48 protein-coding genes and 2 pseudogenes (2 of these 50 running past the window's edge) are annotated in these 57,520 nt (G+C 61.2%); 31 read left to right on the top strand and 19 right to left on the bottom strand.

The annotated features are described in order from the left end of the window. Positions 1-1,228: the 5' portion of a TonB-dependent siderophore receptor gene (locus AC0IYH_RS01330; protein WP_471832848.1), read on the bottom strand. The gene continues 902 nt to the left of window position 1, outside the view; 1,228 of the gene's 2,130 nt are visible here — the first part of the coding sequence; its start codon is at positions 1,226-1,228; the stop codon falls past the left edge of the window. 803 nt (positions 1,229-2,031) lie between these two features. On the opposite strand from AC0IYH_RS01330, the gene AC0IYH_RS01325 reads away from it, so the two are divergent. Further along, positions 2,032-3,249, top strand: coding sequence for a DUF1444 family protein (locus AC0IYH_RS01325; RefSeq protein WP_471832752.1), 1,218 nt, complete (start codon positions 2,032-2,034; stop codon positions 3,247-3,249). A gap of 351 nt (positions 3,250-3,600) precedes the next feature. On the opposite strand, the gene AC0IYH_RS01320 is transcribed toward AC0IYH_RS01325, so the two are convergent. Both AC0IYH_RS01320 and AC0IYH_RS01315 read right to left on the bottom strand, forming a co-directional pair. Continuing rightward, positions 3,601-4,869 carry a tyrosine-type recombinase/integrase gene (locus AC0IYH_RS01320; protein ID WP_471832751.1) on the bottom strand — a complete coding sequence of 423 codons (1,269 nt, stop codon included), beginning with the start codon at positions 4,867-4,869 and terminating at the stop codon, positions 3,601-3,603. Positions 4,870-5,022: 153 nt separating this feature from the next. Then, entirely contained in the window at positions 5,023-5,937 is a 915-nt protein-coding gene (locus AC0IYH_RS01315; RefSeq protein WP_028616088.1) for a LysR family transcriptional regulator, read from the bottom strand. Between the two features lie 267 nt (positions 5,938-6,204). On the opposite strand from AC0IYH_RS01315, the gene AC0IYH_RS01310 reads away from it, so the two are divergent. The 4 genes from AC0IYH_RS01310 to pgm all read left to right on the top strand — a co-directional run bounded on the left by AC0IYH_RS01310 (position 6,205) and on the right by pgm (position 12,507). After that, positions 6,205-7,227, top strand: coding sequence for a zinc-dependent alcohol dehydrogenase family protein (locus AC0IYH_RS01310; RefSeq protein ID WP_116628016.1), 1,023 nt, complete (start codon positions 6,205-6,207; stop codon positions 7,225-7,227). A gap of 703 nt (positions 7,228-7,930) precedes the next feature. Further along, the gene (locus AC0IYH_RS01305) at positions 7,931-9,355 is read left to right on the top strand and encodes a hypothetical protein (RefSeq protein WP_471832750.1); all 1,425 of its coding nucleotides are present in this window, start codon (positions 7,931-7,933) and stop codon (positions 9,353-9,355) included. Then, complete coding sequence (locus AC0IYH_RS01300; protein ID WP_471832749.1) at positions 9,352-10,758, top strand: aminotransferase-like domain-containing protein; 1,407 nt, start codon at positions 9,352-9,354, stop codon at positions 10,756-10,758. Before AC0IYH_RS01305 ends, AC0IYH_RS01300 begins: the two co-directional genes overlap by 4 nt. A gap of 105 nt (positions 10,759-10,863) precedes the next feature. Then, complete coding sequence (gene pgm, locus AC0IYH_RS01295) at positions 10,864-12,507, top strand: phosphoglucomutase (alpha-D-glucose-1,6-bisphosphate-dependent) (protein ID WP_471832748.1); 1,644 nt, start codon at positions 10,864-10,866, stop codon at positions 12,505-12,507. 128 nt (positions 12,508-12,635) lie between these two features. Here the strand turns inward: pgm and AC0IYH_RS01290 are convergent, their stop codons facing one another. After that, positions 12,636-13,331 (bottom strand): pirin family protein, encoded by a 696-nt coding sequence (locus tag AC0IYH_RS01290; RefSeq protein WP_471832747.1) that lies wholly within the window; start codon positions 13,329-13,331, stop codon positions 12,636-12,638. Between the two features lie 218 nt (positions 13,332-13,549). Here AC0IYH_RS01290 and AC0IYH_RS01285 point away from each other — a divergent pair, with 218 nt between their 5' ends. Further along, the gene (locus tag AC0IYH_RS01285; RefSeq protein ID WP_471832746.1) at positions 13,550-16,000 is read left to right on the top strand and encodes a UvrD-helicase domain-containing protein; all 2,451 of its coding nucleotides are present in this window, start codon (positions 13,550-13,552) and stop codon (positions 15,998-16,000) included. A gap of 74 nt (positions 16,001-16,074) precedes the next feature. Here the strand turns inward: AC0IYH_RS01285 and AC0IYH_RS01280 are convergent, their stop codons facing one another. Next, positions 16,075-16,347: a DUF1652 domain-containing protein gene (locus tag AC0IYH_RS01280; protein WP_026013572.1), complete on the bottom strand. Its 273-nt coding sequence runs from the start codon at positions 16,345-16,347 to the stop codon at positions 16,075-16,077. Positions 16,348-16,604: 257 nt separating this feature from the next. Between AC0IYH_RS01280 and AC0IYH_RS01275 the strand changes: the two genes are divergently transcribed. From AC0IYH_RS01275 to AC0IYH_RS01235, 9 genes are all read left to right on the top strand, one after another. Continuing rightward, positions 16,605-17,414: a helix-turn-helix domain-containing protein gene (locus tag AC0IYH_RS01275; protein WP_116628010.1), complete on the top strand. Its 810-nt coding sequence runs from the start codon at positions 16,605-16,607 to the stop codon at positions 17,412-17,414. Between the two features lie 49 nt (positions 17,415-17,463). Further along, the gene (locus AC0IYH_RS01270) at positions 17,464-18,870 is read left to right on the top strand and encodes an NAD(P)/FAD-dependent oxidoreductase (RefSeq protein WP_471832745.1); all 1,407 of its coding nucleotides are present in this window, start codon (positions 17,464-17,466) and stop codon (positions 18,868-18,870) included. A gap of 26 nt (positions 18,871-18,896) precedes the next feature. Continuing rightward, entirely contained in the window at positions 18,897-19,238 is a 342-nt protein-coding gene (locus AC0IYH_RS01265; RefSeq protein WP_471832744.1) for a cupin domain-containing protein, read from the top strand. 60 nt (positions 19,239-19,298) lie between these two features. Beyond that, positions 19,299-20,378 carry a polyamine ABC transporter substrate-binding protein gene (locus AC0IYH_RS01260; protein ID WP_116628007.1) on the top strand — a complete coding sequence of 360 codons (1,080 nt, stop codon included), beginning with the start codon at positions 19,299-19,301 and terminating at the stop codon, positions 20,376-20,378. A gap of 400 nt (positions 20,379-20,778) precedes the next feature. Further along, the gene (locus AC0IYH_RS01255; protein ID WP_122772177.1) at positions 20,779-22,212 is read left to right on the top strand and encodes a serralysin family metalloprotease; all 1,434 of its coding nucleotides are present in this window, start codon (positions 20,779-20,781) and stop codon (positions 22,210-22,212) included. A 49-nt stretch (positions 22,213-22,261) separates the two neighbouring features. Continuing rightward, positions 22,262-22,630, top strand: a complete 369-nt coding sequence (locus tag AC0IYH_RS01250; RefSeq protein ID WP_471832743.1) for a protease inhibitor Inh/omp19 family protein — start codon at positions 22,262-22,264, stop codon at positions 22,628-22,630. A gap of 92 nt (positions 22,631-22,722) precedes the next feature. After that, positions 22,723-24,474, top strand: coding sequence for a type I secretion system permease/ATPase (locus AC0IYH_RS01245; protein ID WP_471832742.1), 1,752 nt, complete (start codon positions 22,723-22,725; stop codon positions 24,472-24,474). Beyond that, positions 24,471-25,772 carry an HlyD family type I secretion periplasmic adaptor subunit gene (locus AC0IYH_RS01240; RefSeq protein ID WP_116628003.1) on the top strand — a complete coding sequence of 434 codons (1,302 nt, stop codon included), beginning with the start codon at positions 24,471-24,473 and terminating at the stop codon, positions 25,770-25,772. The genes AC0IYH_RS01245 and AC0IYH_RS01240 overlap by 4 nt, the downstream gene beginning before the upstream one ends. Before the next feature lie 2 nt (positions 25,773-25,774). Continuing rightward, positions 25,775-27,112 (top strand): TolC family outer membrane protein, encoded by a 1,338-nt coding sequence (locus AC0IYH_RS01235; RefSeq protein ID WP_471832741.1) that lies wholly within the window; start codon positions 25,775-25,777, stop codon positions 27,110-27,112. 86 nt (positions 27,113-27,198) lie between these two features. On the opposite strand, the gene AC0IYH_RS01230 is transcribed toward AC0IYH_RS01235, so the two are convergent. Further along, positions 27,199-27,423, bottom strand: coding sequence for a YgdI/YgdR family lipoprotein (locus tag AC0IYH_RS01230; RefSeq protein ID WP_116628001.1), 225 nt, complete (start codon positions 27,421-27,423; stop codon positions 27,199-27,201). 185 nt (positions 27,424-27,608) lie between these two features. Between AC0IYH_RS01230 and AC0IYH_RS01225 the strand changes: the two genes are divergently transcribed. Together AC0IYH_RS01225 and AC0IYH_RS01220 are read left to right on the top strand one after the other, a co-directional pair. Further along, complete coding sequence (locus AC0IYH_RS01225; RefSeq protein WP_471832740.1) at positions 27,609-29,258, top strand: VRR-NUC domain-containing protein; 1,650 nt, start codon at positions 27,609-27,611, stop codon at positions 29,256-29,258. Next, positions 29,255-31,519, top strand: a complete 2,265-nt coding sequence (locus AC0IYH_RS01220; RefSeq protein ID WP_471832739.1) for an ATP-dependent DNA helicase — start codon at positions 29,255-29,257, stop codon at positions 31,517-31,519. The genes AC0IYH_RS01225 and AC0IYH_RS01220 overlap by 4 nt, the downstream gene beginning before the upstream one ends. Here the strand turns inward: AC0IYH_RS01220 and AC0IYH_RS01215 are convergent. Then, positions 31,509-32,468 carry an oxidoreductase gene (locus tag AC0IYH_RS01215; RefSeq protein WP_471832738.1) on the bottom strand — a complete coding sequence of 320 codons (960 nt, stop codon included), beginning with the start codon at positions 32,466-32,468 and terminating at the stop codon, positions 31,509-31,511. The two genes, AC0IYH_RS01220 and AC0IYH_RS01215, sit on opposite strands and share 11 nt — an antisense overlap. Before the next feature lie 102 nt (positions 32,469-32,570). Here AC0IYH_RS01215 and AC0IYH_RS01210 point away from each other — a divergent pair, with 102 nt between their 5' ends. Continuing rightward, positions 32,571-33,533 carry an AraC family transcriptional regulator gene (locus AC0IYH_RS01210; RefSeq protein WP_471832737.1) on the top strand — a complete coding sequence of 321 codons (963 nt, stop codon included), beginning with the start codon at positions 32,571-32,573 and terminating at the stop codon, positions 33,531-33,533. Beyond that, positions 33,490-34,431: an alpha/beta fold hydrolase gene (locus tag AC0IYH_RS01205; RefSeq protein WP_471832736.1), complete on the top strand. Its 942-nt coding sequence runs from the start codon at positions 33,490-33,492 to the stop codon at positions 34,429-34,431. Before AC0IYH_RS01210 ends, AC0IYH_RS01205 begins: the two co-directional genes overlap by 44 nt. On the opposite strand, the pseudogene AC0IYH_RS01200 reads toward AC0IYH_RS01205, so the two are convergent. Next, a pseudogene (locus AC0IYH_RS01200) lies at positions 34,394-34,534 on the bottom strand (ATP-binding protein); the annotation flags it as partial. The gene AC0IYH_RS01205 and the pseudogene AC0IYH_RS01200 sit on opposite strands and share 38 nt — an antisense overlap. On the opposite strand from AC0IYH_RS01200, the pseudogene AC0IYH_RS01195 reads away from it, so the two are divergent. Next, positions 34,528-35,502: pseudogene (locus AC0IYH_RS01195) on the top strand (thioredoxin family protein); the annotation flags it as partial. The pseudogenes AC0IYH_RS01200 and AC0IYH_RS01195 overlap by 7 nt on opposite strands. A 109-nt stretch (positions 35,503-35,611) precedes the next feature. Here AC0IYH_RS01195 and AC0IYH_RS01190 read toward each other — a convergent pair. After that, complete coding sequence (locus AC0IYH_RS01190; protein ID WP_122772169.1) at positions 35,612-36,562, bottom strand: alpha-E domain-containing protein; 951 nt, start codon at positions 36,560-36,562, stop codon at positions 35,612-35,614. A gap of 2 nt (positions 36,563-36,564) precedes the next feature. Then, positions 36,565-37,974 carry a circularly permuted type 2 ATP-grasp protein gene (locus AC0IYH_RS01185; RefSeq protein ID WP_116627995.1) on the bottom strand — a complete coding sequence of 470 codons (1,410 nt, stop codon included), beginning with the start codon at positions 37,972-37,974 and terminating at the stop codon, positions 36,565-36,567. Between the two features lie 405 nt (positions 37,975-38,379). On the opposite strand from AC0IYH_RS01185, the gene AC0IYH_RS01180 reads away from it, so the two are divergent. From AC0IYH_RS01180 to AC0IYH_RS01170, 3 genes are all read left to right on the top strand, one after another. Then, positions 38,380-38,925: a hypothetical protein gene (locus AC0IYH_RS01180; RefSeq protein WP_116627993.1), complete on the top strand. Its 546-nt coding sequence runs from the start codon at positions 38,380-38,382 to the stop codon at positions 38,923-38,925. Between the two features lie 71 nt (positions 38,926-38,996). Further along, positions 38,997-39,209 carry a hypothetical protein gene (locus AC0IYH_RS01175; RefSeq protein WP_116627992.1) on the top strand — a complete coding sequence of 71 codons (213 nt, stop codon included), beginning with the start codon at positions 38,997-38,999 and terminating at the stop codon, positions 39,207-39,209. Positions 39,210-39,220: 11 nt separating this feature from the next. Next, positions 39,221-39,355, top strand: coding sequence for a hypothetical protein (locus tag AC0IYH_RS01170; RefSeq protein WP_471832735.1), 135 nt, complete (start codon positions 39,221-39,223; stop codon positions 39,353-39,355). Here the strand turns inward: AC0IYH_RS01170 and AC0IYH_RS01165 are convergent. The 4 genes from AC0IYH_RS01165 to AC0IYH_RS01150 all read right to left on the bottom strand — a co-directional run bounded on the left by AC0IYH_RS01165 (position 39,346) and on the right by AC0IYH_RS01150 (position 43,865). Then, complete coding sequence (locus AC0IYH_RS01165) at positions 39,346-40,698, bottom strand: cation:proton antiporter (protein WP_471832734.1); 1,353 nt, start codon at positions 40,696-40,698, stop codon at positions 39,346-39,348. The two genes, AC0IYH_RS01170 and AC0IYH_RS01165, sit on opposite strands and share 10 nt — an antisense overlap. 183 nt (positions 40,699-40,881) lie before the next feature. After that, on the bottom strand, positions 40,882-42,141 hold the full coding sequence (locus AC0IYH_RS01160; RefSeq protein ID WP_471832733.1) for an EAL domain-containing response regulator: 1,260 nt from the start codon (positions 42,139-42,141) through the stop codon (positions 40,882-40,884). Positions 42,142-42,150: 9 nt separating this feature from the next. Next, on the bottom strand, positions 42,151-42,534 hold the full coding sequence (locus AC0IYH_RS01155; protein WP_116627989.1) for a response regulator: 384 nt from the start codon (positions 42,532-42,534) through the stop codon (positions 42,151-42,153). After that, positions 42,519-43,865, bottom strand: a complete 1,347-nt coding sequence (locus tag AC0IYH_RS01150; RefSeq protein ID WP_116627988.1) for a sensor histidine kinase — start codon at positions 43,863-43,865, stop codon at positions 42,519-42,521. The genes AC0IYH_RS01155 and AC0IYH_RS01150 overlap by 16 nt, the downstream gene beginning before the upstream one ends. Before the next feature lie 313 nt (positions 43,866-44,178). Between AC0IYH_RS01150 and AC0IYH_RS01145 the strand changes: the two genes are divergently transcribed. From AC0IYH_RS01145 to xylB, 5 genes are read left to right on the top strand one after another with little or no spacing between them, the layout of a single operon-like run. After that, the gene (locus tag AC0IYH_RS01145; RefSeq protein WP_116627987.1) at positions 44,179-45,711 is read left to right on the top strand and encodes a sugar ABC transporter ATP-binding protein; all 1,533 of its coding nucleotides are present in this window, start codon (positions 44,179-44,181) and stop codon (positions 45,709-45,711) included. Beyond that, positions 45,704-46,681, top strand: a complete 978-nt coding sequence (locus tag AC0IYH_RS01140; RefSeq protein ID WP_116627986.1) for an ABC transporter permease subunit — start codon at positions 45,704-45,706, stop codon at positions 46,679-46,681. The genes AC0IYH_RS01145 and AC0IYH_RS01140 overlap by 8 nt, the downstream gene beginning before the upstream one ends. 34 nt (positions 46,682-46,715) lie before the next feature. Further along, positions 46,716-47,648, top strand: a complete 933-nt coding sequence (locus AC0IYH_RS01135; RefSeq protein ID WP_116627985.1) for an ABC transporter substrate-binding protein — start codon at positions 46,716-46,718, stop codon at positions 47,646-47,648. Between the two features lie 21 nt (positions 47,649-47,669). Continuing rightward, the gene (locus AC0IYH_RS01130) at positions 47,670-48,662 is read left to right on the top strand and encodes a LacI family DNA-binding transcriptional regulator (RefSeq protein ID WP_116627984.1); all 993 of its coding nucleotides are present in this window, start codon (positions 47,670-47,672) and stop codon (positions 48,660-48,662) included. 16 nt (positions 48,663-48,678) lie between these two features. Next, entirely contained in the window at positions 48,679-50,139 is a 1,461-nt protein-coding gene (xylB, locus tag AC0IYH_RS01125; protein ID WP_471832732.1) for a xylulokinase, read from the top strand. Between the two features lie 7 nt (positions 50,140-50,146). Here xylB and AC0IYH_RS01120 read toward each other — a convergent pair whose 3' ends face one another. After that, entirely contained in the window at positions 50,147-50,590 is a 444-nt protein-coding gene (locus AC0IYH_RS01120; protein WP_122772162.1) for an Lrp/AsnC family transcriptional regulator, read from the bottom strand. 109 nt (positions 50,591-50,699) lie between these two features. Here AC0IYH_RS01120 and AC0IYH_RS01115 point away from each other — a divergent pair, with 109 nt between their 5' ends. Next, entirely contained in the window at positions 50,700-51,602 is a 903-nt protein-coding gene (locus AC0IYH_RS01115) for a DMT family transporter (RefSeq protein ID WP_471832731.1), read from the top strand. On the opposite strand, the gene AC0IYH_RS01110 is transcribed toward AC0IYH_RS01115, so the two are convergent. The 3 genes from AC0IYH_RS01110 to fabF all read right to left on the bottom strand — a co-directional run bounded on the left by AC0IYH_RS01110 (position 51,580) and on the right by fabF (position 55,344). After that, positions 51,580-53,559 (bottom strand): peptidase U32 family protein, encoded by a 1,980-nt coding sequence (locus AC0IYH_RS01110; protein WP_471832730.1) that lies wholly within the window; start codon positions 53,557-53,559, stop codon positions 51,580-51,582. The genes AC0IYH_RS01115 and AC0IYH_RS01110 overlap by 23 nt on opposite strands. Positions 53,560-53,629: 70 nt before the next feature. Next, positions 53,630-54,010 (bottom strand): RidA family protein, encoded by a 381-nt coding sequence (locus tag AC0IYH_RS01105; protein ID WP_116627979.1) that lies wholly within the window; start codon positions 54,008-54,010, stop codon positions 53,630-53,632. A gap of 65 nt (positions 54,011-54,075) precedes the next feature. Beyond that, positions 54,076-55,344 carry a beta-ketoacyl-ACP synthase II gene (gene fabF / locus AC0IYH_RS01100; RefSeq protein ID WP_471832729.1) on the bottom strand — a complete coding sequence of 423 codons (1,269 nt, stop codon included), beginning with the start codon at positions 55,342-55,344 and terminating at the stop codon, positions 54,076-54,078. Between the two features lie 108 nt (positions 55,345-55,452). Between fabF and AC0IYH_RS01095 the strand changes: the two genes are divergently transcribed. Next, complete coding sequence (locus AC0IYH_RS01095; RefSeq protein ID WP_122772157.1) at positions 55,453-55,938, top strand: winged helix-turn-helix transcriptional regulator; 486 nt, start codon at positions 55,453-55,455, stop codon at positions 55,936-55,938. A 103-nt stretch (positions 55,939-56,041) separates the two neighbouring features. Next, positions 56,042-57,397: a methyl-accepting chemotaxis protein gene (locus AC0IYH_RS01090; RefSeq protein WP_116627976.1), complete on the top strand. Its 1,356-nt coding sequence runs from the start codon at positions 56,042-56,044 to the stop codon at positions 57,395-57,397. Between the two features lie 41 nt (positions 57,398-57,438). On the opposite strand, the gene AC0IYH_RS01085 is transcribed toward AC0IYH_RS01090, so the two are convergent. Beyond that, a protein-coding gene (locus AC0IYH_RS01085; RefSeq protein WP_116627975.1) for an OprD family porin crosses the window boundary here: on the bottom strand, positions 57,439-57,520 show its end. 1,241 nt of this gene lie beyond the right edge of the window; only the last 82 of its 1,323 coding nucleotides appear in the window; its start codon lies beyond the right edge, outside the window; the stop codon is at positions 57,439-57,441.

The raw sequence follows: 57,520 nt of genomic DNA, 5'->3' as shown, positions 1-57,520 counted from the left end.
CATAGTTGTAGCGACTCAGGTCCAGGCTGGGGGCTGCGCCTCGGAAGTTATGGGAGTCGTAGGAAGTGTCATAGCCGTCGAAACCGACCAGAACGGTGTGCTCGACGCTGCCGAGCTGCCATTTCGATTCGATATTGGTATCGCTGCCCAGGGTTCGAGCACGCTCACGGCGATCACTGTATTGCCGTGCAAGGATGCCGGTATTGGCCGCATTGCGGATAGCAGCTGCGGACGTCTGCGCTTGCAGGTAATTCCACTTCACATCGGACTCGGAGTAACGCAGCTTGTGATTAAGCGTGAAGTGCTCGTTGAAGTGGTGGGTGAATTCGTACCCCAGGGCCGACATCTCGCCATTCATGTCGTCGTAGCCCGGCTCGCCGATAAAGTCGTGGCGGCCGATCTTGAAGGCGCCGTCACCCACACCTTTGACCAACTGATAGGGCAGGGGCGCGGGGAAACGCGTATCGGTCTTCTGATAGAAGGACAGCAGGGTCAGCGATGTGTCTTCGTCAGGGCGCCAGGTCAGCGCCGGGGCGATGTAGATCTTGTCGTCGTTGAGATGATCCTGCTGGGTGTCGCTGTTGCGGCTGAGCAGGGTCAGGCGATAGCTCAGGGTGTCGCTACCGGGCAGTGCGCCGCTGAAATCGGCGGCGAGCTGCTTGCGGTCATTGGAGCCCGCCTGCAGTTGCAGCTCATGAAGCGGCGTTTCGGTTGGGCGCTTGCTGACGCCATTTACCATGCCGCCGGGCGAGAGCTGGCCGTAGAGCACCGAGGCTGCGCCACGGATGACCTCGATGCGCTCCAGGCCATAAGGTTCCTGAATGCCGTCGTAGGAGTTGTTCTGCAGGCGCAGGCCGTCTCGCAGCGAGCCGCCGGTGGCGGATTCGACGGAGAAGCCGCGGATGCGGAAGCGGTCCGCAGTGCGGTTGAAAGCGGTCGCGCTGGCGGTGAACCCTGGCGTGTAGCTCAGCGCCTGGGCCAACGTTTCCGCCTGGCGGTCGCGGATCTCGTCGCTCGTCACCACCGACAGCGACTGCGGCGTCTCGGTGATCGGCGTGTCGGTCTTGGTAGCGCTCATGTTGCGTTTGGCTACATAGCCGACCACATGCTCGGTGGGCTGTTCAACGCTTTGCCCGGTAACGTTGATGGCATCAATCTCCAGGGGCGCAGCCGTGGGGGCCTGGTTAGTCTCAGCGGCATGCAGGCTGCCCGAGCCCAGGCTGGCCATGGCCAGTGCTAGTGCGGTAAGGCTGAAGGCTGAGCGTCGGGCGAAACGTTCGGGGCTTAGGTGCGTAACCTGGCGCATGGCGAAAGAACATCCTCTGATCTTCTGGTATGTGTGCGCAATGCGGAAGACTTTCTGTGATCCTTCACGCCAGTGCGCCTTGGCAGTCAGCAATAGCGGGCGAACTCTACATCTAAATGAGAAATATTTGTACTAGAGAGGCTCCGATCAACTTGTCGTCACCAAGCGGCAAGTTGAAAAAACGCTTAGCACTGCGAAGTGAGCGCGAAATATTCCGCCCGAGCGGCTTTGTCGGATTTACAAGCCCGAGCGACTTGCTCCATTTCGGCCAGAAGCTGGTTTGCCGCTTTACTCATAAGTTATGCGACGATTCGCTCGCACCGCGGGGTGAAGTTTTGCGGTGTCACGTGAGCCTGTCGCAGGTGCTCAATTTTTTGCGATATGGAATGCGATAGCGGTCGCTCTGCGACAAGTTGGGTGCAACTCCGATACGCTCGCCATTTCTCAGGGCAGGGATCAGCAACCGAAGCCGGTCACACTGGCGATTTTATGCCAGCCGCGAATGTCCGGAAATGGCCGATGTCTGCCTGTCGTGAAAGGCGGGCATTTACAACAAAATGCCCCCCGTCTGGGGTTAGAATTCATGAACCTAGCTGTAGGTGTGCGACCCTATATTTCACCTGAGACCCGTCGATATAGAAAGGAGCCGTTCAAGCTATGAACAAGTTTAGCCGCGCCCAACCCACTCTGTTTACAAATGCCTGCTGACACGAAGGATCCTGTGCATGCTCCAATCCCTGCTCGACAAAATCTTCAGTCGTCCTCTGACTCAGGAAGGATTTGCCAAAAAATTTATCGAGTCAGCCCGCAAGGCTGGCTACAGCGAGGCCATGGACTTTCAGGCTAGCGAGTTTCGCATCCGTCATAACAATGGCTCGTACTTCAATCTTCATAACGCCTTTCACGACTATCAAAATGGAGACAAGACCCAGAAGGTCGCAATTCTGAATGGTTACGTATCGACTCTGTTGGTGCCTGGCCAGAGAACCGGGACAGTCTTTGAAAACGTGAAAGCACAATTACGTCCGGTGATTCGAAATCTTGCCATGCTTGAGGAAGTTCGACTTGAGCACGCCAGAAATGGTGGCGACAAGCCGCACGAGGTCGTTTATCAGTCCTTGGGCCGCGACTGTGTGATTATGCTTGCCGTCGACTCTCCCGAGTCTACCGCCACCCTTACCAGCGGCCCTGAAGCGCAGTGGGGTGTCACAATGAATGAGGCAGTGGCGATCTCCATTGAGAACTTGCGCGATACTACTCACGAGGCGTTTGGTGAAATTATCCCTGGGCTTTACGCCGCGGAGTGGGCGGACGGATACGACAGCAGCAGAGTATTGTTGCCAGATGTTCTACAGTGCGCACCCGTTAAAGGTCGACCGGTTTTCATGATCCCCAGTCGTGACGTCTTGATGGTCACGGGCGACAAGGACGAACAAGGCATTCGTCAGATGGTCGAACTTGGCTTCAAAGCGCTTGAGAGGGGCAGGGCAGTCTCCACCGACATTTATACCTATGACGGGCGCGATATCGTCCCATTTCACCCTGATGATGAAACGGTCAATAACCGTCTGGCCACGCTGGAACATTTGCTGCTCCAGGGTAGCTACAGTAATCAGAAAGAGTTGCTCGATAAGGTCAATCTGGAAACGAGCGTCGATGTGTTTGTTGCCTCGTACCTTCTCTACGAGCTGTCTGACCAGAACGGCAAAACCGTATCGATGAGCGCTTGGACAAAAGGTGTGCCGACCCTATTGCCCAAGAGTGATCGCATCGTGTTGGTTGAACCCGTTGAGGGTGGGGAACCTACAGTCAAAACCGTTCTATGGAGCGAGTTTGAATCCGAGCTTGGCGATCTGCTGACTACAGAAGCTGGCTATCCACCTCGCTATCGGACACTAGGATTTCCTTCGGCAGAGCAGCTTAATCGCCTGACTGCCTTGTGATCGCCGCTCAACTAATCTGGCGCACTGCGATGCGGTGGTCGATATTCGTCGGTTGTGAGTTGCCTGGTAGCGGGGGAGGTTGGGACGTCTTTTCGGAGGGGGACTCATACCCTGTTGATCCTATGAAAATGACACCGCCGGCTTGATGATCGTTCGTCCGATTGGCTATGGATAGAATCCAATAGCCTTGCTTAGAATTACCCCTTTTTCCGCTCTTGAAATACCCCAAAAACAAGTCCAGAATTAAGTCTTTTCCTGCTTCGGCAAGAAATAAAACCCTTAGATTTCAATGGGTCGGACGCCAGATACGAGTCTCGTTTCCTGCTCCATTCTCCTGATTTTCGTATATCGTCAATCTGTCGTCACTCGCCAAGCGTTTTGCCGTAGATGATCTAAATAGTCAGCCCATCGTTGAGCCGCTTCCCGGCGTTGCGCTAGCAGTTGCGCACGCGCATAAACAGCCCCTAGCGCACCTGGCATTCTGTGGGATAACGATAGTTCGAGCACAATTGGATCGATTCCCAAGTGCTCGTGTGCAATGGTTCTGTAGGTCGCGCGAAAGCCGTGAGCAGTGATGTTGTACTCCGGCCAAATACGCTGAAAGGACTTGAGCATGGAGGTCGGGTTTATGGGACGTCCCGGATAGACCGGCGAGACGAACACCCACCCTTTGCCTTCTTCATCCACCACGCGGGTTTTATGTAGCTCGCGTAACAGAACCAAGGCCTGTTCAGGCAACGGCACGATGTGTTTGCTCTTGTCCAGATGCTTGGTCTTGCTCACCACATAACGCCAATCGGCGCCCACCAAGTCGACATCTTCCCAGCGCATCTGCACCAGTTCGCCTGGGCGGACCGGCAACATGACCAGCAGGCGCATTGCGGTGGCAACGCTGCCGTCGTTGCAGTCATCAAGGCGTAGAAGAAACCTGCCCAGGTCGGATGGCCTTTCGATCGCCGGGTTGCTGGTCACGATGTGGCGAATCTTCAACTCCTCAATGTTGCTGAGCGCCACGTTGCGCTCCACCCAGCCGCGACCTTCGGCAAAGCCCAGAACGGCACGTATGATGGTGCGCACGCGCCGGGCCATGGCCATGGTGCGCTGGCGGCGCAATTCAGTGATGATCGTAGTGATGTGCTCCAACTTGATCTCGCTGATCGGTTTTTTGCCAATGGCAGGCAAGATGTGGTTGTTCAGCGCTCCGGTAAAGCCCGAGATGGATTTTGTCACCAGTTCGGCAGACTTGAATGCCAACCATTGCTCGGCCACGTAAGCGAAGGTGCGCTCTTCATTGAGCAACTGTGCCTCGATCTTGGCGGTCTTGGCCTTGAGCGGAGCGGTGTGGTTAGCCACGTCGCGGCGTGCGCCGCGGGCAATGTCGCGCGCCTCCTTGAGGCTAATGTCGGGGTAAGCGCCGATGGAGAAGCGGTTTTCCTTCCCACGCAGCCGATACTTCAATCGCCAAACCTTGGAAGGGGATTTGCCGACCTTACTCGACGCCCTCACCTCCAAGTAGAGGCCAGGAACTTCGCCATCGGCGTATTTGCCAGGTTCGGTCAGTGAGCGGATCAAGGCATCGCTGAGTTTTCGTTTGAAAACAACCGCATTATCTGGGGGCATCGGTGGGGGCATCCTTTTTAAGGAACCGAAATTTGCCCCCAATTATGCCCCCATGAGTCGTGGAATCCATTGGATTTAGACAGACGGCCATGGACTTAAGCAACCAATAACTTATTGTTATAAAACGGTTTTATGGAATTTAGTGGAATTCCATTACAGGCTATCGGGGTCCCCGAAGAACATCTGAATCCTCGACCTCAACCACCGCTCCCCCGGATCATTATCCTGCGACCCTCGCCACGCCATATGCAGTTCAAACGACCGCACCGGCAGTGGCGGGTCTTCTGCGCGCAAGCCGCCGGCCGAGGTCAGTGCCTCGGCGGCGTAATCCGGCACGGTGGCCAGGATGTCGGTGCCGGCCAGCAGTGTGCCCAGGCCGTTGAATTGGGGTACGGCCAGGACCACGTGGCGTTTGCGGTCGAGTTTTTCCAGCTCTTCGTCGATAAACCCGCTCAGGTCACCGGCAAACGACACCAGCGCGTGGGGGCGGGCGCAGAAGTCGTCCAGGCTCAGGGAGCCGGGTACGCTGTCGGCGCGCAGCAGTTTGGGCAGGCTGCGGCGCAAGACTTTGCGCTTGGCGTTGGCCGGCAGGTCGGCGGTGTAGCTGACGCCGATGGAGATTTCGCCGGAGGCCAGCAGGCCCGGCATCAGGATGTAATTGACGCGTCGCACCACCAGCACGATGCCGGGCGCTTCGGCACGCAGGCGTTTGAGCAGTTGCGGCAGCAGGGCGAATTCGACATCGTCGGACAGGCCGATACGGAATACGGCGGTGCTGGTGGCCGGGTCAAACTCGGCGGCGCGGCTCACGGCAGTAGAAATCGAATCCAGGGCCGGGGAGAGCAGGGCGAAGATTTCCACTGCCCGGGCCGATGGCTCCATGCTGCGCCCGGTGCGTACAAACAACGGGTCATCGAACAGCCCACGCAGGCGTGACAACGCCGCGCTGATGGCCGGCTGGCCAAGGAACAACTTCTCGGCCGCGCGGGTCACACTGCGCTCATGCATCAAGGTTTCGAATACGATCAAGAGGTTAAGGTCGACACGACGCAGGTCGTTACGGTTCATCTTGGGTCCTGGAAGAGTCAGCAAACTTGACGAGAGCAGTCATATTGAGAACCCTAAGGGTCCATCAGAAGCATGACCGGCATGAATCTTACGGGGAAAGGCTGGTACTCTGCACCGGCTAATTGAGTTTTCCTACGATACTTGAGGGTTATTCCTCAGATGCGGAATCAATGACAGACATGTCGACTATTAACGGCGACCGGTGGTCTTACCCGGAAAGCCCAGATAGAGTTCATGGCATTAGAGGTTACTTTGACGAGGTTTGCGATGTCCCGCACGATCCGTTTTCACAAGTTTGGTCCGGCCGAGGTGCTCAAGTGCGAAGAGCATGCAGCCGCGCAGCCCGCACCGGGCGAAGTGCAGGTGCGTGTCGAAGCGATTGGCATCAGCTGGTATGACATTTTGTGGCGCCAGAACCTGGCGTCTTCCCATGCACGTCTGCCTTCCGGCCTTGGCCATGAGATGGCCGGGGTTGTGGTCGCCGTGGGCGACGGCGTGGATGACTTGGCAGTGGGCGATAAAGTGGCCAGTTTTCCGGCCGAGAGCCCCAATGATTACCCGGTGTATGGCGAACAGATCGTCCTGCCCCGTTCGGCCCTGACCCGCTACCCGGATGTCTTGAGCCCTATCGAAGCCAGCGTGCACTACACGCCGCTGCTGATCGCCTACTTTGCATATGTGGACCTGGCACGGGTTAAACCCGGGCAGTTTGCCCTGGTGACCGACGCCAGCCACTGCGCCGGCCCTTCGTTTGTGCAGCTGGGCAAAGCCTTGGGGGTGCGAGTGATCGCCGCCACCAAGGACAGCGCGGAGCGCGAGTATCTGCTCTCCCTGGGCGCGGAAAAGGTCATCGTTACCGAAGAGCAGGACCTGCTGATGCAAATCAACAAGTTCACCGACAATCGCGGCGTAGACGTGGTGTTCGATGGCTTGGGCGGCCCGCAGATGTCGTTGCTCGGTGACGTGCTGGCGCCCCGTGGCAGCCTGGTGCTTTATGGCCTGCAGGGTGGCAACCAGACGCCATTCCCGGCGTGTGCAGCGTTCCAGAAGAACATTCAGTTCTTTGTGCACTGCATCGGTAACTTCACCGGCAAGCCAGAGCTGGGCATTATCCAGGACCAGGTGGCATTGCAACGTGCCTTGCGTGATATCAACCAGCTCACTGCCGACCGCGTGCTGGTGCCGCTGAAAACCACGGTATTCCCGTTCAATCAGTTCGTGGAAGCGCACCGTTACATGGACGAATGCCCGTGCCGTGAGCGTGTGGCGTTGCAGGTTGAAGCTGTTTAAAGCGTAGGAATATTCGTAAACGAATATTCCTGACTACTGGCGCATGGGGCAAATGCGCCATTTGACAGGGCTGAACCTGCGCCGTCGATAAACTGCCCACCTCGCGTTTTAGCCCCTGATCCCTGACGTTACTCCCGGACGCCGCCCTGAATTTCAGCGCGGCGTCGTTGCGTGTGCGCCATTTATAGTTGGCGTGTCGCCGATCTGCACTGGTTTTTGCCTGGCGTCTGTATCTATTAATCATTATTCCAGCACTGATAATTGCGCCTTCACTTTCATCTCAAGGATTGAGCAATGATTGAATGTCTAACACACCCGTCGCGAGTTACTCGAACTAACACGGCGGCATCCACGCGGCATCATGGAATCAGGTACTGCCACGGTGAGGTAGCCCGGCAAATGAGGAAGTTGCTCGGGCTATTTTGTCGGGCTCTTCTTTAAATGGTTAGTTAATGAAGTGTAGGAGCCTGTCGGAACGGTCCTAGGGCTTATATTTTGGTCAGCGCAGCCCCATTGAATCAATGGGTTGGCGGGTTTGCGTGAGGGAGTCGGTATCCAAAGGTCAACGTGCCCTTTTGTTACTTGGTGCTAACGTCTATTGATCCGCGCATGTAACGGCGAGCGAACTTCCAAACGTGTAATAACTCGAGCAACACTGTCAGCAGTTGCTTGAAACTGATATTTCAACTCAGGTAGTAGAACGATGAGCACTATTCACGAGCAGGCCATGAACTATGTTTACCAACAAGTTCTGCAACGTTTGATTGGGCACTTCAATCGCGCTGAGCGTACTGCGCTCCAGTTGTTGATCCAGCGAATTATTGTGGCGGCGGGGGGCATGGAACAGGTTGGAGATTACAAAGTCTTGATCGCCCATGGAGGCGGTGAAGTCAGCAGTTACACCCTGGCGTTGTTGCGGGCGGCCCAATTGTCGATTGCCGGTCGAGCCCCGCGCACCTTTCAATTGCGGGTTGCCACGTTGCGACACCCTGGTGTGACCGAGGCCCGGCTTGAAACCCTCAACCGAGGCTACAGCCGACTGTTCCTGCACGATGACCCAAGGGTTGAGTTGCTGATGGTGGAAAACCAGGAGGTACATCCCTTCAACCACCTGCGCCCGGCCTCTGCCGTCGGGCGTGAAATCAGCCAGCGCAATATGTTGATGGTGGGGCACCTGACCTCCGGGGACTGTCGCGCAACGTTGTGCAATGACACCTACCTGTCCCTGGGTGATTTCTACCAGCGGGCCAGCACTTGGCATGGCGGGGTGCATGCACTGGTCAGCGGCGACTCGCCGCGCAAGCAAAGCCACCTGTTGGCATGGCTGAAGAAATGCGCCCAGGGTGCCGGCGTTCCTGTCACCAAGGAGTGGCCGTTGTCGCTCAATGGTCTGTTCGCGCGAATGGAGGAGTGGAGCATCGGGTATTACCACGATCTGTTCGGCGAACATTATGTGGCCTCGGACAACCCCAGCAAGGTCGGCCATCGCAACCTGGCGTACATCGGCATCGCCGACCTGCTGGACGACATCGACCCTGGCGCGTCGCCGTTGCTCGCCGAGTTCATGGCCTACAGCCCCGATCCGCTGGGTTTTCACTTCAGCTACCCGTCATTTTCCAATCCGTTGCTGATGGCTCACCTGCGTGGGTTGCAAGCCCAATGCCTGCGCGAGCTGGACTATGACGAAGGGGTGGAAGGCTTTATCCAGCAGGTACGTCCCTACATGCGCCGTCTGCACCTTTGCGAGGACTTGCTTGCCGAGGCAGGCACCTGTGAAGGTCGCATGCTGTCGAGCGCCTACGCCAACCAGTTCTTTGGCCTGGATGAAACCCAACTGACCTGCATGCTGTTCTCGCCATTTATCCATCATGGCGAGCGGCTGGAAGGCTACTTGCGTCAATGCCATCCGGGCATGCTGGTGGCCCTGCCCGAGTTGCACAAGGTGCTGCAGGGCAAACCGTCCGCAGAAATGTTGCAGCAGTGGGTCACCGATACCAGCGGCTTGCCCATGACCTTATTGCAGCACCTGTACCGCAAGCGGCCGCAGGCCGTTGCGCAGGGCAAGCTGCGCAACGCTGCTGCAACGCCGCGCGGCACTTCGCAGGCCTTTCAATTGTCCGGCCGATGATTCTGCGCGGCGAGCGGCAGGCGGACTTCGCGTATCAGGCGGTCTATCGCTACATGATCAGGCTGATCAATGAAGTCAGCACCGATGCGCGGGTAAAGCTGCCGTCCCTGCGGCAATTGGCCGAGCGCCTGAACGTTTCGATTTCGACGATCCAGTATGCCTATTCGCTGCTGGAGAAGGAGGGCAGAGTCTATTCCGTGGCGAAGTCGGGCTACTACGCCTGGCCCCTGTCGGCTAACCCGGCGAACGGGGTGGGAGGTGATCTGCTCGATCGCCTCTACGCAGCAGCCCGTCGCCCTGGCATGGTGGTGCTCAGCGGCGATGAACCCGCACTGCTGGCCTCGCTGGATCCAACCCTGTTGCGGCTCGAACGGGAGCTGGTGCGCCAGTATCCACGGCACTTGCAACCCTGGTCCCAGCCCTGCGGCGTATGGGAGTTGCGCGCGGTATTGGCGGCGCGCTACACCTCGTCTCCCACGCGCTGCTGGCACGCCGATGACGTCTATATCGGCGCCGACCTGCGCGGTGTGCTGGATATCCTGGTCGAGGTGTTAGGCCTGCGGGGTACCACGGTGATTGTGGAATCACCCTGCGACTGGCTGATCCTGCGTCTGTTCCAGGACGCCGGGGTGCACATCATCGAATTGCCCTGGACGCCGCTAGGGCGACTGGATCTGGTTACTCTGGAAGCACTGTTGCGCAGTGAACCGGTGCACCTGCTGGTGTTGTCGTCGGTGGTCAGCCTGCCTGCGGGGGTGGCCATGCCGGCCGGCGACCGCCAGCAGGTCGCGCAACTGCTGGAGCAGCATGGCTGCTGGCTGCTGGAAAACGACACCTTTGGCGAGCTGGGTTTCCAGCAGCCGCATACAGCTCTGCGACAGCTGGTGAACCCGGAGCGGCTGATTGTGTTTTCTTCATTCGAGAAAGTGCTGGGGGCGGAAGCGCCCTATGGTTATCTGCTCTCGCGGCGTATGAGCAGTGAACTGCAGCGTCAGTTTCTGTTGCGCTCGTTCCGACTCTCATCGATTCGCCAGCGCGCCATTGCCCGCTTGTATCAAAGCGGGCGGATTGACCAGCATCTGCTCGTGCTGCGCGAGCGACTGCGCGCGCAGGCAGCCGAAATGAGCCTGCGCCTGGATCAGCACCTGGGCGAACAAGTCACCTATCGGCCGCCTGCCGCCGGGGCGGCCTTCTGGCTGGAGTCTGCGCGGGCCGTGGATATGCGCCAGGTATTCCAACTGATGTTGGCCCAGCAGGTGGTGTTGGCGCCCGGAGAGCTGTTCAGTGTCGGCGGCCTGCATCACCAGCATCTGCGCTTGAGCCATACCTTTCACGGGCAGCCCAACCTGAATATCGCCCTGGCGGCATTGGGCGATGCGTTGCGTCAGGCACAGATAGGCTGACTGCGTGAAGTTTCTCTTGATGATGTAGGATCGATACCGTCGCGCAGCAGTCCAACACTCAGTAAACTGCCATTTTTTCCGAATCCTTCTCTCCGAGGTTTATGCATGACAATCAGTCCTTTTGCGGGCAAGCCGGCGCCAGCCCAGTTGCTGGTGGATATCCCGCGACTGGTCACGGCCTATTACACCGGCCAGCCTGATGCAGCAATCTCCACCCAGCGCGTGGCCTTCGGTACTTCCGGGCATCGCGGCAGCTCGTTCGAACTGAGCTTCAACGAATGGCACGTGCTCGCCATCAGCCAGGCCATCTGCCTGTACCGCGAAGCCCAGGGCATCAACGGCCCGTTGTTCGTAGGCTTGGATACCCACGCACTGTCGACGCCCGCCGGTGCCAGTGCCCTGGAAGTGCTGGCCGCCAACGGCGTGCACGTGATGCTGGCCGAAGGCGATGAATACACGCCGACTCCGGCGATTTCCCACGCCATCATCTGCTACAACCGTGGCCGCACCAGCGGCCTGGCTGACGGTATTGTGATTACTCCGTCGCACAATCCGCCGCAAAGCGGGGGCTACAAGTACAACCCGCCCAATGGCGGCCCGGCCGATACCCATGTAACCAAATGGATCGAAGCCAAGGCCAACGAGCTGCTGGCCAATAAGCTGGCCGGGGTCAAGCGGATTACTCACGCCCAGGCGCTCAAGGCCGACACCACCCACCGCCATGACTACCTCAACAGCTATGTGGCTGACCTGGTCAATGTCATCGACATGGACGCCATCCGCAGCGCCGACCTGCGCCTGGGTGTCGACCCGTTGGGTGGAGCAGGGGTGCGCTACTGGTCGGCGATTGCCGAGCACTATCGCCTGAACCTCGAGGTGGTGAACACCGAAGTCGACGCTACGTTCCGCTTTATGAGCGTCGACTGGGACGGCCAGATCCGCATGGACCCGTCCTCCAGCTATGCCATGCAAGGCCTGATCGGCCTCAAGGACCGATTCGACGTGGCCTTCGCCTGCGACCCGGACCACGACCGTCACGGCATCGTCACCCCGACCGGCGGCCTGTTGGCGCCAAACAACTACCTGGCCGTGTCCATCGACTACCTGTTCCAGAACCGTCCCGACTGGCGCGCCGACGCGGCCGTGGGCAAGACCGTGGTCAGCAGCGGCCTGATCGACCGCGTGGCCGCACGCATTGGCCGGCGCCTGTATGAGGTGCCGGTAGGCTTCAAGTGGTTCGCTGACGGCTTGTTCGAGGGTTCATTGGGCTTTGGCGGTGAAGAAAGCGCCGGCGCCTCGTTCCTGCGCAAGGACGGCACTGTGTGGAGTACCGACAAAGACGGCCTGATCCCGGCGTTGCTGGCGGCAGAAATGACCTCGCGCAAAGGCCAGGACCCAAGCCAGATCTACCGTGGGCTGACCGACGCCCTGGGTGAGCCGTTCGCCATTCGTGTCGACGCCAAGGCCACTCCGGCGCAAAAAGCCTTGCTGGGCAAACTGTCGCCGCAGCAGGTGACCTCCACCACGCTCGCCGGTGAAAGCATCCAGCAGATCCTCAGCCACGCGCCAGGCAACGATCAGGCGATTGGAGGCTTGAAGGTGATGACCGAAAACGGCTGGTTCGCCGCGCGGCCATCGGGCACCGAGGACATCTACAAGATCTACGCCGAGAGCTTCATAGGTGAAGATCACCTCAAGCAGTTGGTGGAAGAGGCACAGGTGCTGGTAGACGGCGCAATCTCCCAGTAACACAGCTGGTCAAAGTGTGGGAGGGGGCTTGCCCCCGATAGCGGTAGCTCAGTCGATATCCATGTTGACTGACACACCGCCATCGGGGGCAAGCCCCCTCCCACAGTTGTTTTGGGTCAGGCTTGAGATCAGGCCAGGTCGACCAGCACTATCTCGCTGTCTTCAATCGCCGTAACCCGCAACACCTGCTCATCCTCCACCGCAACCCCGTCTCGAGCTTGCGCACGCAAGCCATTGACTTCAATCACACCGGTGGCAGGCACCAGGTACGCCCGACGCCCGCTGTCCAGCCGGTATTCGGCGCTTTCCCCGGCTTTCAGGTTAGCCGCCACCAGGCGTGCATCGGCGCGGATGCGCAGGCTTTCAGTGTCACCGGCCTTGCCGCTGGCCAGGGTTACAAAGCCTTCCCGCTCGCCTTGTGGAAACGGCTTGGCACCCCAGGAAGGCGGTAAACCGGCCTCATTCGGGATAATCCAGATCTGGAAAATCTTGGTCGGCGTCGCCTCCAGGTTGTATTCGCTGTGGGCGATCCCGGTGCCGGCACTCATTACTTGCACATCGCCAGCCTCGGTGCGGCCCTTGTTGCCCAGGTTGTCGGCGTGGCTGATGGCGCCTTCACGCACATAGGTGATGATTTCCATGTCGCGGTGCGAATGCTGGGGGAAACCGGTGCTGGGGGCGATGATGTCGTCGTTCCACACCCGCAGGTTGCCCCAGTGCATACGCTTGGGGTCGTGGTATTCGGCAAACGAAAAGTGGTGATGGGCGTCAAGCCAGCCATGGTGGGCGCCGCCCAAGCTGTTGAAAGGTCGAAGTTCAAGCATGATTGCCTCCTGTTGATGGCGCCTATGATCCAATAGCCCATGATCGATAAAAAGCGTAAAAAATGCCTGATTCCTATCTATGGATTAGATTGGTTGCTGGCGTTTTGACTTTCACTTCATCGCCTAACTGCATGACGGCAAAGCAATTGGCTGGAACTGAACGCCGATTCCGGCGACCATGGCGCACTTGTTCAAACCAGCTCATCGCAGGAGACCGCGTGCCGCAACAAAAGCCAGATTTGCCTCCCGAACTGCGCCCCTTGGCAGACATGCCGCTGCTCAAGCGCCTTGCCGCGCGCCTGTTTGGCCATGGCCTGACACGCCTGCGCGCCCAGCACCGGTTTTCCTGGCTGCATGGGCAGGCCGACGGTTTTCGCAGCGGCCATGAGGCGGGTGTGGAATACGGTTACCGTGAAGGCAAGGCTGATGGCATTGAAGAGGGCCGGCAGGTCCTGCTGATTCGCGACTTTCGCCCGGACGAACACCGCGCACCGGGTGTCGACGACAGCCTGTTCGATGATTGGCGCCTGCCGCTGACCGCCGAGATCAAGAAACGCATCAAGGCCGACGTGGCGCGCCTGCTGCCTGCCCACGCCCAACCCAGCGCAGCGCAATGGAAGATGATCTTCAGCGATACGCCGTCGACCTCGGTAATCGCCGGCGCCGGCGCGGGTAAATCCACCTCGCTGGTGCTGCGTATCTTGCTCCTCACCTATTACCTGGGCTTTGAATTGAGCTCGATGACGGTGGTAACCTTCACCCGCGAGTCGCGCAAAGACTTCGTCAACAAGCTCATGGAGATTCTCAGCCTGTGGGGCCAACCCCTTGGTCTCAAAGAGGCCCAGGCGGTGGTGCGTACCTTTCACTCACGTATCCTGCCGATGGTGCGTAGCCTGCCGGGTTTTGAACGACTGCAAGCATTCGAGAACCTCAGCGGCGGTGTTGACGACGCCGACAGCAACCCGTTCGACCTGCGCATCGGCGACGCCCAGCGCCAACAGATGAACGCCTGCTATCACCGGCTGCAGGGCCGGCATGCGCGCTTTCGCGAGCTGATCACGCCGCTGGCCCGTCAGGGGCTGCAGCTGCGGGAGCTGGAGCGCGACCACCCGGACGTGCAGAAGCGCGTGGCGGTGACCGAATTGGCCGCCAAACGCGACGAAGAACTGTGTGACGTGATCGAGGACCTATGGTTTCGCGCCGGCGCCTGGCCGATCAAAGGCATCGAGCCAAGCCGTCAGACCTTTGAGATCAACGGCGCGCAGTTTCACTGCCACGGCTACATTGCCGAACTGGACGCATGGGTGGTGCTGGGCTTCGATTCGCGGGAAAACGCCCAGCTCAGCCGCCCGAATGCAAAATTGTCGGTGCGCGCGGAGTGGGCAGTGAAGCGCACACTGTTTCAAGCTTTCTGCCGTAAGCCACTGATATGGCTAGATAGTTATGAGTCATCCAAGCGCCTTCCAAGCAGCCTCGCTGGTGACGCCAGCGCCGGCCCCGGCTTTGATTACAAGGTCAAAGGCGAACTGGCTTCGGCGCCACTGCTGGACAGTTTTGTCGCCGCAGCCGGCTTTATCGAAAACCTTGGGCTGGACGTGCCAACTGCCGTTGGCCAGATGAGCTTCGCCAGGGACGACCCGGACCGCTTGTTCTTTGAAGCGCTGAGCATCTTCTGGAAAGCCCTGGAAGATCACCTGCTCGATCAATCGCCGCCGATCATGACCTACAACCGGATGTTCTCGCTGTTCGGCGAAAACACCCCGGAAAACCTCAAGCTGCTCAGTGACCCGCTGCTGCGGCCGATGTCGCACCTGATGATTGATGAGTTCCAGGACGTTTCGCCGCAGATCGTCTCCTGGATTCGCGCCAGCTTGCGCGAAATCCGCAGTCGCGGCCCGGCGATGCACGTAGGCCGTGGCGCGCAGCGTTCCTCGCTGCTGTGCGTGGGCGATGACTGGCAGTCGATCTACGGCTGGCGCGGCAGTTCGCCCAAGTACTTCATGGAGTTCAATCAACAATTCCCGTCGCCGAGCACCACCCGCGTGATGCTGGGTGAGAACTACCGCAGCCATCAGCACATCATCGATGCGGCCGAGCATATCGTGCGCGCCGCGCCGGCGATCCCGGGCAAAAAGGCCAAGGCCAGCGGTACTCCCAGGGCGTTGGTGCCGGTGGTGGTGCAGGAGCGCGACGATGCTGCATTGGGCCGGCAGTTACTGGAGCACTATCAAAAAGGTGAATCGGTATTAATGTTGTATCGAAAAAGTAGCGATAAGCTATTGATACAAGAGCATATTCAATCTGTAGTTAATGTGGATTCTAGCTTGCCACCCCAGGCACGTCGGTTGAAGCAACTGACCTATCACAGCGCCAAAGGCCTGCAGGCGGATGCAGTGTTTCTGCTTGGGGATTGCCAGCACCTGACCAGCTCGCCCTACAAGAACCAGGTTTATCGCATGGCGGGCCTGGGCAAGGAGGGTGACAGCGAGCCGTATGACTCGGCGCAAAAGGACGAGGTGTTGCGCCTGGCCTATGTCGGTATCACCCGGGCGGTCAGCCATTGCTATTGGTATGTGGAGAAGCCCGAGGGGCAGGCGGTGAATGTGCCGAAGGCGTCGGAGCGGGTGGATGGCACAAAGGTGTTCTTTGATGACCGGCGCGGTCAGTAAGTGAATGCAGTTCCAATGTGGGAGGGGGCTTGCCCCCTCCCACATTTTGACCCTCTATACCTGTAGGACTGTGCTCAAGCCCGCAATGACAGCGGCGGCACAAAGCATTCCAGCTCATCCTCCACCGCCTCGATAATGCGCTCCACATCCGCGGCATTCATCACCGTGGCGCAGGGTATGCCGGCGATCGCGATCAGCGTCTCACCGCTGGCGCGGTCAAACAGGCGGGCGACCATGCTGCCCGGCGCGTCCATGCTGCCTTCGAAACCCATCGGATGGAAATGCCAGCGCATCAGCTGGCAGGCGTTGGGGAACGTCACTTTGTTCATGTTGCCCACCTTGTTCATTGAGCGCTTCCTTTAGCTCGCGGCAGGGGGCCATGACCGTCACTGGTCGTGGCGTCGGAGCATTCAAAATAGCATTCGTGCGCAAACCCGAGCGCAGTTTTTTTGCCCCGTTCGGCGGTTGTTTTTCATTAAGTTGACGTGGGTCATGTCCCGCCATAAAACCAGGCAATAGGCCATTAGTCCGAAGCGTCAATCAGTCATTGAAGGTGCCGGTAAAATTCGGCAATCTCCAGGGTTTACCCGCCGCAGAGCCTTCCATGCCCGACATCGCCCCAGACGATGATTGCCAGCACACCCAAGCCACGGGCGACCTGGTTTTGCGCCACCACCTGTGTTGGCGCCATCGCGACCTTGAGGGGGTGATGTCCTACTACCACCCGGATATCCAGTACCACGATTTTTTTCAGAACCGTGTCGTCCGTTACGCCGAGTTGCGTGAGTACTTGCAAGCCAGCATGCCCCGCGAGGCCGACGAGGCGATCGAGCACACCGACCGCATCCGTGCCGATGGCGATACCGCGTTTATCCAGTACCGCATCACCTTGCGCGGTAGCCAGGGCCTGGTGTCGTTTCGCACCAGCGAGGCCATCACCGTGCGCGACGGGCTGATCTGGCGGGTCAATGAATACGCGTCCCTGGTGCATGAGCAACCGGCCCAGACACGCCGCCCCACGGTGAGCCGCCTGGGCCTGTCACCCCAGCAGTTGGGGCATATGGCCAATGACCTGCAGCAGTATTTCGAACGCAAGCAACCTTACCTGGACCCCGAACTGGACCTGCAGCGCGTGTCCAGGGAGTGTGGCTACAGCCGTAATCAGATTTCCTACTTGCTGAACAAGGTGCTGGGGTTGAGCTTCTACCGCTACGTCAACCAGTCGCGGCTCCAGCATTTGCTGGCTGCGCTGGATAAAGCCTTGCCGCCGATCAAGGTCGACGACCTGGCCTTCGCCGCCGGTTTCAACTCGTTGTCGGCGTTCTACAGTGCGTTCCGCCAACACACGGGCCAGTCGCCCAAGGCCTACGTCAAACAAATTTCCCTGCGTGCACGCGCGCAAGACAGCCCCTGACACCGCGCTCTAGGATCAACCCTATCGTAACGAGGTAGGGGAGCTTGGCATGCCGGCATGGCGCAATATCAGTTTATGGATGGACCAGTTGGACGACCCGCTGCAGGCGCGGCCGGCGCTGGAGCATGACCTGGACGTCAACGTGGCCATTATCGGCGCCGGTTACACCGGCCTGTGGACTGCCTACTACCTCAAACGCCAGGCGCCTGAACTGAAGATCGCCATCATCGAAGCGCAAACCGCCGGTTTCGGCGCTTCGGGCCGCAACGGCGGCTGGTTGATGGGCAACTTGCTGGGTGAAGACCGCCTGCTGGCAGGCCTGGCGGCCGAACAACGCCGCGCGTCCTACGACCTGTTGCACGCTATCCCCGACGAAGTCGCCCAGGTGCTGGCCCGTGAAGGCATCGACTGCGACTACCGCAAAGGCGGCGCGCTCTACTGTGCCGCGCGCTACCCCGAGCAGGAGGGCAGCCTGCGCCGCTACCTGGACAAACTCCACGCCCAGGGCCTCACCGAAGCCGACTACCGCTGGCTGAGCCCTCAGCAGCTGGCCGAACAGATCCGCATCGCCAAGCCCTATGGCGGTATCTACGCACCCCATGTCGCCACGATCAACCCGGCCAAGCTGGTGCGCGGCCTGGCGCGGGTGGTCGAGAGCATGGGCGTGCCGATTTATGAAAACAGCCCGGTCACCCATTGGCAGTCCGGCAGCCTGCGCACCGCCAACGCCAGTGTGCGCGCGGCCTGGGTGGTGCCCGCCGTGGAAGGCTACGCGAATACGTTGCCGCCGCTGGGCAGGTACCAACTGCCGGTGCAAAGCCTGATTGTGGCCACCGAGCCATTGCCGGCCAGTACCTGGGATGAAATTGGCCTGAGCCAAGGCCAGGCCTTTGGCGAGAGCAGCCGCCAGGTCACCTACGGCCAGCGCACGGCCGACAACCGCCTGGTGTTTGGCGCCCGGGGTGGCTATCAGTTTGCCGGCAAGCTGCGGCATAACTTCGATTTGACTGACAGCGAGGTGGAGCTGCGTCGCTACCTGTTCGGAGAACTCTTCCCACAGCTCAAGAACGTGCGGATTACCCATTCCTGGGGTGGCAACCTCGGCATGTCGCGCAATTTCCGACCGCACATGCTCTGCGATCCCAACACCGGCATCGCGCTCTCGGGCGGCTACGGGGGGGAGGGCGTGGGTGCCACCAACCTGGGCGGCCGAACCCTGGCCGACCTGATCCTCGGCCGCGATACGCCACTGACTCACCAGCCCTGGGTAATCCGCGAGCGTGGCCTGGACGCACTCAAGGCCTGGGAGCCCGAACCCTGCCGCTGGCTGGGCTACAACGCAATCATCCGCAGTTTTGTCCATGAAGACCAAGTGCTGGCCAACCCCAACAGCGCGCCGTGGCGCCGCAAGCTGGCCACCGGCGTGGCCGGCTTTATGGAAGGTTTCATGCAGTAAGTCGTTTCACTCACACGGGAAAACCCATGAGCATCACTCAATTCAAAGACACCCTGAACGCCCACCTGCCGGACTCCTCACCGGTGGCCGTGCCCTTGGGCGAGCCAGTCGCCGTGGCCTCGACCCTGAGCGTGGAGCGTACCGACGGCGTCGAAACCGGCATCTGGGAATGCACCCCGGGCCGCTGGCGTCGACAGATCAAATCCCAGGAGTTTTGCCACTTTATCCAGGGCCGCTGCACCTTCACCCCCGACAGCGGTGAAACCGTTCACATAGAAGCCGGCGATGCACTGATGTTGCCGGCCAACAGCACCGGGATCTGGGATATCCAGGCAACCGTGCGCAAGACCTACGTATTGATTCTGTAACGCTTTGATCCTTGATCGCCTGCCATAAAAACAGCCCTAAAACCGCCAGGAAATCGAACCATGAAAGCCATTGCCCTGTTGCCCTTGATGTTGGTGGCCTCTATCAGCCAGGCCGCCGAGACGGTGAAAATCTACAACTGGTCGGACTACATCGCCCCGGACACCACCAAGAATTTCCAGAAAGAAACCGGCATCGGTTTTACCTACGACGTTTACGACAGCAATGAAACGCTGGACGGCAAGTTGATGACCGGTAAATCGGGTTACGACGTGGTGTTCCCGTCCAACCATTTCATGGCCCGGCAGATCCAGGGCGGCGCACTCAAAAAGCTCGACAAAAGCCAACTGCCCAACTGGAAAAACCTCAACCCGGTTTTGCTCAAGGCCCTGGAAAACAACGACCCGGGCAATGCCCACGGCTTCCCGTACCTGTGGGGCAGCACCGGCATTGGCTACAACATCGACAAGGTCAAGGCGGTGCTGGGTGACAACGCCCCGGTAGATTCCTGGGACTTGATCTTCAAGCCCGAGAACATGGCCAAGCTGCAAAAATGCGGCGTGGCGATCCTCGACAACGGCCCGGAATTGCTGCCCGCCGCGCTGAATTACCTGGGCCTGCCGCACCACAGCAAGAAGGCCGAGGACTATAAGAAGGCCGAAGAGCTGCTGATGAAAGTGCGGCCGTACGTGGCGTATTTCCATTCCTCGAAATACACCGCCGACCTGGCCAACGGCGATATCTGCGTGGCCGTCGGCTTCTCCGGCGACATCCTGCAAGCCGAAAGCCGTGCCAAGGAAGCCAAGAACGGTGTGAACATTGGCTACAACATTCCCAAGGAAGGCGCCGCGATCTGGTTCGACATGGTCGCCATGCCCGTCGATGCGCCTGACGAAAAAGCCGGCTACGCGTTCATGAATTACCTGCTGCGCCCGGAAGTGATGGCCAGCATCACCAACTACGTGCACTACGCCAATGGCAACCAAGCCGCTGACAGCCTGGTGGAGCCGGCGATCAAGGCGGATACCAAGGTGTACCCGAGCCCGGAAATGATGGGCAAGTTGTTTGCGCTGGAGGCGATGCCGTTGAATATCGATCGGGTGCGTACGCGGGTGTGGAACACCATTCGTACCGGCCGCTGAACTGGCGACAGTGTTTGTATGCTTGTCCCGGTTATAGGGGTCAACTCAGATTTTAAGTAGGGGTAGTGGCTGTTTAATGTTGCCAATGGCACTGTGGCAATTAATTGGATCCATTATTCAACTAAGCCGCCCAACTTGGGCGGCTTTACCTCTATTTAATATTTAAATAAGTGCCCGTGTCTTTTGTCGGACAGAATTGAATCCGCCCAATAAATACGGCCTTGCACTGGCTGATGTTATTTACACAGCATGTTTTTGCCGCCTAAATAGATGTAGACGAATGTTTTCAAGTTGTGTCAGTTTTCTTACGCCTTCAAAAGAGGCGAGTGATAGGACGATCTCGCCCGCGGGGTTCCTATCGATCAAAGACTGATGCACTTGCAAACAAGGAAGTACGTTTATGTCAAAAGTTAAAGACAAGGCTATCGTGTCGGCGGCGCAAGCCAGCACCGCTTACTCGCAAATCGATAGCTTCAGCCATCTGTATGACCGTGGCGGCAACCTCACGGTCAATGGCAAACCGTCCTACACCGTCGACCAGGCGGCCACCCAGCTGCTGCGCGACGGTGCCGCCTACCGGGACGCTGATGGCAACGGCAAGATCGATCTGACTTACACCTTCCTGACCTCGGCCTCCTCGAGCACCATGAACAAACATGGCATCTCCGGGTTCAGCCAGTTCAGCGCCCAGCAGAAAGCCCAGGCCGTGCTGGCCATGCAATCCTGGGCCGATGTGGCCAATGTCACCTTCACCGAGAAAGCCAGCGGCGGTGACGGCCACATGACCTTCGGCAACTACAGCGGCGGCCAGGACGGCGCGGCGGCCTTCGCCTACCTGCCCGGCACCGGCGCGGGCTACGACGGCACCTCGTGGTACCTGACCAACAGCAGCTACACGCCGAACAAAACCCCGGACCTGAACAACTATGGCCGGCAGACCCTGACCCACGAAATCGGCCACACCCTCGGCCTGGCCCACCCTGGCGACTACAACGCCGGCAATGGCAACCCGACCTACAACGACGCGACCTATGGACAGGACACGCGCGGCTACAGCCTCATGAGTTACTGGAGCGAGAGCAACACCAACCAGAACTTCAGCAAAGGCGGGGTCGAGGCCTATGCGTCCGCGCCGCTGATCGACGACATCGCGGCGATCCAGAAGCTCTACGGCGCCAACTACAACACCCGCGCCGGCGACACCACCTACGGCTTCAACTCCAATACCGGGCGCGATTTCCTCAGCGCTACGTCGAACGCCGACAAGCTGGTGTTCTCGGTGTGGGACGGCGGCGGCAACGACACCCTGGACTTCTCCGGTTTTACCCAGAACCAGAAGATCAACCTCAATGAGGCCTCGTTCTCCGACGTTGGCGGCCTGGTGGGCAACGTGTCCATCGCCAAGGGCGTGACCGTCGAGAATGCGTTCGGTGGCGCGGGCAACGACCTGATCATCGGTAACAACGCAGCCAACGTGATCAAGGGCGGCGCCGGCAATGACCTGATCTACGGCGGCGGCGGGGCAGACCAGTTGTGGGGCGGCGCGGGCAACGACACCTTTGTGTTCGGCGCCAGTTCCGACTCCAGGCCGGGTGCGGCGGACAAGATCTTTGACTTTACCTCGGGTTCAGACAAGATCGACCTCAGCGGCATCACCAAGGGCGCGGGCCTGACCTTCGTCAACGCGTTTACCGGGCATGCCGGCGACGCGGTACTGACCTACGCCGCAGGTACCAACCTGGGCACCTTGGCGGTCGACTTCTCCGGGCACGGCGTGGCGGATTTCCTCGTCACCACCGTCGGCCAGGCGGCGGTCAGCGACATCGTGGCGTGATGCACGGGCGCGGCGTTTCGGCGCCGCGCCTTGCACAGGGAGCGTGAACATGCGGCGTTTTTTCAATTCGATCACCGGCGTTGTGCAGGTGATGTTCGTGTCGGCAGGAGCCCACGTCATGGCGAGCAGTCTTGTTTTACCCACCAGCGCCCAACTGGCCGGGCACTGGCAGTTGCATCAGGCGGATCAGGTCTGCGCCCTGGACCTGCTGGAACCGGCGAATGCCCTGGGCGGCGATGTCGCCTGTGTGGCGCAATGGTTGGGGGACAGGCCCCTGAGCTGGTCGCCGACCCCCGACGGCATCTGGCTGATGAATGCCGAGGGCAGTGGCATTACCCATCTGAATCGGCAGAAAGAAGGTGAGTATCAGGGGCGTACGCCTTCCGGCGCGTTAGTTGTATTGCACCGCGCACCTTAGTTAGCGTTAAACCCGGTTTTATTAGTTGGCCGCCCCGACATCGGGGACGGGCAGCTTTTGCGCGTCGTTTGGTTCAAGGAAGATCATTAGTTATGGCCAAGCCCACTGCCGTGGCGCCGTTATTCAAAGCGCTGGGTGAATACAAGAGCATCCTGATCAGTGTTGGCTGCTTCACGGCACTGATTAACCTGTTGATGCTGGTGCCGTCGATTTACATGCTGCAAGTGTACGACCGGGTATTGTCCTCGCAGAATGAAACCACCCTGGTGATGTTGACGCTGATGGTCGTGGGGTTCTTCGCGTTTATAGGCACCCTGGAAGTTATCCGCAGTTTTATCGTGATCCGCATCGGCAGCCAGTTGGAGCGGCGTTTCAACTTGCGCGTGTACAAGGCCGCGTTTGAACGCAACCTGCAGCGCGGCCAGGGGCATGCCGGGCAGTCGCTGGGGGATTTGACCCATATTCGCCAGTTCATCACCGGGCCGGCGCTGTTCGCGTTTTTTGACGCGCCGTGGTTTCCCATCTACCTGTTTGTGATTTTCCTGTTCAACATCTGGCTCGGCGTATTGGCCACGGCCGGTGCCGTGCTGCTGATTGGCCTGGCGTGCCTGAATGAGTACCTGACCAAAAAGCCGCTGGGCGAGGCCAGCGGCTACTCCCAGCAATCGACGCAGTTGGCCACCAGCCATTTGCACAATGCCGAGACCATCCAGGCCATGGGCATGCTCGGCGCGTTGCGCGCACGCTGGTTTGCCGTGCACTCGCAATTCCTGGGCTTGCAGAACAGCGCCAGCGACACCGGCTCGGTGATCACCTCCTTGAGCAAGTCCCTGCGCCTGTGCCTGCAATCGCTGGTGCTGGGCCTGGGCGCGTTGCTGGTGATCCGCGGCGATATGACCGCCGGGATGATGATTGCCGGTTCCATCCTGATGGGCCGCGTGCTCAGCCCCATCGACCAGTTGATTGCGGTGTGGAAGCAATGGAGTTCGGCCAAGCTGGCCTACCAGCGCCTGGACGAGTTGCTGCGCGAGTTCCCGCCGGACAGTGAGCCGATGAAGTTGCCAGCGCCCAAGGGACAGGTCAGCTTTGAACAGGTCAGCGCGGGCCCGCCGGGGCGGCGCTTGGCCACGCTGCAGCAGGTCAGCTTCAACCTCGGCGCGGGCGAGGTGCTGGGCGTGCTCGGTGCCTCGGGCTCGGGTAAATCCACACTGGCCCGCGTGCTGGTGGGTGTGTGGCCAACCCTGGCCGGCACCGTGCGCCTGGACGGTGCGGATATCCATCGCTGGGACCGTGACGACCTCGGCCCACATATTGGCTATCTGCCTCAGGACATCGAACTGTTCAGCGGCAGCATCGCCGACAACATCGCGCGCTTTCGCGAGGCAGATCCGGCATTGGTGGTGCAGGCCGCGCAGCAAGCCGGTGTGCATGAATTGATCCTGCGCTTGCCCCAGGGCTACGACACGCTGCTGGGCGACAACGGCGGTGGCCTGTCCGGCGGCCAGAAACAACGCGTGGCCCTGGCCCGCGCGCTGTACGGCGGGCCGAGCCTGATCGTGCTGGATGAGCCTAACTCCAACCTGGACACGGTCGGTGAAGCGGCGTTGGCCAGCGCCATCGTGCAGATGAAAGCCCAGGGCAGCAGCGTGGTGCTGGTCACCCATCGTTCTTCGGCGCTGGCCCAGGCCGACAAGCTGCTGGTGCTCAGCGACGGGCACTTGCAGGCGTTCGGGCCGAGCCAGGAGGTGCTGCGCGCGTTGTCCGGTCAGCAGGAAGCGCCCAAGGAAAAGACTGGGGTGAGTTTCAGTCGTCAGTATCAAGCCGCAAGGAATCCAGGCGCATGAGCAGTATCACTTTGGAGCAACGCGACGCGCGGTTTTTCGTGCGTTTGGGCTGGTGGCTGACAGTACTCGGCGCCGGTGGGTTTTTCCTCTGGGCCAGCCTCGCGCCGCTGGATCAGGGCATTCCGGTGCAGGGCACAGTGGTGGTGTCGGGCAAGCGCAAGGCCGTGCAAACCTTCAGCCCCGGCGTGGTCAGCCGGATATTGGTGAAGGAGGGCGAGGCCGTGAAGCAGGGCCAGCCGTTGTTTCGTCTCGACCAGACCCAGCACCAGGCTGATGTGCAATCCCTGCAAGCCCAATACCGCATGGCCTGGGCCAGCGTAGCCCGCTGGCAGAGCGAGCGCGATAACCAGGCCGGCATCGTGTTTCCGTCTGAGTTGAGCAACCATCCCGACCCGGCCCTGGCGTTGGTGCTCGAAGGCCAGCGACAGTTGTTCAGCAGCCGTCGCGAGGCGTTTTCCCGTGAACAGGCGGGGATCCGTGCCAATATCGATGGCGCCACTGCGCAACTCGGCGGTATGCGCCGTGCCCGCAGCGACCTGAGCGCCCAGGCCCAATCCCTGCGCGACCAATTGGCCAACCTGCAACCCCTGGCCGACAACGGCTACATCCCGCGTAACCGATTGATGGAGTATCAGCGCCAGTTATCCCAGGTGCAGCAGGACCTGGCGCAGAACAGTGGTGAAAGCGGGCGGGTGGAGCAGGGCATCCTTGAATCGCGTCTGAAATTGCAACAGCACAGCGAGGAATACCAGAAGGAGGTGCGCAGCCAGCTCGCCGACGCGCAGTTGCGCAGCCTGACCCTGGAGCAGCAACTCACCTCGGCGGGTTTCGACCTGCAACACAGCGAAATCAATGCGCCGGCCGATGGCATCGCGGTAAACCTCAGCGTGCACACTGAGGGCGCCGTGGTGCGTGCCGGGGAAACCCTGCTGGAGATCGTGCCTCAGGGCACGCAACTGGAAGTGGAAGGGCACCTGCCGGTGCACTTGGTGGACAAGGTCGGCACGCACCTGCCGGTGGATATCCTGTTCACCGCTTTCAATCAGAGCCGCACCCCGCGAGTGCCGGGGGAGGTCAGCCTGATTTCCGCCGACCAGATGCTGGATGAGAAGACCGGCGCGCCGTATTACGTGCTGCGCACCACGGTCAGCGCGGCGGCGCTGGAGAAACTCCAGGGTTTGGTGATCAAGCCGGGCATGCCCGCCGAGATGTTCGTGCGCACCGGCGAACGCTCGTTGCTCAACTACCTGTTCAAGCCGTTGCTGGACCGCGCCGGCTCCGCGTTGACCGAGGAATGAACATGAAAACTGTGTTCATCGCCTTACTGCTGATCAGCGCCAATGCCCAGGCGGCCATGGGCCCGTTCGACGTGTACGAGCAGGCCTTGCGCAATGACCCGGTATTCCTGGGTGCCATCAAGGAGCGCGACGCCGGCCTGGAAAACCGCAGCATCGGCCGCGCCGGCCTGCTGCCCAAGCTGTCCTATAACTACAACAAGGGCCGCAACAACTCCCAGGCCACCTTGCCCGACGGGCGCGGCGGCAGTTACCACGACGACCGCAACTACAACAGCTACGGCTCGACCTTCAGCCTGCAACAGCCGCTGTTCGACTACGAGGCCTACGCCAACTACCGCAAAGGCGTGGCCCAGGCGCTGTTCGCCGATGAGAGCTTTCGCGACAAAAGCCAGGCGCTGCTGGTGCGGGTGCTGAGTTATTACACCCAGGCGCTGTTTGCCCAGGATCAGATCGACATAGCCCGTGCGAAAAAGAAAGCCTTCGAGCAGCAGTTCCAGCAGAACCGGCATTTGTTCGAGCAAGGCGAGGGCACGCGCACCGATATTCTCGAAGCCGAGTCGCGGTATGAATTGGCTACGGCCGAAGAGATCCAGGCGCTGGATGAGCAGGATGCATCTCTACGCGAACTGGGGGCGTTGATTGGTGTGCAAAGCGTCAACATCCAGGACCTGGCGCCGCTGAACAAGGGGTTTGCCGCGTTCACTTTGGCGCCGGCCAACTACGATACCTGGCATGAACTGGCGATCAGCAATAATCCCACGCTCGCGTCCCAGCGCCAGGCCCTGGAAGTGGCGCGTTATGAAGTGGAGCGCAACCGCGCCGGGCATTTGCCCAAGGTCACCGCCTATGCCAGCTCGCGCCAACAGGAGTCGGACAGCGGCAACACCTATAACCAGCGCTATGACACCAATACCATTGGCGTCGAGGTCAGCGTGCCACTGTATGCCGGCGGCGGCATCTCGGCGTCCACGCGCCAGGCCAGCCGCGCCATGGAGCAGGCCGAGTACGAGCTGGAAGGCAAGACCCGCGAAACCCTGATCGAGTTGCGCCGACAGTTCAGTGCCTGCCTGTCGGGGGTGAGCAAGTTGCGCGCTTATCAGAAGGCGCTTGCGTCGGCTGAAGCGCTGGTGGTGTCGACCCAGCACAGCATTCTGGGTGGCGAGCGGGTCAATCTGGATGCGTTGAATGCTGAGCAGCAGTTGTACAGCACGCGTCGTGATCTGGCGCAGGCGCGGTATGACTATTTGATGGCCTGGACCCGGTTGCATTATTACGCGGGGAATTTGCGGGATACTGACCTGGCGAAGGTGGATGAGGCGTTTGGGCCGGTGCGGAACTGACCTGAGATGATGCTGGACTTGGAATGCAGTCCAAATGTGGGAGGGGGCAAGCCCCCTCCCACATTTGATTGATTTTGTGAGGGGGATCAGTTTTCTTTGCGGACGGTGGCTACGTCGTCGGCTTTGACGCGGACGCGCTTGCCGGCAATGTCGGTGAATTCGTAGAAACCATCGGCCGTCTTGGTTTTTGGGGTGTCCTTGGTCAAATACTGTGTGCCATTTTGCAGTGTCACTACGGTTTGCGTCGCGCAACCGGCCAATAGCAGAAAAGTGAGTGCAACCAGGGGCAGACCCAAATTCTTCATGTTCATAACCCTTACCTTTAACCCTGAAAAATCCCACGCCGTGGGCGCGGGCCACAAATGTTACGCGATTGACTCCCCATCTGATCGCTTTTATGCGGAAAGTTGCCTGCGCCATTTATCTATTACAGATTGCAACAAGGCTTTTGCAGCGGCACTCTGTATGCATAACCAGTATTTGATCATTGCGTACCATGGCCAATCCCCTCGACGACCCGCTCTATTACCTGCATAACTTCCGCCAGGTCCTGCATTGGCTGGGGCAACGCTATGCGGATTTGCTTGACCCTGACGAACAGCATTTCATTCAGCAATTTGACAGGTTGCCGCAAGCGTCCCAGGCCTTGCTGGTGCGCATGGTGATGCGCAAGGGTGTGCATTTTCGTGCGGGTAAGCTCAGTTATCTGGAGATCGGTTGCCCGCATGTCGCGGTCGGCCCGTTGCTGGAATTAGGCTGGGTGGATGCGCAGTGTTCGCTGGCCTTTGAAGAACTGTTCGCCTTGGTGCAAAAAAGCGAACTGCTGGGCGCCTTCAAACCCTGGATCGAGCACCCCAAAGGCAAAAAAGCCGACTGGCTGGACGGGTTGGCCGCGCAGTTCACCGAGCCGCGCAGTTTTGCCGATTGGTGCCCAGACCTCGCCGACAGCCTGTACAGCCTTACCGTCATGGACTTGTGCGACCGCCTGCGCCTGATGTTTTTCGGCAACATGCACCAGGACTGGTCCGAGTTCATACTGGCTGACCTTGGCATCTACACCTATGAAAAAGTCGAAATCTGCGCCGAGTCACGTGGTTTGCGTAGCCGTGCCGACGTGCTTGGCTACCTGTTCCTGCATCAATGCCAGCAGGGGTTTGAGGCCGGCGAAGCGCTGGACGACGTGCTGGCCCGAGTGGCCACGCTTTGCACCGACAACCCCTGGCTGGAAAAGCGCCGCGCCAAGCTGTTGTTCCAGATGGGGCAATATTGTGAGCGCAGCGCCGAACTGGACCTGGCGCAGCAGATCTACCGCTCCTGCGCATACCCTGGCGCTCGCGCGCGGCTGATTCGCGTGCTGGAGCGCCAGGAGGACTACGCCCAGGCCATGGCCCTGGCAACCGCGGCGCAACAAGCCCCGCAAACCCCCGCCGAGCTGCAGCACCTGCAACGGGTGCTGCCACGCCTGCGGCGCAAACTCGGTGAACCGGCGCTGCCCAAGACCAAGCCCCGGCCTGTCACGCGCCTGGACCTGGAAATCGCCTTGCTCGAACCGCTGGTGTCGGTGGAATACTGTGTGCAGGCCCACCTCAGCGAGCCCGAGGCTCCGGTGCACTATGTGGAAAATGGCCTGATCAATTCGCTGTTTGGCCTGCTGTGCTGGGAGGCGATTTTCGCGCCGTTGCCGGGCTCGTTTTTCCATCCGTTCCAGCGTGGCCCGGCGGATTTGCACAGCGAAGACTTCCACGCGCGGCGCGCGCCGCTGTTTGCCGCGTGTTTCGAGCAATTGCAGGATGAGCGCTACAAGGCCAGCATCCGCCAGCGCTACAGCGAGAAGTGGGGCATCCAGTCACCTTTTGTATTCTGGAACCTGCTCACCGAAGAACTGCTGGAACAAGCCCTGGACTGCCTGCCCGCCGCACACCTGCGCCACTGGTTCGAGCGGCTGTTGCTGGATATCCGCGCCAACCGCGCGGGCATGCCCGACCTGATCCAGTTCTGGCCCGCGCAAAAGACCTACCGCATGATCGAGGTCAAGGGGCCCGGCGACCGCCTGCAAGACAACCAACTGCGCTGGCTGGAATTCTGCGGCGAAAACCAGATGCCGGTCACCGTCTGCTACGTGCGCTGGGCGGAGCTGCCGGCTTGAGCTACACCGTGGCCGTGCGTGCGTTGTGTGAGTTCACGGCCAAGGTCGGCGATCTCGACCTGCGCTTCACACCGTCGCCCAGCGCCCAGGAAGGCATTGCCGGCCATCGCACCGTCGCCTCGCGGCGCAGCGCGCACTATCAGAATGAAGTGGCCCTGGAAGGCGAGTATCAGCAGTTGAAGGTGCGGGGCAGGGCAGACGGCTACGACCCGGACGCCAACCGCCTCGAAGAGGTAAAAACCTATCGCGGCGACCTCGACGCCCAACCCGCGAACCATCGGCAACTGCATTGGGCCCAGGCCAAGGTGTATGGCTGGTTGATGTGCCGCAAGCTCGGTCTCAGCGAAATCAACGTGGCGCTGGTGTATTTCGATATCGTCGGCGAGGGCGAAACCCTGCTCAACCAGCATTTCCAGGCGGCCGAGCTGGAGCCGTTCTTCAACCAGCAATGCGCGCTGTTCCTCGGCTGGGCCCGGCAGGAAATGCAGCACCGCGAAGCGCGCAACCATGGCGCACAAGCCTTGGGTTTTCCTCATGCGGACTTTCGCCCTGGCCAGCGCCACCTGGCCGAATCGGTGTACAAGGCGATCACCACCGGGCGCTGCCTGATGGCCCAGGCGCCTACCGGAATCGGCAAAACCATTGGCACCATTTTTCCATTGCTCAAGGCCTTGGCGCCGCAGCAACTGGACAAGGTGTTCTTTCTGACCGCCAAGACGCCTGGCCGCAAGCTGGCCCTCGATGCGTCCCAGGTATTGTTCACCAGCAGCCCCGACCTGCAACTGCGGGTACTCGAACTGGTGGCCCGGGACAAAGCCTGCGAACACCTGGACAAAGCCTGCCACGGCGATTCCTGCCCGTTGGCCAAGGGTTTCTACGATCGTTTGCCTGCCGCGCGGATCGCCGCGTCCAAAGTGCGCCTGCTCAACCAGCGTAACCTGCGCGACGTGGCCCTGGCCCATGACGTTTGCCCCTATTACCTGAGCCAGGAAATGGCACGCTGGGCCGACCTGGTGGTCGCCGACTACAACTATTATTTCGACTTTGGCGCCATGCTCTTCGGCCTCGCCCAGCTCAACCAGTGGCGCGCGGCGGTGCTGGTGGACGAAGCCCACAACCTGGTGGAGCGCGCCCGCTCGATGTACAGCGCCAGCCTCGACCAATACAGCCTCAAGACCCTGCGCGACACGGCCCCCGAGCCCTTGAAGAAACCCTTGCAGCGCCTGAACCGCGAATGGAACGCGCTGCACAAGGACCAGCTCGCGTCGTACCAGGCCTATGCCACCCGCCCGGAAAAACTCCTGCAGGCCCTGAGCCTGTGCGCCCGCGCCATGGGCGACTACTTCAACGACCATCCCGAAGCGTTGGCCGGCGACCTGCAAGCCTTCTACTTTGAAGCGCTGCAGTTCGCCAAGGTGGCCGAGCTGTTCAACGAGCACTTTATCTTCGATATCAGCAAGCGCCAGTTCAGTGGCAAACGCAGCAGCTCAACCCTGTGCCTGCGCAATGTGGTGCCCGCCGAATTCCTGCGGCCGCGCTTGACGGCGGCGCGCAGCAGCGTGCTGTTTTCCGCCACGTTGAGCCCGCGTCACTATTACGCCGACCTTTTGGGTTTGCCGGCGGACACCGCGTGGATCGATGTGGAATCACCGTTCAAGGCCGAGCAATTGCACGTGCGCATCGTCGATGAGATTTCGACGCGGTTTGTGCATCGCGACGCCTCGCTGGAACCCATTGTCGAGCTGATTGCCCGCCAATTCGCGCAACAACCGGGTAACTACCTGGCGTTTTTTTCCAGCTTTGACTACCTGCAACAAGTGGCGCAACTGCTGGCCGAACGTTACCCGCAAGTTCCGCTCTGGCAGCAGTCGCGCGGCATGGCCGAGGCCGAGCGCCAGGCATTTCTCGACCAGTTCACCGAGCACAGCCAGGGCATCGGCTTTGCCGTACTCGGCGGTGCGTTCGGCGAGGGCATCGACTTGCCCGGCGCGCGTTTGATCGGCGCGTTTATCGCCACCTTGGGCTTGCCGCAGCTGAACCCGGTCAACGAGCAAATGAAGCTGCGCATGGGCGCGATCTTTGGCGCCGGTTATGACTACACGTATTTGTACCCCGGCATCCAGAAGGTGGTGCAGGCTGCGGGCCGGGTGATCCGCAGCCAGCACGACCGCGGCGTGGTGATGTTGATCGACGACCGCTTCGGCGAGGCGCGGGTGCGCCAGTTGTTGCCACGTTGGTGGGCGCCCGCGACTAAAGCCTGACGCCACTCAGTTCCTCGCTCAGCGCCCATAACTGCTCGGCCTGTTCCGGGTCTATGGCCCAAGGGTGTACGCCGCTGCGCCCGGTTTCATCCTGCGTGGGGCTGGCCACCTCACAGTCCTCGCAATACAGGCCGCCCAGCCCGTCGAGTTGAGGGCTGACGCCGCACCACACCATTGTCGCCGCACCTTGCTGCGGGCTTTTGTAATGACTGGCCGCGCGAATATTGCCGAGCTCATCCAATGCGCCGACGAATGCCAGGTCTTGCTTGTCCAGGTAACGAACCAGGTCGGTGAGAATCTCGCCGGGGTGTACGGAAAAGGCCCGCACGCCATGGGCCTTGCCACGCTGGTCAAGTGCCACGGCAAACAGCGCGTTGGCGGTTTTTGACTGGCCGTACGCGAGCCATTTTTCATACGGGCGGCGGTCAAATTGCGGGTCGTCGAAATGCAGCGGGCTCAGCCGATGCCCCAGGGATGAGACCGCGACCACGCGTGCACCGTTTGCTTTGCACAAGGCCGGCCACAGCTGTGTGGTCAGTTGGAAGTGGCCCAAATGATTGGTGGCAAACTGCGCTTCCAGGCCATTGGCGTTGCGTTGCAATGGGGTTGCCATGATCCCGGCGCTGTTGATCAACAGATGCAAGGCGCGGCCGGAGGCCAGGAACGTCTGGGCGAAATGCTCGATGGACGCCGCGTCAAGCAAATCCAGGCTGGCCAGCTCGACGCCGAGGATGCCGCGCAAATTGCGCTCGGCTTTGAGCGTGTCGCGGGCGGGCACTATCACCTGTGCACCAGCGCCCGCCAACGCCCGTACCGCTTCCAGGCCAATGCCGGAATAACCGCCGGTAACGATGCAGGTCATACCCTGTAAATCTTTACCCGCCAATGCTTGTGTCGCCGTTGTTGCACTGTCGAATCCACTGTCGATAGGGGTTTGTTTGCTGGTCATAAGGCCTCTCCATTCAGGGAGGCCTATGGTGTTTTTTTATCGTCGGACGCGGAATAGCCTAAAGTCTGTGTTTCTGTCGCGATCGTCCGGAGCTTTTTATTTATGGATACCCTGTCGGAGCTAGTGGCGCTGCTACGCAGTCATCGCTCCTATTTTGCCGGTTTGAAAGCAGGTGGCGATTGGGCACTGGATTTCCCGGCGCCGGACGGCATCAAGTTCAATGCGGTGGTGCAAGGGCAGTGCTGGCTCGAAGTGGAGGGGGAGTTGGTGCCGACGCGGCTGTACGAAGGCGATTGTTTTTTGTTGACGCAAAACCGTCCATGGAAGTTGTCCAGCCACATGGCGCTGGAGGGGCGGGACGCACGCGAGGTGTACAGCGAGGCCTTGGGCGGTATTGCCACGCTGGGGAATACCGTTGACCTGTTTCTGATCGGCGGGCGCTTTACCTATGGCGACGAAGCGCGTTTGTTACTGGAGGGGCTGCCGCCCGTGGTGCGCATCAGTGCCCGGTCCGATCAGGCCAGCGTATTGCGCTGGTGCCTCGAACGCCTGGCCATGGAGTACGCGAGTCCCAAGCAGGGCGCGGCACTGATGACCGAGCATTTGGCGCAAATGATGCTGGTGCAAATCCTGCGGCTCTATCAATCTTCCCTGGGCGCCGGCACCAGCGGTTGGCTGGCGGCGTTGACGGACCCACGGCTGGCGCCAGTGCTGGCGCAAGTACATGGCGAACCGGCGCGGCGCTGGACCTTGAGCGAAATGGCCAGCACCGCCCATCAGTCGCGCTCAACCTTTGCCTTGCACTTCAAGCAACGGGTTGGCATGGCGCCGCAGGCCTATCTGACCCGCTGGCGCATGCACCTGGCGGTTCAGGCCTTGAACAGCTCCGACAGCAGTGTGTCGTGCATCGGCCAGTCGCTGGGTTATCAATCGGACAGCGCCTTCAGCAGTGCCTTTAAACGATTGATGAATTGCTCCCCGCGGGAATACCGCGAGCGAAACTTGCACAAGGAAACCCGTGATGAACGCTATCGAGCAGTACAGGATTCAGGTCAACGCCATTGATTTGAGTGTGCACGTTGCGGGGCCGCAGGAGGGGCCGCCGATCTGGCTGCTCCACGGGTTTCCGGAGTGCTGGCACTCCTGGCGTGAGCAGATCCCGGCGCTGGTAGCCGCAGGCTATCGGGTGTTCGCCCCGCAAATGCGCGGGTACGGGCAGTCGAGTTCGCCAGCCGAGGTGGCCGATTACGACCTGCTGACGTTGTGCGCCGATATCCAGCAGGCCATGGATCACTTCGGCCATGAACAGGTGGTGATGGTCGGGCATGACTGGGGCGCCGTGGTCGCCTGGCACCTCGCGTTGCTTGAGCCGGAGCGAGTCACGCGGTTGATCACAATGTCGGTGCCGTTTGCCGGGCGCGCGCGGCGGCCGGTGATCGAGATTTTGCGCGAGCTGTACGCCGACCGGTTCAACTACATCCTGTATTTCCAGGAACCCGGGGTCGCCGAGCAGGAGCTGAACGCCGATATCGAGCGCACGCTGCGTCTGTTCATGCAGGATCAGGACGTGTTTTTGCAGAAGAAACCGGCGGATGCGCGCTTGCTCGAAGGCACTTCACCTCCCGGCGCATTGCCGCATTGGTGTTCGCAGGAAGACCTCGACGTGTATGTGCAGACCTTTGCCGAGCATGGCTTTCGCGGCCCGTTGAATTGGTATCGCAATTTCGAGCGCAATTGGCAGCGCACCGCGTTTCTGGCGGGGCGGCAGGTGCTGCAACCCACGCTGTTCCTGATCGGCGACCGCGATCCGGTTGGCGTATTCGAAGCCCACACCCTCAAGCGCATGCCGGAGTCGGTGCCCAACCTGCAGCAGCAGGTGTTGACCAACTGTGGTCACTGGATTCAGAACGAGCAAGGCTCGCAGGTCAATGCGTTGATGCTCGGGTTTCTAGGGAAAAGGTAAAGGTCGCGCCGCGCCCGGGCCGATCCACCAGGCGGATGCTGCGCCCGTGCAGTTGCAGGATGCGGTGCACGATGCGCAGGCCCAGCCCGCCATCGCGACGCGCTGCCAATCGAAGGCGCGCTGCCATCGCTGGAAGGCGCCGTGCAATGGCTCAACAGCCCGCCGCTGACCGCCGAAGCGCTGAAGGGCAAGGTGGTGCTGGTGGATTTCTGGACTTACTCGTGCATCAACTGCCTGCGCAGCCTGCCGTATGTGAAGGCCTGGGCCGAGAAGTACCACGACCAGGGCCTGGTGGTGATTGGTGTACACGCGCCGGAGTTCGCCTTTGAACGCGACGTAAGTAATGTCACCCAGGCGATGAAGGACCTGGGCGTCACCTACCCGGTGGCCATCGATAACAACTACAAGGTCTGGCGCGCGTTCAACAACCAGTACTGGCCGGCCCATTACTTTGCCGATGCCAAGGGCCAGATTCGCTACCACCACTTCGGCGAGGGCGATTACGCCGAATCGGAGCGGGTGATCCAGCAGTTGTTGCGTGAAGCCGGGGCGAAAAACGTCGCGGGGGGCTTGATCGAGGCCGACGCCAAGGGCGTGCAACAGGCGCCGGACATGAACGAAGTGCAGTCGCCGGAAACCTACCTGGGCTTCCAGCGCGCGGAAAACTTCGTCACCACTGGCACCCTGGCCAGCAACCAGGTGGCCAACTACCCGGCGGCCGGCAAGCTGGCCCTGAACAACTGGACGCTGGAAGGTCAATGGAACGTCGGCGGCCAACAAGCCACCCTTGGCCAGGCAGGAGGGCGCATCGTCTACCGCTTCCACGCCCGCGACCTGCACCTGGTGCTGGGCCCGGCCGCCGACGGCAAGCCGGTGCGCTTCAAAGTCAGGATTGACGGCCAGGCCCCGGGCGACGCCCACGGCGCCGACGTAGCCCCGGATGGCAGCGGCACCGTGACCGAGCAACGCCTGTACCAGCTTGTTCGTCAGCCAGGCGCCGTGCAGGACCGCACCTTCACCATCGAATTTCTCGACCCACAGGTATCAGCCTACGCCTTCACCTTCGGCTGAACTGCAAACCCAAACCAATGTGGGAGGGGGCTTGCCCCCGATAGCTGTGGTGACTGACACACCGCTATCGGGGGCAAGCCCCCTCCCACATTTAAGCCATCAGTGTCAGTTAGACCACTTCCAGATACGAACTATGTATCGCCCGCGCCAGCTCCCGCACAGTATCGATAAAATCCGTCAGCCGGCTATGCAGCCCGTCCTCAAGAATCTCATCGATCCCCGTATACCTCAGCCGCGCCTCGAACTCCGCCGCCAACCGCTGCGCCGTTCGCCCATAACTGCCCGGCAAATCCGCAAGAATATGGCTCAACTCCTCAATACACGCATGCAACGAGCGCGGCACATCACTGCGCAACAGCAGCAACTCCGACACCGAACGCGCATTCAAGGCATTCGGATACAGCTCGGTATACGCCTCGAACGACGACAACGCGCGGAGCAGGGCGCTCCACTGGTAGTAGCCGCGTGCCGATAAGTCGCTGACTTCCTCGGATTCTTCACCAAACATCTCATAACGCGCATCCAGCAGGCGCAAGGTGTTGTCCGCGCGCTCGACAAAGGTACCCAAACGGATAAACCGATAGGCGTCATTGCGCATGATGGTGCCGGACGTTGCCCCACGGAACAGGTGCGAACGCTGCTTGACCCAATCACAGAAGTGGCTGATGCCATGCCGCGCCAGGCCGCCGGCGGCGATGCTGCGCATTTCCAGCCAGGTGGCATTGAGGTTTTCCCACATGTCGGCGGTGATGCGCCCGCGCACGGCATGGGCGTTGCCCCGCGCGGCGCGCAGGCAGTTGTAGATGCTCGCGGGGTTTTCCTCGTCGAGGGCGAAGAAGTGCAACATGCGCTCGGCATCCAGGGTCTGGTGGCGCTCCAGGTAGCTGTCCAGGGTACCGCTGCTGAGCAGTGACATCGCCAGTTCATCCAGGCCATCGCTGCGCCCGGCCTGGGGCATCAGCGACAGCGAATAACTGACTTCAAGCATGCGCGCCAGGTTCTCGGCGCGCTCCAGGTAACGCGACATCCAGTACAGATCTGCTGCGGTTCTACTCAACATACTCAGCCCTCCACCACCCAGGTGTCCTTGGTTCCGCCGCCTTGGGACGAGTTGACGATCAACGAGCCTTCACGCAGGGCCACCCGCGTGAGGCCGCCGGGCACCAGGCGGGTTTCCTTGCCGGAGAGCACGAAGGGCCGCAGGTCGATGTGCCGGGGGGCGATGCCGTTTTCGACAAAGGTGGGGCAGGTGGACAGGCTCAGGGTCGGTTGGGCGATGTAGGCGTGCGGGCGCGCCTTGATGCGTTGGCGGAAGTCTTCGATTTCGGCCGCCGTGGAGGCCGGGCCCACCAGCATGCCGTAGCCGCCGGAGCCCTGGGTTTCCTTGACCACCAGTTCCGCCAGGTTGGCCAGAACGTGGGACAGCTCATCCGGCTTGCGGCACTGGAAGGTCGGCACGTTTTGCAGGATGGGTTCTTCATCCAGGTAAAACTTGATCATCGCGGGCACGTAGGGGTAGATCGACTTGTCATCGGCCACGCCGGTGCCGATGGCATTCGCCAGCACCACATTGCCGGCGCAATACGCGGCCACCAGCCCAGGCACGCCGAGCATCGAGTCGGGGTTGAACGCCTGCGGGTCGAGAAACGCGTCGTCGATGCGTCGGTAGATCACATCCACCGCCTTGGGGCCGTCGGTAGTGCGCATGAACACCTTGAGGTCGTGCACGAACAGGTCGGCGCCTTCCACCAGTTCCACGCCCATTTCCCGGGCCAGGAACGCGTGCTCGAAAAACGCGCTGTTGAAGCGGCCCGGGGTGAGTACCACCACGTTGGGGTTGTCCAGGCGGCTGGAGCTTTTCAGGGTTTTGAGCAGCAGGTTGGGGTAGTGGTCCACCGGCGCGATGCGCTGCTTGGCGAACACTTCGGGGAACAGGCGCATCATCATCTTGCGGTCTTCGAGCATGTAGCTCACGCCGCTGGGAGTGCGCAGGTTGTCTTCGAGCACGTAGTAGGTGCCGTCGCCGTCGCGCACCAGGTCGACACCGGAAATGTGCGAGTAGATGTCGCGGTGCAGGTCCAGACCGACCATGGCCTTCTGGTAGCCCTCGTTGCCCAGCACCTGGTCGGCGGGAATGATCCCGGCCTTGATGATGCGCTGGTCGTGGTAGATGTCGGCCAGGAACATGTTCAGCGCATTGACGCGCTGGATGCAGCCGCGTTCGATCACGCTCCATTCACTGGCGGGGATGCTGCGCGGGATGATGTCGAAAGGGATCAGGCGTTCGGTGTCTTGCTCGTCGCCATAGAGGGTGAAGGTGATCCCGGCGCGATGGAACAGCAAATCGGCTTCGCGCCGACGCTGGGCCAGCAGTTCCGGCGGCGTGTTGGCCAGCCAGCGGGAGAAATCCTGATAGTGCGCACGGCACTTGCCGTTTGCGTCATTCATTTCATCAAAGAAAGATCGAGCCATTCCAGTACCTTGTCAGTGCCCAGGGAAGCTTGGGTGGCACTGCCGCTTAAAAAACCGCATTTTTTATGAGCCCGTGGCTGATGGTGCCAACAGACCTGGTCCTTACTTTCTTATGGGGTCGGCTCTGGGTCGGGGGGTAACGAATGCTCCTGTATCCGGGCAGATGAATGGATAAAGCAATGGTTGTGCCGGAAAGGACTTTTTGCCGAGCACGCTTATGTGGCGAGCGGGCTTGCCCGCGCTGGGCTGCGCAGCGGCCCCAAAAAAAGCCCGAGCGCTGCGCACTCCAGGTAAACCCGCTCGCCACAAGCGCACTCACCGCTCTAACTTGGTGCATGAACAAACTTGAACTTCACCCAGCCCCCATTCTTCTAAACAGCCTCAGCCCCCGCATGGAGCACGGATGTGCCCAGAATCATTTCACCCAACACGCCGGAATCGACTCTGGACGACCACAGCGAACACAACGCCAAGATCTTCGGCTCGCCCAAGGACCGCCTGGACTTCTACCGACGCGAAATCCAGTACGAAACCACCATCCTCGCCAACCGCACCGACGCCTACCTCACCGCGCAGTCGTTCCTGGTCATCGCCTTCGTGTCCGGCATGGGCAACCTCAACCCGGAGTGGGGCAAGCTGTTCACCCTGGTGGTGCCGGTGTTCCTGGCCTTGCTCGGCATTCTCAGTTCGCTGAACGCCTGGCCGGGCATTCGCGCCGCCTACGAAATCATCGACCACTGGCACTACAAGCAGAGCGAACTGCTGCGCAGCGAGCCGGTGATGGGCCTGGCCTACGATGAGTCGCCGCTGTTTTCCGAGGTGGAGTCGTCCCACAAGGGCTACCGCAAGTCGCTGCTGTTCTCGATGCGCGCGCCGTGGCTGTTTATGGTGTTCTGGGTGTTGCTGGGGGCCTACGCGTTTTACATCCAGGTGGATAATCCGGGTTCTTAAGCAATTGGAACTTCGCCCACCTGCGCGCGACCTTAATTAAACGCAGGTTGCGTTTTCACACGAGGTGAGCCATGAGCACAGACAACGATCCCCAAGTCAGTGGCCGTAACGACCCCGCCATCGACGGCGGCGAGCCGGCCCCCGGCACAGCGGCCGATGCACCCAAAGATCCAAAACCTGACGCCGACCCCAAGGCGAAGGAAAACGACTACAGTCCAGACTTCGAGCCCGAGCGCGAGCCCAAGCCGGAAACCGATGCCGATATCGATACCCAAGGCGGTTAGAGGAGACGGTCATGTCCAAAGAACTGAAAGAAGAACTCAACGATCCGGGCAATGAAGACCCCGGATCGCTGATGGATGATGCAGAGGTGCCGCTCAATGATCTGGATGAAGCGGCGGATGTAGGCAACACCGAAGATCAGGACTGAGTATTTACCTTGGCACGTCGTTCATACCACGCCAGCATCGGCTGGGTACTGAGGCCATGAACGACGATGCTCAAGGCGATCACCGAAAGGGTCAGGTTGACCGCCACCGCGCTGCTGGTGCCGATCAGCCCATGGTTGAGCGCGTAGAACAGGTAGTAGATGCTGCCGATCCCGCGAATCCCGAACCAACCCATCAGCCCGCGTTGCTGCCGATCGATCAGCCGGCCCCAGGGCATCGCGAACACGCTGACCGGGCGGATCACCCAGAACAGCAGCGCCGCCACCGGCAACGCGCGCCAATCCCAGTGGCTGGCCAGCACCACCCCCAGCACCGTGACCAGAAACACTTCCATCGAGCGCTCGACCAGGCTGCCGAACGAGAGCATGTCGCCCATCATCACGCCGGCGGCGATCTGGGTGTCTTGAAGGTCGCTCACATCGCCCTGCAGGGCGCGCTCCGGCTCCACTTCCAGGTGGCCCACCACCGGCAATGCCAGGTGCTCCGAGGGGGTCTGTGAATGGCCGGTAGACCTGAACTCCGCCTGGCGCAGGCCAAGCCCGGCGGCAAACACCGACAGAAAGCCATAACCACCCACCGCCTCGGCCGCCACGTAGGCGAGGGCGATCAGTGCCAGGGTCAGGTAGTCATTCGGGGAAAGCGTGCTGTCACTGTTGGTGATGCGCAGCCACAGGGTCATGCGGCCGATGCCCCGGCCCATCCAGTAACCCGTCAACAGCCCGGCCGGCACCGCCCACAACAGGTTCTTGAGCACCCAGCCGCCGAACCAGTCGCCATCAAACCCGCCGTGCTGCATGAACAACAGCGCAAAGATCACAAAGGGAAAGGCCGTGCCGTCGTTCAGGCCCGCTTCCCCGGACAGGCCGAAGCGCAGCGCGTCGTAGTCCTGGGCGTTGTTGACCTGAACCAGCCCCGCCAACACCGGATCAGTCGGTGCCAGGATGGCACCGACCAACAGCGACACGCCCCAGGACAACTCGAACAGGTAATGCATCACCGCGCAGATGCCGAGGATAGTCAGCAACATCACCGGCCCGGCCATGCCGAACGCAATGCGCCAGGTGCGGTGCTTGAGCGGCAAGCGCAGCTTGAGCCCGCTGACGAACAGCGAAAACAGCACCGCGACTTCGGTGAGGTGCTCCATCCAGCGCGCAGAACCCTTGATATCCAGATGCAGCAGGTCCACGCCCAACGGGCCGATGCCGATGCCCAGCAACAGGCAGACCGCCGAGGTGGTCACCGGCATCCAGCGCAAGTAGGAGGAGGTGAGGGCGAGGGTCAACAGCACTGCGCCCAGTACGGCCAACCATAGGATGAACGTCATCGAGCGAGCCCCAGGCCGTGGTCTATCCAGGTTTGAGGGGCCTGGCCGTACGCAGGTTCAATGCGATTTGTCGTACTCCGTACATCAACGACGCGGCCAACGCCAACGCGCAATATCCAGGCTGGCACTGATCCAAATGTAGGAGGGGGCTTGCCCTCCCACAGGTGCACCGGGTTTGAGTTGTTATGGTCCGACCAAACCGCTTTTTTCCATAAGTAGCCGCTCAAGCTCGGCCATCGGCAATGGCCGGCTGAACAGGTAACCCTGGATCTGGTCACAGCCCGCCGCTTTGAGGAAAGCCAGTTGCGCCTGGGTTTCGACACCTTCGGCCACCACGCGCAGATCCAGGCTATGGGCCAATTCAATGATGGTGCGGGTAATCGCCGCATCCTGCGGGTTGCTGGTGACTTCGCGGATAAACGCGATATCGATCTTCAACGTATCGATGGGGAACCGGCGCAGGTAGGCCAGGCTGGAGTAGCCGGTGCCAAAGTCGTCGATGGAGATTTTCACACCCATAGCGCGCAAGCGTTGCAGACCCGTGATGGTGTGCTGGGTGTTTTCCATCAGCGAACTTTCGGTCAACTCGACCTCCAGCCAATGGGCATCAACGCCGTGGTCGGCCAGGCTCTGGGCGATGTCGGCGATCAGGTCACCCTCGATCAGTTGATGGCCGGAGACGTTCACCGAGACTTCAATCGGCCCGATGGCGCTGCGTTGCCATTCAGCGATCTGCTGGCACACGCGGTCGATCACCCAGCGGCCCACCGGCACGATCAGCCCCAGGCTTTCCAGCACCGGTACAAACACGGCCGGCGATACTGCGCCATAACCGGGCCGATCCCAGCGCAGCAGGGCTTCCAGGGCACACACGGCGCCGCCGGCCAACTCGACCTTGGGTTGGTAATGCAGGGCGAATTCATCCCGCTCAACGGCCAGGCGCAGGGCTTTTTCCAGTTCGAGGCGGGCCAGGTCGTGCACGTCCAGCCGCGCGTGTTCGTCGGTGTGTTGTTGCAACTGCTGTTCGAGCATCTGGCTGTGTTTCTGCAACTGGTCGCCATGGGCCTTGAGCCGCAGCAGGTTGCGCACCCGCAGCCAGAGTTCGACGCGTTCTATCGGCTTGCTGATAAATTCCTCGGCGCCGGTTTCCAGGCCACTGACCCGCGCGCTGGATTCGCTCAAGGCCGACAGCATAATGATCGGGATATTCGCCGTGGCGGGGTTGCCCTTGAGCTGGCTGGCGACTTCATAGCCGTCCATGCCGGGCATCATGATGTCCAGCAGCACCAGGTCCGGCGGCTGTTGCGCCACCAACCGCAAGGCTTCTTCACCGTTGCTCGCGCTCAGGGTTTCGTAGCCCTCATGGCGCAGCAGGGTTTCCAACAGCTTGCGAACCTGGGGTTCGTCATCAACGATCAACAGCGTTGCGGGTGAGCTGGCCATGGAGAGGACTCATGTAGGCGGTGTATTGGTGGGGTTCAGCAGGGTGTCGATCACTTGGTACAGCTCTTTGTAACGCAGCGGTTTGATCACATACGCATCGCAACCGGCCAGGCGGGTTTTTTCGCGGTCTTCCTTCATGGCCATGGCCGTCAGCGCGATCACCGGGATGTGCGCGGTGTGTGGGTCTTGCTTGAGCAGCCGGGTCGCGGCCAGGCCGTCCATGCCGGGCAACTGAATGTCCATCAGGATCAGCGCCGGTTGTTTCGCGCGGGCCAGCGTCAGGCCGGTTTCGCCGTCGGCGGCCCACAGCACGCTATGCCCGGCGTTCACCAGCAGCAGGCGCGCCAGGCGCATATTCGCCTCGTTGTCTTCGACGATCAGGATTTCGGCCACGTGTCGGCAGCCTCCGTCGCCCGGTGCAGCGGCAGCCACACCACAAAGCGTGCGCCCAGGTCTGCACGGCTGGCCACGGCAACGCTGCCGCCGTGCAGGTCGGTGAGTTGCTTGACCATCGCCAGGCCCAGCCCGGTGCCTTCAAATTTGCGCGCCAGGCTGCTGTCGATCTGGCTGAAGGCCTTGAACAGCTTGCCCATGTCATCCGGCGCAATGCCGATGCCGGTGTCGCTGACGCTCAATTCCAGGAACTGCTGGTGCGCGCTGGGGGGCAGGGCAAAGCTGTGCACCGGCCAGTCGCCGGGCACCAGGCCGACCTGATCGCGGCTGACCTCGCGCACCGCCAGGGTCACCGAGCTGCCGTGCTCGCTGAACTTCACCGCGTTGGCCAGCAGGTTGTAGACGATCTGCTTGGTCTTGCGCAGGTCCAGCTCCAGGCAGCCAAAGTCGCCCTGGCTGTCCAGCTTCAACTGGATGCGCTGCAGGGCGGCTTTTTCACGCACGATCAACAGGCTGTTGGCCAACAGGCCCGACAGCTCCACGGCTTCGAGTTCCAGGTCCATCATCCCGGCCTCGACCTTGGACAGGTCGAGAATGTCGTTGATCAGCGACAGCAGGTGCTGGCCGCTGGTGAAGATGTCGCCGATGTATTCGCGCTGCACCTCGGTCATATCGCCGACCAGGCCATCCTTGAGCGCCTCGGAGAAGCCGATCACCGCATTCAGCGGCGTGCGCAGCTCATGGGACATGGTGGCGAGGAACTCCGACTTCATGTGGCTGGCGTGTTCCAGCTCCAGGTTCTTTTCTTCCAGCGCGCGCTCAAAGCCTTTGCGCTCGGCTTCTTCCTGTTTGCGCGCGGTGTTGTCGGTGCCGATCAGCAGGTAGCCGATGATGGTGTCGCTGCGGTTGCGCAGTGCGGTCACCGAGACCATCGCCGACAGGCGGCTGCCGTCCTTGCGGATGTAGGTCAGCTCGTAGATGTCTTCGATGCCGCGCGAGGCCTTGAACACCAGGGCTTCAAAGCCTGGGGTGATGGGTGTGTCGAGTTCCAGGCTGAGGGCGGCGGCGCGGGTGATCAGCTCGGCGGGGTCGGAAATGTCGGCCGGGGTGATGCGGTTGACCACATCGGCGGCGGCATAGCCGAGCATGCGTTCGGCACCGACGTTGAAAATCTGGATCACGCCTTTTTCGTCGGTGGCAATGCTCGAGAAATAGGCGCTGTTGAAGATCGCGTCTTGCAGCGCGCCGGTCTTGAGCAGGGTTTTCTGCCGTTTGAACTCGACGATTTTTTCGGCACGCGACTGGCCGGGGTGGGTTAACGGTGTATCCATCGCTGGGAGGTTCCGTGACATTCAGGCCCGCCATCGGCGTAGGCGATGGCGCAGAGCATGCTCACAGAAGATCGCTGGGAAGCGACGAGGAGGAGATGAGGTACTTGGACAATAGCAGAGATATGGCCTTTGGATGGCGCGAAACACCTTTTTGAATGCAATGACACTCATTTGGATAGATATGGGCATTCTTCACTGATGAAACGTTTCACTAGCGGATTATTGGTAGGCGCAAGCGCTTGCGTAAGCAAATGTATCTGCATTAGAGTCGGCGGCACTCGATTACAAAAATAATAAATCCAGGAGCTCATCCATGAGCCTTGAACCCTTGCTTGAGATGCAGGGCATCAGCAAAACCTTCAACGGTTTGCGCGTGCTCAAAGCTGTCGGCCTGAAGGTCTACCCCGGCGAAATCCACGCCTTGATGGGGGAGAACGGCGCCGGCAAATCCACCTTGATGAAAATCCTCTCCGGCGCCTACCAGGCCGACCCCGGCGGTGAAATCCGCATCGGCGGCCAACCCATCGCCACTTACAATCCCGCCACCGCCAAAGCCCTCGGCATCGCTGTGATCTATCAGGAACTGAGCCTGTGCCCGAACCTCAGCGTGGCCGAAAACATCTACCTGGGCCGCGAACTGCGCCGCGGTTGGACCATCGACCGCAAGGGCATGCAGGCCGGCTGCGTAGAGGTGCTGCAACGCCTGGGCGCCGAGTTCACTCCCGCAACCAAAGTCAGCAGCCTGTCGATTGCCGAGCGCCAACTGGTGGAAATCGCCCGTGCCCTGCATGCCCACGCCAGGATCCTGGTGATGGATGAGCCGACCACGCCGCTGTCGTCTCGTGAGACCGACCGCCTGTTTGCGCTGATCAAGCAACTGCGCAGCCAGGGCCTGGCGATCATTTATATCAGCCACCGCATGGCGGAGATCTACGAGCTGTCGGACCGCGTTTCGGTGCTGCGCGACGGCCAGTACATTGGCGAGCTGACCCGTGATGCACTGTCGGCCGAGGTGCTGGTAAAGATGATGGTGGGCCGCGACCTGTCCGGCTTCTACAAGAAGGAGCACGCGGCCTACAACCCCGGCAACGTGGTGATGCGCGTGCGCGACATGGCCGACGGCAAACGCGTGCGCAACTGCAGTTTCGACCTGCACGCCGGTGAAGTGCTGGGCATTGCCGGGCTGGTCGGGGCAGGGCGCACCGAGCTGGCGCGGCTGATCTTCGCCGCCGACCCGCGTACCAGCGGCACGCTGGAAGTGGTCGGCAAGACCGTCACCCAACTGCGCACCCCGGCGGATGCGATCCGCGCCGGCGTGGTCTACCTCACCGAAGATCGCAAGGCCCAGGGGCTGTTCCTCGACATGAGCGTGGCCGACAACATCAATGTCTGCGCCTGTGTGCCGGACGCGCACGCCGGTGGCGTGCTCGACCGTGGCCACGCCAGGCAACGTGCGAATGACGCGATCAAGTCACTGTCGATTCGGGTTGCGTCGGGCAAGGTCAATGTCGGTTCACTCTCCGGTGGCAACCAGCAAAAGGTGCTGCTGGCGCGGCTGCTGGAGGTCAAGCCGCATGTGCTGATCCTCGACGAACCCACCCGGGGCGTGGACATCGGCTCCAAGTCCGAGATCTACCGCATCATCAATCAACTGGCCCAGGCCGGGGTAGGCATTGTGGTGATCTCCAGCGAGTTGCCGGAAATCATCGGCACGTGCGACCGCGTGTTGATCATGCGCGAAGGCCAGTTGGTGGCCGAAGTCGGCGGGGCCTCGGGCCACGTCATTTCTCAGGAACGTATTATTGACCTCGCCACCGGTGGCGATCAGGTGGTGGCCCATGGCTGATTCGATGATTGCAACAACTGGCAAGGCCGAGCGCGTACGCGAACTGATGCGCACGGTCGGCATGCTGCCGGTGCTGGTCTTGCTGCTGGTGGGCTTTGCCCTGGCCAGCGAGAACTTTCTGACCGTACAGAACCTGTCGATCATCACCCAGCAGGCCTCGGTGAACGTGGTACTGGCGGCGGGCATGACCTTTGTGATCCTTACGGCGGGCATCGACCTGTCGGTGGGCGCGATCCTCGCCGCGTCGGCGGTGGTGGCGTTGCAGGCGTCGATGTCGCCGCAGTTCGGCATGTTCGGGATTGCCGCCGGGATCGGCTTTGGCCTGTTGCTGGGCCTGGTCAACGGCGGGTTGATTGCCTTTATGCGCCTGCCGCCGTTTATCGTCACCCTCGGCGCGCTGACCGCCATGCGCGGGTTGGCGCGGCTGTTGGCCGACGACAAAACCGTGTTCAACCCCGACCTGCCGTTCGCGTTTATCGGCAATGACTCAATACTCGGCGTGCCCTGGCTGGTGGTGATCGCCGTGGCGGTGGTGGCGCTGTCGTGGTTCATCCTGCGCCGCACGGTGATGGGCGTGCAGATCTACTCGGTGGGCGGCAACCCGGAGGCCGCGCGGCTGTCGGGGATCAAGGTGTGGAAGGTGCTGCTGTTTGTCTACGCGATGTCCGGTGCGTTGGCCGGGCTGGGCGCGGTGATGAGCGCGTCGCGCCTGTTCGCCGCCAATGGCCTGCAACTCGGGCAGTCCTACGAGCTGGACGCGATTGCCGCGGTGATCCTCGGCGGCACCAGTTTTACCGGCGGCGTCGGCACCATCGGCGGCACGCTGATCGGCGCACTGATTATCGCGGTGCTTACCAACGGCCTGGTGCTGCTGGGGGTGTCGGATATCTGGCAATACATCATCAAGGGCATCGTGATCATTGGCGCGGTCGCGCTGGATCGCTATCGCCAGTCCGGGGCCCGGACCTGATTTCACTCCAACAACAATCACAAGAGAGACCGGCATGAACTTCAAACGTATCTTTCCCGTTATTGCCTTGGCAGCCCTGATGTCCCAAGCCGTCGAAGCCCGTGAGCTCAAAGCCCTCGGCATCAGCATGGGCTCGCTGGGCAACCCGTACTTCGTGACCCTGGCCGATGGCGCCAGCGCCCGGGCCAAGGAGCTGAACCCCAACGTCAAGGTCACCTCGGTGTCGGCCGACTATGACTTGAGCAAGCAGTTTTCGCAGATCGACAACTTTATCTCTTCCAAGGTCGACCTGATCCTGATCAACGCCGTCGACCCGTCGGCCATGGCCTCGGCGATCAAGAAAGCCCGCGACGCGGGGATTGTCGTGGTCGCCGTGGACGTAGACGCCAAAGGCGTGAACGCCACCGTGCAGACCGACAACGTCGAAGCCGGCAAGCTGGCCTGCCAGTTCCTGGTGGACAAGCTCGCGGGCAAGGGCAATGTGATTATCCAGAACGGCCCGCAAGTGACCGCCGTGACCGACCGCGTCAAAGGCTGCAAGGCGGCCCTGGCCGGCGCGCCGGATATCAAGGTGCTGTCCGACGACCAGGATGGCAAAGGCTCGCGCGAAGGCGGCCTGAACGTGATGCAGGGTTACCTCACGCGCTTCCCGAAAATCGACGGCCTGTTTGCGATCAATGACCCGCAAGCAATCGGCAGCGACCTGGCGGCCAAGCAACTCAAGCGCAGCGGCATCATCATTACCTCGGTGGACGGCGCACCGGATATCGAGAACGCGCTGAAAACCGACACGCAGATCCAGGCGTCGTCCAGCCAGGACCCATGGGCCATGGCCCAGACCGCCGTGAACGTCGGCAATGACATCCTCAACGACAAAGCCCCGGCCGAAGCGGTTACCCTGCTCACGCCAAAACTCATCACCCGCGATAACGTGGCTACCTACAGCGGCTGGTCGAGTAAACATTGATTCAGTGAGAGGAAACGCGCCGTGGTCACCATGGATGACGTGGCAAGCAGGGCGGGGGTGTCGGCGTCGACCGTGTCCCATGTGTTGAACGGCACGCGCAAGGTCAGCCCGGCCACGGTGCAGGCGGTACAGCAAGCGATCCAGGCATTGGGGTATATCCCCAACACCCTGGCGCGCTCGCTGGCCCGCTCCAGTACCAACACGATTGGCGTGGCGATCTCGGCACTGTCCAACCATTACTTCAGTGAAACGGTGCACGCGATTGAAACCGCGTGCGCCAAACACGGCTACATGATGCTGTTTGTCGACACCCACGACGACCCGGAGCAGGAGCTGCGGGTGGTCACGGCGCTGCATCATCGGCGGGTCGACGGCATTGTGCTGGCGCCGTCGAACGGCTCGATGGCCCTGGAGTATTTGCAGGCCAACGAGATGCCTGCGGTGCTGGTGGATCGGATGATGAGCGAGCAGTTCGATCAGGTCGGGGTGGAGAATGCCCAGGCCACCCAGGCCCTGATTGCACACTTGATCAGGCACGGGCATCGGCGCATCGGCTTTATCGCCGGGCGTACCGGGTTCAGTACCACGGACGAGCGCGTTGCCGGCTATCGCGCAGCGTTGCAGGCGGCGGGGTTGGCGTTTGATCCGCAACTGCTGGTGAACGGCGGCTCCAACACCGAGCCGGCACGGCAGGCTACGGTGCAGCTGCTGGGCCTGGCAGCCCCGCCGACGGCGATCATGGCCGGTAACAACCTGATGACCCTCGGTGCGATGCACGCTTTGCGTGACGCGCAACTCGACGTACCGGGGCAGATGGCTCTGGTGGGTTTCGATGATTTTGACTGGGCAGATTTTTTTGTCCCGCGCCTGACCTTGATCGCCCAGCCCGTGCAGGCGTTGGGCGCGCAAGCGGTCGAGCTGTTGCTGCAGCGCATGGCCTTGCCAACGGCGCCGGCCCGCAGCGTGCGCCTGGCGCCGACCCTGCAAGTGCGTAATTCATGTGGCTGTCTCTGATTGGAATGACCTGCGTATGAACTCTCCTGTATCCCTCGGCATCGACCTCGGTACCTCGGAACTCAAGGCCATCCTCATGGATGCAGACGGCAGCGTGCTGGCCCACGCCGGTGTGCGCCTGAACGTGTCGCGGCGCCACAGCGGCTGGTCCGAGCAGGCACCACAAGACTGGTGGCAAGCCTGCCTGCAGGCACTCGACCAACTGCGCGCCCACGCTGCCTATGCCCGTGTGGCGTGCATCGGCCTGTCCGGGCAGATGCACGGCGCGGTGCTGCTGGGCGACGACGACCGGGTGTTGTACCCGGCGATCCTGTGGGATGACTCGCGCGCCATGGCGGAGGCTGAGGCCCTCGGCGTGGGCTTTGCCGAGGTCACCGGCAGCTTGCCGATGGCGGGGCTGACTGCGCCGAAACTGCTGTGGCTGCAACACCACGAACCCGAGGTGTTCGCGGCGATTGACTGCGTGCTGTCGCCCAAGGATTACCTGCGCCTGTGCCTGAGTGGCGAGCGCATCAGCGAAATGTCCGACGCGGCCGGCACCTTGTGGCTGGACGTGGCGCAGCGTGAGTGGTTCAGCCCGATGCTGCACGCCACGGGCCTGACACTCCAGCAGATGCCTCGCCTGGTGGAGGGCGGCGCGGCCAGTGCGGCGCTCAATACAAGCGCTGCGGCACGCCTGGGCCTGTCGACTGATGTGGTGATTGCCGGCGGTGGCGGCGATAACCCGGTGGCGGCGGTGGGCATCGGCGCGGTCAACGCCGGCGACGGGTTTATCACCCTGGGCACCAGCGCGGCGATTGTCGCGATCACCGACCACGCGGCCGGCAACCCGGCCAGCGCGGTGCACAGCTTCTGCCACGCGCTGCCCAACCGCTGGTACACCATGGGCGCCATGCTGGCCGGCGCCAGTTGCCTGCGCTGGGTCACGCGGCTGACCGGCACGCCGGACGAACAAACCCTGCTGGACCACGTACAGGCGCAATTGCCGATCAGCCAACCCGTGCCATTGGACACACCGTTGTTTCTGCCATACCTCGCCGGCGAGCGCACGCCCCATAACGACCCGTTGCTGCGCGGCGGCTTTATGGGCCTGGGCCATGATTGCACGCCAGCCATGCTTGGTTATGCGGTGATGGAAGGCGTGGGTTTTGGCCTGCTAGACGCTTTGCGTGCGGTGCAATCGACCGGCGCGGATGTGACTTCATGCGCCCTGGTGGGCGGCGGCGCGCGCAGTGAGTACTGGGCGCAGTTGCTGGCAAATATCCTGCAACGGGAAATCTTCACCTTGCACGGTAGCGAGTTGAGCGCGTGTGTCGGGGCAGCCAAGCTGGGGTTTATGGCGATAGGCGTGGCTTCGTTGGCAGGTATGCCGGTGAAGGCGCGGTACCTGCCGGATGCGGCGCAACACACGCTGCTGCAGGCGCGGTATGGCAAGTTCCAGGGGCTGCTGGGCGCGGCACAGGCGCTGCACGGCTGATGGGTGATCAGCTGTCGGCCAGCGGCGGCAGGCGGCGTTTTACCGGGGTTTTCTTGACGATGGCAGTGTTGGTTTCGGCATAGGCGTTGAGGCGATCGAGCAGGGTGTCCAACTGATCCATGCTGCGCACATGCAGGCGCGCAATAAAGCAGTCGTCGCCGGTAACCTTGTCGCATTCGGTGAACTCGGGGATGGCCTGGATCTGGCGTTCTACCTCCTGCAACTTGCCGGGCAACGGGCGGATGCGCACGATGGCTTGCAGCAGGTAGCCGAAGTGGGTGGGGTCGATATCGACGGTGTAGTGGGTGAGCACACCGCGTTCTTCGAGACGGCGCAAGCGCTCGCCAACGCTCGGCGAGGACAGCCCGGTGATGCCCGCCAAGGCCTTGAGCGACAGCCGCGAGTCGTCCATCAAGGCGGCGATGAGTTGCTGGTCGATGGTGTCAATCATGCTCTGCGCCTAATTAATAAAGGTGATTTGGCTCGCCGGCCTTTTTTAGGCGCTGGAGCCGCTGCCCGCCAGATTGCCATACTTGTGCCTCACTTGAGGAGCATGAAACATGGACACATCCATCCGTCGCGGGTCGTGGGAAATGGTCGCCGCGATGCTGATCTCGGGCACCATTGGCTGGTTTGTGCTGGTGTCGGGCGTATCGGTGATCGAAGTGGTGTTCTGGCGCTGCGTGATCGGCGCGTTGACGCTGTTGCTGGTGTGTGCGCTGTTGGGTTATCTGCGGCTGGACTTGTTGAGCTGGGCAACATTGGGATTGGCGATGCTCAGCGGCGTGGCCATCGTCGGCAATTGGCTGCTGCTGTTCGAGTCTTACTCGCGCGCGTCCATCGCCATCAGCACGGCGGTGTACAACGTGCAGCCGTTCATGCTGGTGCTGCTGGCGGCGGTGTTTCTGGGTGAAAGGATCACCGTGCAAAAACTCGCGTGGCTGGGCGTGGCCTTTATGGGCATGTTGGCGATTGTCACGGCCCATGGCGATCAACCCACCGGTGACGGTTACCTGGCAGGCATCGCGTTGGCGTTGGGCGCGGCGTTCCTTTACGCGATTGCGGCGCTGATCATCAAACGTCTGAAAGCAGTGCCGCCGCACTTGCTGGCGTTGATCCAGGTGAGCACCGGCGCGGTATTGCTGGCGCCGTTGGTGCCCTGGAACAGCCTGCCTGAATCGACCAATGCCTGGGCAGCCTTGGTGACGCTGGGCGTGGTGCACACCGGTTTGATGTACGTGTTGTTGTACGGCGCGATCCAGAAACTGCCGACGGCCCTGACCGGCGCGCTGTCATTTATCTACCCGATTGCGGCGATTTTTGTCGACTGGATTGCCTTTGGCCATCGCCTGGGTTGGCTGCAATGGCTGGGTGTGGCGGCGATCCTGCTGGCGGCAGCCGGGTTGCAGCGGGGCTGGTGGTGGCCCCGCTCCCCAAAGGCTAGTGCGTACCCTGGAAGATGATGTTTTCCGGGTTGAAATGCTCCACCGTACTGCCTGGCTGCGGCAGGCCGAGGATATGCCCCTTGATCTTGCCCACCACATGCATTTCGCACGGCTTGCAGTCGAACTTCAAGGTCAGCACTTCATCGCCATGGATCAACTGCATCGGCGCGACCTTGGTTTTCACCCCCGTCACGCCCTTGGCCTGTTTAGGGCACAGGTTGAACGAGAAACGCAGGCAGTGCTTGGTGATCATCACCGGCACTTCGCCGGTTTCTTCATGGGCTTCAAAGGCCGCGTCGATCAGCTTGACGCCGTGGCGGTAGTAGAAGTCGCGGGCCTTCTGGTTGTAGACGTTGGCCAGGAACGACAGGTGCGCTTCCGGGTACACCGGCGGTGGCGTGGTTTCGGCCTTGCGCCCGCCACGTGGGTGCTGAGCTACGCGGGCGGCGGTCAGGGCTTCGATCACTTCGCGGCGCAATGCCTTGAGCTGCGAGTTGGGAATGAAGAACGCCTGCGGCGCATCCAGCGCGATGTTCGTCGCGTGGTATTCGGTGGTACCCAGTTGGCCGAGCAAGTCGCGCAGGGTGTGCAGGGCCTGTTCCGGTTTGTTGGCCACGCCGAACGGGCCGGGCAGGGTGACGCTGGCGCTGATGCCTTCTTCGCTGGTGGCGGTGACTTCCAGCTGGTCTTCACGCAGGCGGGCGAGCCAGGTCAGGCCGATACGGCGCTCGGAGGAGGTTTTGAGCAGCGCCTGTTGCCAGTTGTGGTCGAGGTTGCGGTTCAGCGGATGGTTCGGGCGCAACTGGTGCAGGCCGGCCGGCATTTCGTTTGGCTCGACGCGGTAGCGGTAGCGCTTCTGGCCGTCTTCCTCGAACTCGCCCTTGGCTTCGGCGATGTTGGCGCGGAAACCCACCACCTCACGCTTGACCAGCACATTGAGGCCGTCGCCGTTGGACAGCGGCTCATGGGTGATCACTTGCAGGTCGCGCTTGCCGGCTTTTTCCACCACACCCACCGGCAGGCCGGTGAAGGTCGGGGTGTCAAAGGCGCCAATGTCGACCTTGCGGTCGGTGACGAAATAGTCGGTGCTGCCACGGTGGAAGGTTTTTTCCGGGTCGGGCAGGAAGAAATGCACAGTGCGCCCACTGGAGGCGCGGGCCAGGTCCGGGCGGTCTTCGAGTACGTCGTCGAGGCGCTGGCGGTAGTAGGCGGTGATGTTCTTCACATAGCCCATGTCCTTGTAGCGGCCTTCGATCTTGAACGAGCGCACGCCGGCTTCGACCAGCGCGCGGATGTTGGCGCTCTGGTTGTTGTCTTTCATCGACAGCAGGTGCTTTTCAAAGGCCACGACGCGGCCCTGGTCGTCTTTCAAGGTGTACGGCAGGCGGCAGGCCTGGGAGCAATCGCCACGGTTGGCGCTGCGGCCGTTCTGCGCGTGGGAGATATTGCACTGCCCGGAGAACGCCACGCACAGGGCGCCGTGGATGAAAAATTCGACGGCGGCCTCGGTTTCGTCGGCGATGGCGCGGATCTCTTGCAGGTTCAGCTCACGGGCCAATACCAACTGCGAGAAACCGGCCTGGTCGAGAAACTTGGCGCGGGCCAGGGTACGGATATCGGTCTGGGTGCTGGCGTGCAGCTCGATCGGCGGGATATCCAGTTCCATCACGCCCAGGTCTTGCACGATCAACGCGTCAACGCCGGCGTCGTAAAGCTGATGGATCAGCTTGCGCGCGGGTTCCAGTTCGTTGTCATGCAGGATGGTGTTGATGGTGGTGAACACGCGGGCGTGGTAACGGCGGGCGAATTCGACCAGTTGAGCGATGTCGCTCACGTCGTTGCACGCGTTATGGCGCGCGCCGAAACTTGGGCCGCCGATGTAGATGGCATCGGCGCCATGCAGGATCGCCTCGCGCGCGATGGCAACATCGCGGGCAGGGCTGAGCAATTCCAGGTGGTGCTTGGGCAAGGACATAGTTTTTTTAGTCAGGCTTGTCACGGTTGAGGCGCGCATTGTAGCCGTGAAATGCCTGACCGGCATCCCTTCAGGCTTGGGCGGCCATCGCGGTGACTTCTACGCGCATGCCGTCTACCGCCAATGCGGCAACGCCAACTGCCGCGCGCACGGGCCAGGGCTTGGCGAAGAAGCGTTTGTAGACCTCGTTGAAGGCGCCGCGGTCGGCCATGTCGGTCAGATAAATGGTCAGGTGCATGACCCGGTCCATGGAGCTGCCGGCCTTTTCCAGGGCAACTTTCAGCGCTTGCAGGGTGCATTCGCTTTGAGCGGTGATGTCGCCCAGTTCCAGGCTGCCGTCGGCACGGGTCGGGATCTGGGTGGAAACCAGGATGCCGTTGAAGCCGATTACGTCGGAGGAAATCGAATCGGCATCCGGGTCGGGGGTGTACTGCAGGTCGTGGTTGGCCATGGGCGCCTCTGGTTGGCAGGTTCGGAAAGGCGCCCATGGTCCCCGAAAATCAACTCAGGGGCAAACTACTGCCAGCGGCGGAACAGCACGCTGGCATTCACGCCGCCAAAGCCGAAGCCGTTGGACAACGCGTATTCAATCGCCATGGGCCGTGCGGCGCCGCGCAGCAGGTCGAGGCCGTCGGCGAGGGTGTCGGGGTTTTCCAGGTTGAGGGTTACCGGGGCGACCTGATCGCGCAGGGCAAGTACGGTGAAGATCGCCTCGATGCCGCCCGCTGCGCCGAGCAAGTGGCCGGTGGCGGATTTGGTCGAGCTGATCGCCGGGCTGCCAGTGGCGCCGAACACGGTTTTGATCGCGGCCAATTCGCCTTTATCGCCAACCGGAGTCGAGGTGGCGTGGGCGTTCAGGTACTGCACCTGCGAGGCCTGGATACCGGCCTGGCGCAAGGCCTGCTGCATCGCGCGGCGTGCGCCATCGCCATCTTCCGGGCCGGCGGTCATGTGGTAGGCGTCGGCGCTGGTGCCGTAGCCCACCAGCTCGGCAATCGGTTGTGCGCCGCGTGCCAGGGCGTGTTCGAGTTCTTCGATGACCAGGATGCCGGCGCCTTCGCCCATGACGAACCCGTCGCGGGCCTGGTCGAACGGTCGTGAGGCGCGCTCGGGGCTGTCATTGAAGTCGCTGGACAAGGCCCGCGCCGCCGCAAAGCCGGCGAGGCTGACCCGATGGATTGCCGCTTCGGCACCGCCGCACACCGCCACATCGACTTCACCGGCACGAATCATCCGCGCGGCGTCGCCAATCGCTTGCACACCTGCCGCACACGCGGTAACCGGCGCGCCCAGCGGGCCTTTCAAACCGTAGTTGATCGACACATGCCCGGCGGCCATGTTGCTCAGGAACGACGGGATGGTGAAGGGGGATAAGCGTCGCGGGCCTTTGCTGTCGGTGGTGCGCACCGCGTCGGCAATCGCCGGGAAGCCGCCCACGCCGGAGGCGATGATGGTGGCGGTGCGTTCCTGTGCTTCAAGGGTGTTCGGCGCCCAGCCGGCTTGCTTCAGGGCTTCATCCGCCGCGGCCAGGGCGAACAGAATGAAGCGGTCCATCTTGCGCTGTTCCTTGGCGGCCAACAGCCGATCCGGGTCAAAGCCCGCTTCCGAGTCTTGCAGCGCGCTTTGCACCTGGCCGCCGATGCTGACGGCCAGGTCGCCGATCAGTTCTTCCGGCAGCCGGCGAATGCCCGACTGCCCATCCAGCAGGCGTTTCCAGGTGGATTCCACGTCGGTGCCCAAGGGCGTCAGCGCGCCCATGCCTGTCACCACGATACGTTTACTCATGATCAATCGACTCCGCTTGCGTTGAGGGACACAGACTCAGTGGACGTCACTATCATGATGAAAGTAACATGGCGCCACACAACTTTGCACCGACGTATAGGAACCGCCATGCAACGCAAGTCCCTCACCAGCGACGAATGCCCCATCGCCCGCAGCCTTGAGCGGGTAGGGGAGTGGTGGAGCATCCTGATCATGCGCGACGCGCTGCACGGCTTGCGGCGCTTCGACGAGTTCTCGCGCAGCCTGGGCATCGCGCCGAACATGTTGACGCGCCGGCTCACGGCATTGGTGGAAGCCGGGATGCTCGAGCGCAGGGCCTACAGCGAGCGGCCGCCGCGCCATGAATATGTACCGACGGCCAAGGGCGAGGATTTCCGCATGGTGCTGATGGCGTTGGTGGCATGGGGCAACCGGCATTACGCCGAGGAGGGCGCCAGTGTCGAGGTGGTGGAGCGTGAGACCGGCCGCGCGCTGCAGCCGGTAATGGCGAACGCCGAAGGGCAGGTGGTGCCGTGGGATGCGTGCCTGATACAGGCGGGCCCGGCGGCCAGCGAAGGCATGCGTGAACGCATGGCGTCGTGCGCGAATACTTAGGTTTTTGACGTCAGAAAATAAACATTCATGTCACGTTAAGTCGCGTATTTACCAGCCGATAGCGAAGTTAGCACTAGGTTCTTCGCACGCCTGAGGGTACGTCATGTTCAACACTGCACTTAAAACCGAACTGGCGGCCAGGACGGCCGACGTCACTGAATATAAAGGACTGATTGGCGCACTTGAGCGCTCCATGGCCGTGGTCGAATTTGACCTCAACGGCAAGGTGCTGCGTGCCAACGACAACTTTCTCAATGTCCTGGGTTACAGCCGTGAGCAATTGGCTGGTAAAACCCACCGCGATTTTTGCTTGCCGGCGCTGACCAACAGCCCGGCCTATAGCCAATTCTGGGGCGAGCTGAAGGCCGGCAAGTTTGTGTCGGGGACCTTCAAGCGCGTGGGCGCCAACGGCAAGACCATTTGGCTTGAAGCCAGCTACAACCCGGTGCTGGACGAGCGTGGCCAGGTGTTGAAGGTGGTCAAGTACGCGCTGGACGTCACCGAGAAGGTCGCGCAAGAGGCGGCCACGCGCAGCAAGCTGGTCGCACTGGACCGGGCAATGGCAGTGATCGAATTCGATTTGCGTGGCCAAGTGCTGGAGGCCAACCCGAACTTCTTGAACGTGATGGGCTATTCACTGGCAGAGATCAAAGGCAAACATCACCAGGTGTTTTGCGAGCCGGTGTTGGTCAACAGCAGCGAATACGCTGATTTCTGGCGCCGCCTGAATAACGGTGAATTCTTTACCGGGCAATTCAAACGCCTGGGCAAACATGGCCGCGTGGTGTGGCTGGAAGCCAGTTACAACCCGGTGTACGACGCCGAAGGCACGCTGATCAAGATCGTCAAGTTTGCCAGCGACATCACCGAGCGCGTGGAGAAATTCGAGGAAGACTCACGCGGTGCCTCGCGGGCCTACCATATTTCCTCCGAGACCGAGCGCTTTGCCGAACACGGCACCCAGGTGATCCAGGAAACCGCCACGGAGATGCGCCGCATCGCCGATAACATTGGCGCGTCGGCGCGTTTGGTCGGGCAACTGGGCGATCGGTCCGAGCAAATCACGGCCATCGTCAATACCATTCGCGGCATCGCCGACCAGACCAACCTGCTGGCACTCAACGCCGCCATTGAGGCTGCGCGTGCGGGCGATCAAGGCCGTGGCTTTGCGGTGGTTGCTGACGAAGTAAGGCAACTGGCGGGGCGTACCAGCCGTTCCACGGCGGAAATCGCCGAGATGATTGGCCTGATTCTGTCGGAAACCCGCGACGCGGTGACCAGCATGAATGCCACCCAGGAAGGCGCACAACGCGGCGTGCACCTGGCGGACCAGGCGGGGTCGGTGATCCTGCAGATTCGCACCAGCACCAGTGATGCGGTGCAGGCGGTGAGCATGTTTGCGTCGAAGCTGGATGAGTCGGAAGTGATCCCCAAAGCGGCCATAGGCTGGGTTGGCTGATCCTCAGGAGAGGGAGTTTGATCCCTCTCCCTTGCAGCCATTTACAACAAGGTGAACGGGTAGTCGACGATCACTCGCAGCTCGTTCAAATCCCCATCACGCTGGTCGGCGTTCGACGCCACG

It is taken from the genome of Pseudomonas sp. AC463 (assembly GCF_979253585.1).
This window is presented reverse-complemented; position numbering and strand designations above follow the sequence as displayed.

Coding starts and splice junctions, on each gene's coding strand:
- AC0IYH_RS01280 (WP_026013572.1), bottom strand. CDS start 16,347: ATGAACAAGGTGGGCAACATGAACAAAGTGACGTTCCCCAACGCCTGC.
- AC0IYH_RS01325 (WP_471832752.1), top strand. CDS start 2,032: ATGCTCCAATCCCTGCTCGACAAAATCTTCAGTCGTCCTCTGACTCAG.
- AC0IYH_RS01135 (WP_116627985.1), top strand. CDS start 46,716: ATGAACTTCAAACGTATCTTTCCCGTTATTGCCTTGGCAGCCCTGATG.
- AC0IYH_RS01160 (WP_471832733.1), bottom strand. CDS start 42,141: ATGGCCAGCTCACCCGCAACGCTGTTGATCGTTGATGACGAACCCCAG.
- AC0IYH_RS01140 (WP_116627986.1), top strand. CDS start 45,704: ATGGCTGATTCGATGATTGCAACAACTGGCAAGGCCGAGCGCGTACGC.
- AC0IYH_RS01120 (WP_122772162.1), bottom strand. CDS start 50,590: ATGATTGACACCATCGACCAGCAACTCATCGCCGCCTTGATGGACGAC.
- AC0IYH_RS01095 (WP_122772157.1), top strand. CDS start 55,453: ATGCAACGCAAGTCCCTCACCAGCGACGAATGCCCCATCGCCCGCAGC.
- pgm (WP_471832748.1), top strand. CDS start 10,864: ATGACAATCAGTCCTTTTGCGGGCAAGCCGGCGCCAGCCCAGTTGCTG.
- AC0IYH_RS01275 (WP_116628010.1), top strand. CDS start 16,605: ATGCCCGACATCGCCCCAGACGATGATTGCCAGCACACCCAAGCCACG.
- AC0IYH_RS01260 (WP_116628007.1), top strand. CDS start 19,299: ATGAAAGCCATTGCCCTGTTGCCCTTGATGTTGGTGGCCTCTATCAGC.
- AC0IYH_RS01230 (WP_116628001.1), bottom strand. CDS start 27,423: ATGAACATGAAGAATTTGGGTCTGCCCCTGGTTGCACTCACTTTTCTG.
- AC0IYH_RS01105 (WP_116627979.1), bottom strand. CDS start 54,010: ATGGCCAACCACGACCTGCAGTACACCCCCGACCCGGATGCCGATTCG.
- AC0IYH_RS01310 (WP_116628016.1), top strand. CDS start 6,205: ATGTCCCGCACGATCCGTTTTCACAAGTTTGGTCCGGCCGAGGTGCTC.
- AC0IYH_RS01115 (WP_471832731.1), top strand. CDS start 50,700: ATGGACACATCCATCCGTCGCGGGTCGTGGGAAATGGTCGCCGCGATG.
- fabF (WP_471832729.1), bottom strand. CDS start 55,344: ATGAGTAAACGTATCGTGGTGACAGGCATGGGCGCGCTGACGCCCTTG.
- AC0IYH_RS01245 (WP_471832742.1), top strand. CDS start 22,723: ATGGCCAAGCCCACTGCCGTGGCGCCGTTATTCAAAGCGCTGGGTGAA.
- AC0IYH_RS01250 (WP_471832743.1), top strand. CDS start 22,262: ATGCGGCGTTTTTTCAATTCGATCACCGGCGTTGTGCAGGTGATGTTC.
- AC0IYH_RS01225 (WP_471832740.1), top strand. CDS start 27,609: ATGGCCAATCCCCTCGACGACCCGCTCTATTACCTGCATAACTTCCGC.
- AC0IYH_RS01270 (WP_471832745.1), top strand. CDS start 17,464: ATGCCGGCATGGCGCAATATCAGTTTATGGATGGACCAGTTGGACGAC.
- AC0IYH_RS01170 (WP_471832735.1), top strand. CDS start 39,221: ATGTCCAAAGAACTGAAAGAAGAACTCAACGATCCGGGCAATGAAGAC.
- AC0IYH_RS01315 (WP_028616088.1), bottom strand. CDS start 5,937: ATGAACCGTAACGACCTGCGTCGTGTCGACCTTAACCTCTTGATCGTA.
- AC0IYH_RS01205 (WP_471832736.1), top strand. CDS start 33,490: ATGAACGCTATCGAGCAGTACAGGATTCAGGTCAACGCCATTGATTTG.
- AC0IYH_RS01215 (WP_471832738.1), bottom strand. CDS start 32,468: ATGACCAGCAAACAAACCCCTATCGACAGTGGATTCGACAGTGCAACA.
- AC0IYH_RS01320 (WP_471832751.1), bottom strand. CDS start 4,869: ATGCCCCCAGATAATGCGGTTGTTTTCAAACGAAAACTCAGCGATGCC.
- AC0IYH_RS01145 (WP_116627987.1), top strand. CDS start 44,179: ATGAGCCTTGAACCCTTGCTTGAGATGCAGGGCATCAGCAAAACCTTC.
- AC0IYH_RS01240 (WP_116628003.1), top strand. CDS start 24,471: ATGAGCAGTATCACTTTGGAGCAACGCGACGCGCGGTTTTTCGTGCGT.
- AC0IYH_RS01150 (WP_116627988.1), bottom strand. CDS start 43,865: ATGGATACACCGTTAACCCACCCCGGCCAGTCGCGTGCCGAAAAAATC.
- AC0IYH_RS01300 (WP_471832749.1), top strand. CDS start 9,352: ATGATTCTGCGCGGCGAGCGGCAGGCGGACTTCGCGTATCAGGCGGTC.
- AC0IYH_RS01255 (WP_122772177.1), top strand. CDS start 20,779: ATGTCAAAAGTTAAAGACAAGGCTATCGTGTCGGCGGCGCAAGCCAGC.
- AC0IYH_RS01185 (WP_116627995.1), bottom strand. CDS start 37,974: ATGGCTCGATCTTTCTTTGATGAAATGAATGACGCAAACGGCAAGTGC.
- AC0IYH_RS01175 (WP_116627992.1), top strand. CDS start 38,997: ATGAGCACAGACAACGATCCCCAAGTCAGTGGCCGTAACGACCCCGCC.
- AC0IYH_RS01165 (WP_471832734.1), bottom strand. CDS start 40,698: ATGACGTTCATCCTATGGTTGGCCGTACTGGGCGCAGTGCTGTTGACC.
- AC0IYH_RS01290 (WP_471832747.1), bottom strand. CDS start 13,331: ATGCTTGAACTTCGACCTTTCAACAGCTTGGGCGGCGCCCACCATGGC.
- AC0IYH_RS01305 (WP_471832750.1), top strand. CDS start 7,931: ATGAGCACTATTCACGAGCAGGCCATGAACTATGTTTACCAACAAGTT.
- AC0IYH_RS01090 (WP_116627976.1), top strand. CDS start 56,042: ATGTTCAACACTGCACTTAAAACCGAACTGGCGGCCAGGACGGCCGAC.
- xylB (WP_471832732.1), top strand. CDS start 48,679: ATGAACTCTCCTGTATCCCTCGGCATCGACCTCGGTACCTCGGAACTC.
- AC0IYH_RS01110 (WP_471832730.1), bottom strand. CDS start 53,559: ATGTCCTTGCCCAAGCACCACCTGGAATTGCTCAGCCCTGCCCGCGAT.
- AC0IYH_RS01210 (WP_471832737.1), top strand. CDS start 32,571: ATGGATACCCTGTCGGAGCTAGTGGCGCTGCTACGCAGTCATCGCTCC.
- AC0IYH_RS01235 (WP_471832741.1), top strand. CDS start 25,775: ATGAAAACTGTGTTCATCGCCTTACTGCTGATCAGCGCCAATGCCCAG.
- AC0IYH_RS01190 (WP_122772169.1), bottom strand. CDS start 36,562: ATGTTGAGTAGAACCGCAGCAGATCTGTACTGGATGTCGCGTTACCTG.
- AC0IYH_RS01265 (WP_471832744.1), top strand. CDS start 18,897: ATGAGCATCACTCAATTCAAAGACACCCTGAACGCCCACCTGCCGGAC.